At 62.1% G+C, this 57671-nt stretch carries 44 protein-coding genes (2 of these 44 running past the window's edge); 28 read left to right on the top strand and 16 right to left on the bottom strand.

The window, feature by feature from the left end; genetic code table 11:
• Both A6D6_RS05595 and A6D6_RS05590 read right to left on the bottom strand, forming a co-directional pair.
• Positions 1–783 carry the 5' portion of an HlyC/CorC family transporter gene (locus A6D6_RS05595; protein ID WP_370450512.1) on the bottom strand. The gene continues 459 nt to the left of window position 1, outside the view, so the window shows 783 of its 1242 coding nt (coding positions 1–783); its start codon is at positions 781–783; its stop codon lies off the left edge, out of view.
• A gap of 126 nt (positions 784–909) precedes the next feature.
• Positions 910–1719: a cytochrome C assembly family protein gene (locus tag A6D6_RS05590; protein WP_236563999.1), complete on the bottom strand. Its 810-nt coding sequence runs from the start codon at positions 1717–1719 to the stop codon at positions 910–912.
• A 155-nt stretch (positions 1720–1874) separates the two neighbouring features.
• On the opposite strand from A6D6_RS05590, the gene ffh reads away from it, so the two are divergent.
• The 5 genes from ffh to rplS all read left to right on the top strand — a co-directional run bounded on the left by ffh (position 1875) and on the right by rplS (position 5591).
• Positions 1875–3305, top strand: a complete 1431-nt coding sequence (ffh, locus tag A6D6_RS05585; RefSeq protein ID WP_133490530.1) for a signal recognition particle protein — start codon at positions 1875–1877, stop codon at positions 3303–3305.
• Positions 3306–3603: 298 nt separating this feature from the next.
• Positions 3604–3858, top strand: coding sequence for a 30S ribosomal protein S16 (rpsP, locus tag A6D6_RS05580; RefSeq protein ID WP_014993775.1), 255 nt, complete (start codon positions 3604–3606; stop codon positions 3856–3858).
• A 26-nt stretch (positions 3859–3884) separates the two neighbouring features.
• A complete protein-coding gene (gene rimM / locus A6D6_RS05575; protein ID WP_133490531.1) occupies positions 3885–4415 on the top strand; it encodes a ribosome maturation factor RimM in 531 nt (176 codons plus the stop codon).
• A 33-nt stretch (positions 4416–4448) separates the two neighbouring features.
• Complete coding sequence (gene trmD, locus A6D6_RS05570) at positions 4449–5219, top strand: tRNA (guanosine(37)-N1)-methyltransferase TrmD (RefSeq protein ID WP_133490532.1); 771 nt, start codon at positions 4449–4451, stop codon at positions 5217–5219.
• 15 nt (positions 5220–5234) lie between these two features.
• Positions 5235–5591: a 50S ribosomal protein L19 gene (rplS, locus tag A6D6_RS05565; protein ID WP_133490533.1), complete on the top strand. Its 357-nt coding sequence runs from the start codon at positions 5235–5237 to the stop codon at positions 5589–5591.
• A 159-nt stretch (positions 5592–5750) separates the two neighbouring features.
• Here the strand turns inward: rplS and A6D6_RS05560 are convergent, their stop codons facing one another.
• Positions 5751–6011 (bottom strand): GlsB/YeaQ/YmgE family stress response membrane protein, encoded by a 261-nt coding sequence (locus A6D6_RS05560; RefSeq protein ID WP_022995502.1) that lies wholly within the window; start codon positions 6009–6011, stop codon positions 5751–5753.
• Between the two features lie 255 nt (positions 6012–6266).
• On the opposite strand from A6D6_RS05560, the gene xerD reads away from it, so the two are divergent.
• The 6 genes from xerD (at position 6267) to A6D6_RS05530 (ending at position 13259) form a co-directional block, all read left to right on the top strand.
• Positions 6267–7178, top strand: a complete 912-nt coding sequence (gene xerD, locus A6D6_RS05555; protein WP_133490534.1) for a site-specific tyrosine recombinase XerD — start codon at positions 6267–6269, stop codon at positions 7176–7178.
• 64 nt (positions 7179–7242) lie between these two features.
• Positions 7243–7980, top strand: a complete 738-nt coding sequence (locus A6D6_RS05550) for a thioredoxin fold domain-containing protein (RefSeq protein WP_133490535.1) — start codon at positions 7243–7245, stop codon at positions 7978–7980.
• Positions 7981–8124: 144 nt separating this feature from the next.
• Positions 8125–9318: an alanine transaminase gene (alaC, locus tag A6D6_RS05545; protein WP_133490536.1), complete on the top strand. Its 1194-nt coding sequence runs from the start codon at positions 8125–8127 to the stop codon at positions 9316–9318.
• 59 nt (positions 9319–9377) lie between these two features.
• The gene (locus A6D6_RS05540; protein WP_133490537.1) at positions 9378–10679 is read left to right on the top strand and encodes a homoserine dehydrogenase; all 1302 of its coding nucleotides are present in this window, start codon (positions 9378–9380) and stop codon (positions 10677–10679) included.
• Positions 10680–10768: 89 nt separating this feature from the next.
• The gene (gene thrC, locus A6D6_RS05535; RefSeq protein ID WP_133490538.1) at positions 10769–11863 is read left to right on the top strand and encodes a threonine synthase; all 1095 of its coding nucleotides are present in this window, start codon (positions 10769–10771) and stop codon (positions 11861–11863) included.
• A 259-nt stretch (positions 11864–12122) separates the two neighbouring features.
• Entirely contained in the window at positions 12123–13259 is a 1137-nt protein-coding gene (locus tag A6D6_RS05530; RefSeq protein ID WP_159660168.1) for a hypothetical protein, read from the top strand.
• Between the two features lie 152 nt (positions 13260–13411).
• On the opposite strand, the gene A6D6_RS05525 is transcribed toward A6D6_RS05530, so the two are convergent.
• Positions 13412–14641, bottom strand: coding sequence for a serine hydrolase domain-containing protein (locus A6D6_RS05525; protein ID WP_236563998.1), 1230 nt, complete (start codon positions 14639–14641; stop codon positions 13412–13414).
• Between the two features lie 156 nt (positions 14642–14797).
• Between A6D6_RS05525 and A6D6_RS05520 the strand changes: the two genes are divergently transcribed.
• Both A6D6_RS05520 and A6D6_RS05515 read left to right on the top strand, forming a co-directional pair.
• The gene (locus A6D6_RS05520) at positions 14798–15115 is read left to right on the top strand and encodes an Mpo1-like protein (RefSeq protein WP_133490541.1); all 318 of its coding nucleotides are present in this window, start codon (positions 14798–14800) and stop codon (positions 15113–15115) included.
• The gene (locus A6D6_RS05515) at positions 15112–15552 is read left to right on the top strand and encodes a group III truncated hemoglobin (protein ID WP_133490542.1); all 441 of its coding nucleotides are present in this window, start codon (positions 15112–15114) and stop codon (positions 15550–15552) included. The genes A6D6_RS05520 and A6D6_RS05515 overlap by 4 nt, the downstream gene beginning before the upstream one ends.
• Before the next feature lie 147 nt (positions 15553–15699).
• Here the strand turns inward: A6D6_RS05515 and A6D6_RS05510 are convergent, their stop codons facing one another.
• On the bottom strand, positions 15700–16899 hold the full coding sequence (locus A6D6_RS05510) for a CaiB/BaiF CoA transferase family protein (RefSeq protein ID WP_133490543.1): 1200 nt from the start codon (positions 16897–16899) through the stop codon (positions 15700–15702).
• A 96-nt stretch (positions 16900–16995) separates the two neighbouring features.
• On the opposite strand from A6D6_RS05510, the gene trmH reads away from it, so the two are divergent.
• The 3 genes from trmH (at position 16996) to A6D6_RS05495 (ending at position 19837) form a co-directional block, all read left to right on the top strand.
• On the top strand, positions 16996–17700 hold the full coding sequence (gene trmH / locus A6D6_RS05505) for a tRNA (guanosine(18)-2'-O)-methyltransferase TrmH (RefSeq protein ID WP_133490544.1): 705 nt from the start codon (positions 16996–16998) through the stop codon (positions 17698–17700).
• Between the two features lie 250 nt (positions 17701–17950).
• Entirely contained in the window at positions 17951–18340 is a 390-nt protein-coding gene (locus A6D6_RS21825) for a class I SAM-dependent methyltransferase (protein WP_236563997.1), read from the top strand.
• Positions 18341–18439: 99 nt separating this feature from the next.
• Positions 18440–19837: a DegQ family serine endoprotease gene (locus tag A6D6_RS05495; protein WP_133490546.1), complete on the top strand. Its 1398-nt coding sequence runs from the start codon at positions 18440–18442 to the stop codon at positions 19835–19837.
• Positions 19838–19908: 71 nt separating this feature from the next.
• Here the strand turns inward: A6D6_RS05495 and A6D6_RS05490 are convergent, their stop codons facing one another.
• Positions 19909–21498, bottom strand: coding sequence for a beta-helix domain-containing protein (locus tag A6D6_RS05490; RefSeq protein WP_159660166.1), 1590 nt, complete (start codon positions 21496–21498; stop codon positions 19909–19911).
• 268 nt (positions 21499–21766) lie between these two features.
• Positions 21767–23362 (bottom strand): GMC family oxidoreductase, encoded by a 1596-nt coding sequence (locus A6D6_RS05485; RefSeq protein WP_159660165.1) that lies wholly within the window; start codon positions 23360–23362, stop codon positions 21767–21769.
• Between the two features lie 442 nt (positions 23363–23804).
• On the opposite strand from A6D6_RS05485, the gene A6D6_RS05480 reads away from it, so the two are divergent.
• From A6D6_RS05480 to pbpC, 11 genes are all read left to right on the top strand, one after another.
• The gene (locus A6D6_RS05480; RefSeq protein ID WP_159660164.1) at positions 23805–24365 is read left to right on the top strand and encodes an HNH endonuclease; all 561 of its coding nucleotides are present in this window, start codon (positions 23805–23807) and stop codon (positions 24363–24365) included.
• 154 nt (positions 24366–24519) lie between these two features.
• Complete coding sequence (locus A6D6_RS05475) at positions 24520–27264, top strand: bifunctional glycoside hydrolase/polysaccharide deacetylase family protein (protein WP_159660163.1); 2745 nt, start codon at positions 24520–24522, stop codon at positions 27262–27264.
• Positions 27227–28108 carry a hypothetical protein gene (locus tag A6D6_RS05470; protein WP_133490551.1) on the top strand — a complete coding sequence of 294 codons (882 nt, stop codon included), beginning with the start codon at positions 27227–27229 and terminating at the stop codon, positions 28106–28108. Before A6D6_RS05475 ends, A6D6_RS05470 begins: the two co-directional genes overlap by 38 nt.
• Positions 28105–30885, top strand: coding sequence for a tetratricopeptide repeat protein (locus A6D6_RS05465; RefSeq protein WP_055100200.1), 2781 nt, complete (start codon positions 28105–28107; stop codon positions 30883–30885). Before A6D6_RS05470 ends, A6D6_RS05465 begins: the two co-directional genes overlap by 4 nt.
• Positions 30886–30896: 11 nt before the next feature.
• Positions 30897–31418 (top strand): hypothetical protein, encoded by a 522-nt coding sequence (locus A6D6_RS05460; protein WP_133490553.1) that lies wholly within the window; start codon positions 30897–30899, stop codon positions 31416–31418.
• Positions 31418–32758 (top strand): PelD GGDEF domain-containing protein, encoded by a 1341-nt coding sequence (locus A6D6_RS05455; protein WP_159660162.1) that lies wholly within the window; start codon positions 31418–31420, stop codon positions 32756–32758. Before A6D6_RS05460 ends, A6D6_RS05455 begins: the two co-directional genes overlap by 1 nt.
• Positions 32751–33746, top strand: a complete 996-nt coding sequence (locus A6D6_RS05450) for a hypothetical protein (RefSeq protein WP_236563996.1) — start codon at positions 32751–32753, stop codon at positions 33744–33746. Before A6D6_RS05455 ends, A6D6_RS05450 begins: the two co-directional genes overlap by 8 nt.
• Positions 33743–35293 (top strand): GT4 family glycosyltransferase PelF, encoded by a 1551-nt coding sequence (gene pelF / locus A6D6_RS05445; RefSeq protein ID WP_097058004.1) that lies wholly within the window; start codon positions 33743–33745, stop codon positions 35291–35293. Before A6D6_RS05450 ends, pelF begins: the two co-directional genes overlap by 4 nt.
• Positions 35293–36663: an exopolysaccharide Pel transporter PelG gene (gene pelG, locus A6D6_RS05440; RefSeq protein WP_097058005.1), complete on the top strand. Its 1371-nt coding sequence runs from the start codon at positions 35293–35295 to the stop codon at positions 36661–36663. The genes pelF and pelG overlap by 1 nt, the downstream gene beginning before the upstream one ends.
• A 254-nt stretch (positions 36664–36917) precedes the next feature.
• The gene (locus A6D6_RS05435) at positions 36918–42488 is read left to right on the top strand and encodes an alpha-2-macroglobulin family protein (protein WP_159660161.1); all 5571 of its coding nucleotides are present in this window, start codon (positions 36918–36920) and stop codon (positions 42486–42488) included.
• A gap of 69 nt (positions 42489–42557) precedes the next feature.
• A complete protein-coding gene (pbpC, locus tag A6D6_RS05430) occupies positions 42558–44891 on the top strand; it encodes a penicillin-binding protein 1C (protein WP_159660160.1) in 2334 nt (777 codons plus the stop codon).
• 19 nt (positions 44892–44910) lie between these two features.
• On the opposite strand, the gene A6D6_RS05425 is transcribed toward pbpC, so the two are convergent.
• Positions 44911–45264: a MerR family transcriptional regulator gene (locus A6D6_RS05425; RefSeq protein ID WP_159660159.1), complete on the bottom strand. Its 354-nt coding sequence runs from the start codon at positions 45262–45264 to the stop codon at positions 44911–44913.
• An 81-nt stretch (positions 45265–45345) separates the two neighbouring features.
• On the opposite strand from A6D6_RS05425, the gene A6D6_RS05420 reads away from it, so the two are divergent.
• Positions 45346–46191 (top strand): aminotransferase class IV family protein, encoded by an 846-nt coding sequence (locus A6D6_RS05420; protein WP_159660158.1) that lies wholly within the window; start codon positions 45346–45348, stop codon positions 46189–46191.
• Between the two features lie 129 nt (positions 46192–46320).
• Here the strand turns inward: A6D6_RS05420 and A6D6_RS05415 are convergent, their stop codons facing one another.
• The 8 genes from A6D6_RS05415 to selD all read right to left on the bottom strand — a co-directional run.
• Positions 46321–47946: a BCCT family transporter gene (locus A6D6_RS05415; RefSeq protein WP_159660157.1), complete on the bottom strand. Its 1626-nt coding sequence runs from the start codon at positions 47944–47946 to the stop codon at positions 46321–46323.
• A 94-nt stretch (positions 47947–48040) separates the two neighbouring features.
• Complete coding sequence (locus A6D6_RS05410; protein WP_159660156.1) at positions 48041–49411, bottom strand: succinylglutamate desuccinylase/aspartoacylase family protein; 1371 nt, start codon at positions 49409–49411, stop codon at positions 48041–48043.
• Positions 49412–49420: 9 nt separating this feature from the next.
• Positions 49421–51313, bottom strand: coding sequence for an ATP-binding cassette domain-containing protein (locus A6D6_RS05405; protein WP_159660197.1), 1893 nt, complete (start codon positions 51311–51313; stop codon positions 49421–49423).
• A gap of 35 nt (positions 51314–51348) precedes the next feature.
• Positions 51349–51942 carry an AAA family ATPase gene (locus tag A6D6_RS05400; RefSeq protein ID WP_133490562.1) on the bottom strand — a complete coding sequence of 198 codons (594 nt, stop codon included), beginning with the start codon at positions 51940–51942 and terminating at the stop codon, positions 51349–51351.
• Between the two features lie 213 nt (positions 51943–52155).
• Positions 52156–55491: a mechanosensitive channel MscK gene (mscK, locus tag A6D6_RS05395; RefSeq protein ID WP_133490563.1), complete on the bottom strand. Its 3336-nt coding sequence runs from the start codon at positions 55489–55491 to the stop codon at positions 52156–52158.
• A gap of 88 nt (positions 55492–55579) precedes the next feature.
• Entirely contained in the window at positions 55580–56479 is a 900-nt protein-coding gene (locus tag A6D6_RS05390) for a PA2778 family cysteine peptidase (RefSeq protein WP_159660155.1), read from the bottom strand.
• A 2-nt stretch (positions 56480–56481) separates the two neighbouring features.
• The gene (locus A6D6_RS05385; RefSeq protein WP_133490565.1) at positions 56482–56871 is read right to left on the bottom strand and encodes a PA2779 family protein; all 390 of its coding nucleotides are present in this window, start codon (positions 56869–56871) and stop codon (positions 56482–56484) included.
• 50 nt (positions 56872–56921) lie between these two features.
• On the bottom strand, positions 56922–57671 hold the 3' portion of the coding sequence (selD, locus tag A6D6_RS21820; protein WP_236563995.1) for a selenide, water dikinase SelD. It continues 420 nt past the right edge of the window; only the last 750 of its 1170 coding nucleotides appear in the window; the start codon falls outside the window, past its right edge — the gene reads right to left on this strand; the stop codon is at positions 56922–56924.

Raw genomic sequence — 57671 nt, 5'->3', positions numbered from 1 at the left:
TTCCGCTTTGTTGATTTCTTCCTTGAGCAGCAAACGGCTCAGTTTGCGCAGGTGCAGCACACCCAACATGTTGTTGGGGTCGCCGCGGTAGACCGGCAGCCGGGTATGTTGGCTGGTGCGCAATGTGTTGAGGATGTCGTTCATGTCATCGTCCAGATCGATACCGACCATTTCGTTGCGCGGAATCATGATGTCCTCGACGGTGACACTTTCCAGATCAAGGATGTTCAGCAGCATCTTCTGGTGCTTTTCCGGAATCAGGCCACCGGCCTCATTGACCACGGTGCGCAGTTCCTCGGGGCTGAGGTGATCCTCCTCGGCGTTGTCGGCGCGTACCCCGAACAGACGCAGGAACAGGCCGCTGACGCCGTTAACCAGCCACACCAGTGGCGCCAGCAGCCATTGCAGTGGTTGCAACACAACGCTGGCGGGGAAGGCCACCCGTTCCGGTTTCAGTGCGGCGTAGGTCTTCGGCGTGATTTCGGCGAAGACCAGCATCACCAGAGTGATCACCACCGGCGCCACCGCCGCGCCGGAGTCGCCCAGCCAGCGGATCGCCAGGATCGCCGCCACCGTGGCGGCGAAGTTGTTGACGAAGTTGTTGCCAATCAGGATCACCGACAACAGCCGGTCGGTACGCCGCAGCAGTTTTTCCACCCGTCCGGCGCCGCTGTGGCCTTGCCGGGAAAGGTGACGCAGCCGGTAGCGGTTAATCGCCACCATGCCGGTTTCACTGCTGGAGAAGAAAGCGGAAAAGAGGATCAGAATGATCAGGGTGGTCAATAACCACCCATCCGGGATGCTGGCCAAGAGACGGTCGTTTGGTTGCTGTTTGGCTCGCTATTGTTCGGTGCCGGGTTCCGGGGTGTCAAGCACTAGGGTGAACAGGCCCTAACCGCGCCGCCGGGATCAGCGCCGCAGGATCACTTCCAGTACCAGCTGCGTGCCAAAGAAGGCCACCAGCAGCACGGCGAAGCCCACCAGGGTGAAGCGTACCGCGGTGAGGCCACGCCAGCCACGCAGATGACGGCCAAACAGCAACACGGCGAAAATCACCCAGGACACCAGGGTCAGAACGGTTTTATGGACCAGATGCTGGGCGAACAGGTCATCCACGTAGAGGAAACCGAACAGGATCGCCAGGGTCAGCAGGCATTCGCCCAGCCACAGGGCGTCGAACAGCATCGACTCCATCATCTGGATCGGCGGGAACAACCGCATCACGCCGCGGATGTGGCCATCCTTGAGCTGGCGGTGCTGGATCCACAGCAGCACCGCCTGGCAGGCGGAAAGCGCCAGCACCGCATAGGCGACGATAGACAGCAGTACGTGCATGCCGATGCCGTGTTCCAGCGGATGGGCCACATAGCCGGTATGCAGCCACAGCGCCGCCGGGATGGTGGCGGCGGCGAACGGAAACACCAAGGCGCTGACCCACTGAAACGGCCTGAACAGGCTGGACAGCACCACCAGGGCGGCGCCCACCAGCGCCACCGCCGAGGCCACGGGGAACAGGCCCAGCAGCAGGCCACTCGGGGTGATCATCTGAGCGTACAGGGTCAGCGCATGGGCGATCACCGCCAGGCCGCCCGGCACCAGGATGGCCATTTTTGAAGGCGAGGCTTGCCCCCGGAACTGGCGGTACACCAGTATGGACGCCAACACGTACAGGGCGGTGGCGGGTAAGCCGAAGGCCAGGGCAGGAGTCATAGGTTCCATGGTGGTTTTCCGGGAAAAGCCGCCGAAGTCTGGCACAGCTGCCCCGGCTTTTGAAGCGTTCGCCATGACGGCGGTGGGGTGCCTGCCCTATAATCGCGCCCTGTCGCCGTTTTCCGGGCTGGAGAGCGGCCACCCGATTCAGGAGGTTGATGATCATGTTCGAGAATCTCACCGAGCGCCTGGGCCAGTCGCTGAAGAACCTGGCCGGTCAGGGGCAGCTCAATGAGGACAATATTCGCGATACGTTGCGCGAGGTACGCAAGGCCCTGCTGGAAGCCGACGTGGCGCTGCCGGTGGTCAAGGAATTCGTCGAACAGGTCAAAGAGAAGGCGTTGGGGCAGGAAGTCCTGCAAAGCCTGAACCCCGGCCAGGCGTTCGTGAAGATCGTCAATGACGAGTTGGTCCACACCATGGGCGACGCCAACGACGCCCTTGATCTGGCCACCAAGCCGCCGGCCATCATCCTGATGGCCGGCTTGCAGGGGGCCGGTAAAACCACCTCCGTGGCCAAGCTGGCGCGCTTCCTTCAGGAACGCGAAAAGAAAAAGGTCATGGTGGTGTCCGCCGACGTCTACCGTCCGGCGGCGATCGAGCAGCTGAAAACCCTGGCCGGGGAGGTGGAGACCCACTTCTTCCCCTCTACCGGTGATCAGGACCCGGTGGATATCGCCAATGCCGCCCTGGCCGAGGCCCGCCGCCGCTATATGGACGTGTTGATCGTCGATACCGCCGGTCGTCTGCACGTGGACGACGACATGATGGCGGAGATCAAGCGGCTGCACGCCGCCATCGAACCGGCGGAAACGCTGTTCGTGGTGGACGCCATGACCGGTCAGGACGCCGCCAACACCGCCCAGGCGTTCAATGCGGCACTGCCGCTCACCGGGGTGATCCTGACCAAGGCCGACGGTGACTCCCGCGGAGGGGCGGCGCTGTCGGTGCGTCATCTCACCGGCAAGCCGATCAAGTTCATCGGCATGGGGGAGAAGACCGATGCCCTGGAACCGTTCCACCCGGACCGGATCGCCAGCCGGATTCTCGGCATGGGCGACGTGCTGTCCCTGGTGGAAGAGGCCGAGCGCAAGCTGGACAAGAAGAAAGCCGAGAAGATCGCCAAGAAGTTCAAGAAAGGCAAGGCGATGGACTTCGAGGATCTCAAGGACCAGTTCCAGCAAATGCGCAATATGGGTGGCATGGCCGGTCTGTTGGACAAGCTGCCGGGCATGGGCAATATGATGCAGGCGGCGCAGGATCCGGCGGCGCTCAAGAACATGAAGCACATGGAAGCGCTGATCGACTCCATGACGCCCAAGGAGCGCCGCAACCCGGATCTGATCAAGGGGTCCCGCAAGAAACGCATCGCCACCGGCGCCGGGCTGGAGATCCAGGACCTCAATCGCCTGATGAAGCAGCAGAAGATGATGGCGAAGATGATGAAGAAGATGCGCACCAAGGGTGGCATGAAGAACATGATGCGTGGCCTGGAAGGCATGATGGGCGGGCAGGGTGGCCCCGGCGGCGGAATGCCGCCGGGTGGCATGCCTCCCGGGGGCATGGGCGGCGGAGGCGGCTTGCCGCCGATGTAACACGTCGATGGTCTCCGGATCACGGCTGTCCCATACAAATCCGACACGCTGATTCGTTGCCAAGGCACTTCCCACAGCGGCTTCGTGGTTCGGTCCGTGGGAAGCTGCCTTGGCAGCGAATCAGCGTATTGCTAACCGCGCCGCGTTTTGTCTGGCTCTGTTCTTGCCTTCCCCTCCAACCCCGCGTAAAATCTGCGCCCTTCGCGCCCTCCGGCCCATTCCGGGGGGAATTTCAAGCGGATACGATGGCCGGGCGATGAGCGCTCGGCCGGGACACCGGATTGAACAGGACTGAAACATGCTGGTTATTCGTCTCGCCCGTGGTGGCTCCAAGAAACGCCCTTTCTATCAAATCATTGCCACCGACAGCCGCAATGCCCGTGACGGCCGCTTCATCGAGCGCCTGGGGTACTTCAACCCGATCGCCCGTGGCGGTGAAATCCGTCTGAAAGTGGACCTGGAAGCCGTGGACCAGTGGGTTCAGAAAGGCGCCCAGCTGTCCGACCGGGTCAAGACCCTGGTCAAGGAAGCGCGCAAGAGCGAGAGCGCTTGAGCATCCTGACTCTCTGATCTGAATCCATGGGATCCCAATCGGACAAGGTGGTGGTGGGCCGCATAATGGCGGTGCACGGCATCAAAGGCTGGGTAAAGGTCTATTCCCATACGGATCCCATGGAAAACATCTTCGAGTACCAGCCCTGGTATCTGAGCAAAGGCCGGGATTGGGAAGAAGTGAAGCTGGTCGGCGCCCGGCCCCAAGGCAAGGGTCTGGTCGTCGCCATTGACGGTATCGGTGACCGCGAGCAGGCCGCGCGGGAGCTGGTCGGTCGGGAAATCGCCGTGGCGGAATCCCTGCTGCCCCGTTCCGGAGAAGGTGAGTACTACTGGCGGGATCTGATCGGTCTGCGGGTGATACTGCCGGACGGCCGTGATCTGGGCCGGGTGGATCGGCTGATGGAGACCGGCGCCAATGATGTACTGGTGGTGATCGGCGATACCGACAGCCTGGACCGCCGCGAACGGCTGCTGCCCTGGGTGCCGGACGACGTGATTGTCGACGTTGCCCTGGAGCGTGGTGAGATTCGCGTGGACTGGGACCCGGAGTTCTAGAACCGCGGCGGATCGCGGACAGGGAGGCGCTCAATGCGAATCGCGCTGATGACGCTGTTCCCGGAAATGACCGGGCTGGTGACCGGCTTTGGCGTGACTCGGCGGGCCATCGAGAATGACCGGCTGAGTCTGGAAGCGGTCAATCCCCGGGATTTCACCGATGATCGCCACCGCACCGTGGACGACCGCCCCTTCGGCGGCGGACCGGGCATGGTGATGAAAGTGGAGCCTCTGGAGCGCGCGCTGAGCGCGGCCCGGGAGCGAGTGGGGCCGGCGCGGGTGATCTATCTTTCACCACAGGGTCGGCCACTGACCCAGCGCAAGGCCCAGGAGCTGGCTGCCGAGCCGGCCTTGATCCTGGTCGCCGGCCGCTATGAAGGGGTCGATGAGCGCTTTATTGAGTCATGGGTGGATGAGCAGGTATCCATCGGTGATTACGTACTCAGCGGTGGCGAACTGCCAGCGCTGGTACTGGTGGATGCCGTGGCACGCCTGTTACCGGGTGTGTTGGGGCACGAGGATTCGGCGGCCCAGGATTCGTTTTCCGGTGAATTGGAAAACCTGCTGGACTGCCCGCACTATACGCGGCCCGAGGAATACCAGGGTCGGGTGGTGCCTGAAGTCTTGCGTAGCGGCGATCACGAGAGGATTCGTCGCTGGCGTTTGAAGCAGGCACTGGGGCGCACCTGGCGGTGGCGTCCCGACTTGCTCGAAGCCCGCCGCGAGAGCGGCTGGAGCGAGGAAGAAGAGCGGCTTCTCAATGAATACATTGAGGAGTACGAGCAGCAATACAGCGATCAATGAACCAAGGAGCACGCCATGAGCGGCAAGAAACCCCTGATTCAGGAAATCGAACAGGCACAGCTGAAAAGCGACGTGCCGGTGTTCGGTCCCGGTGACACCGTCACCGTGCAAGTAAAAGTGAAGGAAGGCACCCGTGAGCGTCTGCAGGCGTTCCAGGGCGTGGTGATTGCGCGTCGCAATCGTGGCCTGAACTCCAATTTCACTGTCCGTAAAGTATCCCACGGCGTGGGTGTGGAGCGAGTATTCCAGCTGCACAGCCCGCTGGTCGATTCCATCGAAGTCATCCGTCGCGGTGATGTTCGTCGCGCCAAACTGTACTACCTGCGTGAGCGTTCCGGTAAATCCGCGCGTATCAAGGAAAAAATCCGGTAATACGCGATGCGCTCCGGTTGCGAGCTACTGTCGCTTCAGCCTTTGCTGTAGGGCATTCGGAAGCGACCTCTGGCCGAGCAAGGATGCTCCCACCGGGCACAAACAAAAAGGCCGCCCCCTCCAACGGACGGGGCGGCCTTTTTATTTTGCGGCGGAGGGTTAGCGTTTGGCTAGTAACCGGTACAGGAACAACAGCACTAATGCGCCGACGATGGCGGTGATGATGCTGCCAATCGATAACGAATTTGATGCCGCTCCCGCGCCGATTCCCACCAGGGAACCGAGCCAGCCGCCGACGAAAGCACCGGCGATACCAATCAGAATGGTAATAATGAAGCCGCCCGGATCCTTGCCCGGCATGATCCATTTTGCGATCACTCCGGCGATCAGACCCAGTACGATCCACGAAAGAATTTCCATAGGGCACTCCTTACCTCTGGTAACTCAAAGCCCTTCGAGTATGCCCCGTATGAGGGCGCGGCCCTGGTAATAAATAGTAAAACCCTGGCCATACTAAGTCCGTTGGTCTTGGAGGCGTGAATTCCCGCTGTATTCGCTGCCAAGGCAGCTTCCCACAGTGGCTCCCGTGACTTTCCGTGGGAGGCTGCCTTGGCAGCGAACAGGCTTGCCGGCAGCGATTCCGGCGGACAGAATTCCGGAATGAAAAAACACACCATGAATGCATTACCCGAATCCCAACAGCGGATAGTGGACGCCTGGCTCGACAATCAATGGCTGGAACGGGGTCTGAGCCGCAATACCCTGGAGAGCTATGGACGGGACCTGCGCCAGTTCGGCGAGTGGCTGGGCCGGGAAGAGCATACCGCGCTGGAACGGTGTCAGCGTTACCAGCTGTTGCAGTTCCTGGCTCACCGCCATGAACAGGGGTTGGGCGCGCGGTCCGTGGCCCGACAGCTTTCCGCGTTGAAGAGTTTTTTCCGCTGGTTGAAACGGGAAGGGCGCATCGACGAGGACCCCACTTTGAACGTGGCGCGCCCGAAAACCGGCAGGGCTCTGCCAAAGAGTCTCAGCGAGGCCGATGTGGAAGCGCTGCTGGCGGCGCCAGACCTGGACGATCCGCTGGGGCTGCGCGATCGAGCCATGCTCGAGGTACTGTACGCCTGTGGCCTGAGGGTGTCGGAGCTGGTTGGCCTGACCCTGGGGCAGGTCAATCAGCGCCAGGGTTTGGTGCGAGTGGTGGGAAAAGGGGACAAGGAGCGTCTGGTGCCTCTGGGAGAGGAAGCATTGTACTGGCTGTCGCGTTATCTGCGGGAGGCCAGACCCCTGCTGATTCACCCGGATCAGGATGTGGTGTTCCCGAGCCGGCGCGGGGAGCCGATGACGCGCCAGGCATTCTGGTACCGGATCAAGCAGATCGCGATCAGCGCGGGGGTGCAAAAGGCGTTGTCACCCCATACACTGCGCCATGCGTTCGCGACACATTTGCTCAACCATGGGGCGGACCTGCGGGTGGTGCAGTTGTTATTGGGGCACAGTGATTTGTCCACCACGCAGATCTATACCCATGTGGCGCAGCAGCGGTTACAGACGCTTTATGAGCAACATCATCCCCGGGCGGGAACTTGAGGCGTCCGTTGCCACTCAAATAACGATAGTCGCCGCAGGGGGCGGCGTACCATTGGAGAATGTCATGAAAAGGATAATGATGGCGGCCCTGGGATTGGTCGCGGCCACCCTGGCGGTGGCGGATTCGGGGGTGGATGAGAAGGCGATCAGGAAGAGCTTCGCCGGCACCTTGCCCCAGTTTACGATCAGCAAAGTCGAGCCGGCGCCAGTGCAGGGCATGGCCCGGGTGGAACTCAAGGGCGGCGGTGGAAGCCAGTGGGTCTATACCAGCGGCGATGGCCGTTTCGTATTTACCGGTGATGTGCTTGAGCTGCGGGACGGCAAGCCGGTGAATCTCGGGGAAGAGCGCCTCGAGAAGGTGCGCAAGGCCGGCCTGGCCAAGGTCGACAGCAAACGCATGATCACCTATGCCGCCGATGATCAGAAGGCGGAAATCTACGCTTTTACCGACATTACCTGTGGCTTCTGCCGCAAGATGCACGAGCACATCGAAGAGTACAACGAGGCCGGAATCACCGTGCATTATCTGGCCTTCCCGCGCGGCGGGCCGGCGTCCGAGGCGGCCGAGGACATGCGCCACATCTGGTGTGCCAAGGACCGCGCCGCCGCCCTTACCGACGCCAAGCTGAAGGACAAGATCGTCGAAAATGCACTCGGCAGCTGTGCCGGCCAGGTGAACGACGAATACGCCCTGGGCGTGGAGTTCGGGGTACGCGGCACGCCGGCGATCTACACCGCCGAAGGCACCCAACTGGGCGGTTATCTGACTCCGGCGCAAATGCTGCAGCGACTGCAGCTTTAAGCGGGCTTTCCTGCCCCCGGGATACATTGACGGCGCCTCCTGGCGCCGTTAATGTGTCCGGCTTCCAGTAACCCCGCCACGGCCCGTGACGTGCCTGTTTCGGTACGGCCCCGGACCGCGCCATCTTTTTTGAAGGATTCAGCCGTGGAAGCCGATTTTCAGCGTATTCGCCGTTTGCCGCCTTATGTCTTCAATATCGTTGGAGAGCTGAAGAAAGCGGCGCGAGCGCGGGGTGAGGACATCATCGATTTCGGCATGGGCAATCCGGACCAGCCGACCCCGCCGCACATCGTGGAAAAGCTGGTGGAAACCGTGCAGCGTGGCGATACCCACCGTTACTCCCAGTCCCGTGGCATTCCCCGTTTGCGCAAGGCCATCACCGACTGGTACCAGCGCCGCTACAATGTGGCGCTGGACCCGGAATCCGAGGCCATCGTCACCATCGGCTCCAAGGAAGGACTGTCGCATCTGGCGCTGGCCACCATGGGGCCCGGGGACACGGTGATGGTGCCCAATCCCAGCTACCCGATCCACCCCTATGGCTTTGTCATCGCCAACGCGGATATCCGTCATGTGCCGCTGGTGCCGGGGGTGGATTTCTTCGAGGAACTGGTGCGGGCGATCAAGGAGGCCTGGCCAAAGCCGAAGATGCTGGTGCTGAATTTTCCCGGCAATCCCACCGGCCAGTGCGTGGAGCTGGATTTCTTCGAGAAAGTGGTGGCGATCGCCCGGGAGTACGGTATCTGGGTGGTGCACGATATCGCCTATGCCGACATCGTTTTTGACGGCTATGAGGCACCGTCGATCCTGCAGGTGGAAGGCGCCCGCGAGGTGGCGGTGGAATTCTTCTCACTGTCCAAAAGTTACAATATGCCGGGCTGGCGGGTCGGCTTCTGCTGCGGCAACAAGGAGCTGATTCACGCTCTGGCGCGCATCAAGTCCTATCTGGATTACGGCACCTTCACGCCGATCCAGGTGGCTGCTATCGCCGCTCTGGAAGGCGACCAGAGCTGTGTCTCCGAGATCCGCGATCTGTACCTGAAACGCCGCGACGTGCTCTGCGATGGCCTCAATGACCTGGGCTGGACGGTGGAAAAGCCCCGCGCCACCATGTTCGTATGGGCCCGTATTCCGGAACCCTACCGGGCGCTGGGATCGCTGGAATTCTCCAAGAAGCTGCTGTCGGAGGCCGGCGTGGCGGTCTCTCCAGGCGTCGGTTTCGGCGAATACGGCGACGACCATGTGCGGTTCGCCCTGATTGAAAACGAGCAACGTACCCGCCAGGCGCTGCGGGGCATCAAGAAGATGTTCCGCGCCGACGGGCTGATAACGGGCTGACATCGTCGGCCCGGTGCACTACGCGCACCCTGGATTACATCTATTCTGGAGAGGACCAAGTGAAGTCGATTAAGGTTGGGATCGCTGGCCTGGGCACGGTGGGCTCAGGCACCGTCAATGTACTCAAGCGCAATGCAGGCGAGATTGCCCGGCGCGTGGGGCAGCCCATTGAGATCGCTCACATTGGTGCGCGGCGTGAAAATCCCGCCTGCGACATTACCGGTATCCGGGTGTCCCGGGATGTGTTCGAGGTCGCCAACGACCCGGACGTGGATATCCTGGTGGAATTGATCGGCGGCACCGACGTCGCCCGCGAATTGGTGCTCACCGCCATCGGCAATGGCAAGCATATCGTCACCGCCAACAAAGCGCTGATCGCCGAGCACGGTAATGAGATCTTCCAGGCTGCCCAGGAGCATGGCGTGGATGTGGCCTTCGAGGCGTCCGTGGCGGGCGGTATTCCGATTCTCAAAGCACTGGGCGAAGGTTTGGCGGCCAACCATATCAATTGGGTGGCGGGCATTATCAATGGCACCGGTAACTATATTCTCACCGAGATGGAGCAGGGGGCCCGTGGTTTCGACGAAGTGTTGGCGGAGGCCCAGGCGCTGGGCTACGCGGAAGCGGACCCCACTTTCGACGTGGAAGGGGTGGACGCCGCTCACAAACTGACGATCCTCGCCTCCGTTGCGTTCGGCATCCCGTTGCAGTTCTCCAAGGTCTATATGGAGGGCATCAGCCGCATCACCATCGAGGACGTCAATAGTGCCGCCCAGTTCGGTTATCGCATTAAACATTTGGGGATCGCCAAAGACACCGGCAGCGGTATTGAGCTGCGTGTGCATCCCACTCTGATCCCGCAGGAAGTGATGCTGGCGGGGGTCAATGGGGTGATGAACGCGGTCATGATCGACGGCGACGCGGTCGGCCCGACCCTTTACTATGGCGCCGGCGCCGGCGCCGAACCCACCGCCTCGGCGGTGGTGGCGGACATCATCGAGCTGGGCCGTGAACTGACCGTGGATCACCACGAACGGGTACCTTATCTGGGCTTCCATGCCGATCAGATGTCCGACGAACCGGTGTTGACCATCGAGGATATCTCCTGTGGTTACTACTTGCGGCTGCACGTCCAGGACAAAGCCGGCGTGCTGGCGGACGTGACCCGCATTCTCAGCGACAACAACATCAGTATCGAGGCCATGGTGCAGAAGGAAGTGGACGAAGGGTTGGTGCCCATCGTTATCCTGACTCACCGGGTGCGCGAGGGTGACATGAACGAAGCACTCAAGCGAATCGCTGCCCTGGACACCGTGGATAACGATATAATGCGTATTCGCGTCGAGACCCTGGACGCCTGAATGAACAATGCCGGCGGACTGCTGCCCGCCGGCTACAGCGTGATGCGTGCAAGCGTGTTGCGTGCTAGTGAAACAAAGAGAGAGCAACCATGCCATTCCGTGACCGCTACACAGGCCTGATCAACCGTTACCGCGACCACCTGCCGGTGAATGACGACACGCCGATCATCAGCCTGGGCGAAGGCAACACCCCGCTGATCCGGCTCAAGAATATCCCGCGCCTGCTCGGCAAGGACGTGGATATCTACGTCAAGTACGAAGGTCTGAACCCCACCGGGTCGTTCAAGGATCGCGGCATGACCATGGCGGTGACCAAGGCGGTGGAAGAGGGCAGCAACGCCATTATCTGTGCCTCCACCGGCAATACCTCGGCGGCGGCGGCGGCGTATGCCGCGCGGGCCGGCATTTCCGCGTTCGTATTGATTCCGGAAGGCAAGATCGCCATGGGCAAGCTGGCCCAGGCTATGATGTACGGCGCAATGATCATGCAGATCCGCGGCAACTTCGACCAGGGCATGGAACTGGTCAAGCAGGTGGCCGAGAAAGCGCCGGTCACCATCGTCAACTCGGTGAACCCGTTCCGTCTGCAGGGTCAGAAAACCGCCGCTTTCGAAATCGTCGAGGAGCTGGGTCGCGCACCGGATTATCACTGTCTGCCAGTGGGCAACGCGGGCAATATTTCCGCCTACTGGATGGGCTACAGCGAATACCACAAAGCCGGTATCGCCGGCAGCGTACCGCGCATGGTCGGCTACCAGGCCACGGGCGCGGCGCCGTTCCTGCGTGGCGCGGCAGTGGAAAACCCGGAAACCGTGGCCACCGCCATCCGCATCGGCAACCCGCAGTCCTGGGACAAAGCCTGGACCGCGCAGAAGGACTCCGAAGGCTGGTTCGACGAACTGACTGATGAGGAAATCCTCGCCGCGCAGAAACTGCTGGCGCAAAAAGAAGGGGTCTTCTGCGAACCGGCGTCCGCCGCCTCCATTGGTGGCGCCATGCGTGACATCAAAGCCGGCAAGATCGCTGAAGGCAGCACCATCGTCTGCACCCTGACCGGTAACGGGCTCAAGGATCCGGATACCGCCATCGCGCAGTGTCAGCAGGAATTGTCCTCTGGTGCCCGTATGGTCACTATCGACGCCGAACTGGACGCGGTGAAAAAAGCCATTCTGGATAATCTGTAACTTTCTCCTGAATCGGCGAGGGCAGGGCCTTCGCCGATTTTCACTGTGTTTTCCGGGGCCTTCACGCGGCCCGGCAAGACGCGCCTGACGTGACCTTACCCGTTTGATTGTGATACACCCTTAGGGGTGATCGACCCCGGTTCGCCTTTCAGCGTTGACGCTGATAGCGGCGGCGGGCACGTCGTAATCCGAAAAAACAGGCAGCAAGGAACGAATCCTTACTTCAATCAAAAGTTCTGACTCGACTGGGGAGAAGCCGATGGCAGACAACAAACGGGCCCTGCCGGCCCTGGCGCTGGGCGCCATATCGCCTTTGTTTCTGGTGCAAAATGCGCAGGCGGGCGCTGAACTCAGCGCTGGCGTCTGGTGGGTGTACCAGTACGTGGACAAATCCGATTTTGGCGGTCCCAATTCCGCCTTTGACGCCGACCTCGACCGGGAAACCGGCGGCAATTTCGCCGATCCGGCGTTCATTCTCTACGCCGATGACGACGGCGGTTACGGTCCCTGGCGGTTCAGTGCCGAAGCCCGTATCGGACGAGGTTCCTTCACCGACGTCAACAACAACAGCAGTGGCGATACCTTTGCCATGCACAAAGCCTGGATCGGCTACGAATTCAACGACCACACCTTACTTAAAGTGGGTAAAAGCCAGGTGCCTTTCGGTTGGAAGACGGGCAACTTCTGGCCTGGCGACGGCCTGCAGGGCGGTTATGGCGATCAAATGGATGTCGGCTTCAAGCTGAGCGGTGACGCCGGCGATTTTCACTACGACGCCGCCTATTATCACCAGGACGACTGGGGCGAGGACAGCACCGATACCCTGGACGACAACGGCCACTGGGGCACCAGTGACAGCTACCGCAAGCTGAAAACCGGTGTTCTGAATCTGGACTGGCGTTTCCTGGAAGGCCATACCATGGGGGCGTCGGTGCAATACGGACGGATGCAGGACCTGACCGCGGACACCGCCTCCGGCCGCAAGGCCGACGGCGAGCACGTGGCCTATGATCTTCACTACCTGTATCAGCGCGGGCCCTGGAGCTTCAAATACCGCTTTGTCGACGCCCGCCGTGACTTTGGCGGTCTCGATGCCTTCCTGGCCTCCGATGCCGCGCCCGCGGACGAGGAAGTGAAAACCCAGCGGCACGTGGCCGAGGTGATGTATCAGAATCGCAACTGGGCGTACTACCTGGACGGCGGCGTGGCCAGCACCGACACCCGTAACAATGATGCCGGTGATGTCCAGTTTTACGCTCCGGGTATTCGTTACAAGTACGGTCCCGGCTGGCTCTATCTGGAATACCTGTGGTCCGACGGTGACATCGACGCCAACGGTGATGTCTACGAAGGTAATTTCAACGCCGCCTACGTGGCGTTTGATTTTTATTTTTGAGGGCGGGTACGCCTGCACGCAACACGCTGGCACGCCAAATCCAACGCCTGCTTGCAGCTCTTGGAAAAACGTCATGCCGGACTTGATCCGGCATCTTCCTCTACGCGGCGATGCGCCCTCCAAAGTGTGTTAGCGTGTCGGCGTGTTGCGTTTTATGCTGTATGCCGGTTAATCGCCATCTGTAACTTCAACAATGCCGGGAAATGCCGGCCCAGCGCCGCCTTGCCGGTGGTCAGCAGGGCTCCGGCAAGATCCCGGTCCCGATCCGCCCAGCAGTAAATGCTGATGAAACCCAGATGCCCGAAGGCGTTGCTGGTACCGGGCCCGTACAGGCTCAGGGCGCGGGCACCGAGCATGAAGCCCGGCGAGAATGCCAGCGGTACCATCAAGGTACGGTCCAGCCGGCCGCCCTTGGTGGCCGCCCGTCCCGTGGCGAAGCGCACGGTCTCCGGGCGGAATAACCGCTGGCCCTGATAGCGGCCGTCATCCAGCAGCATCTGGAAAAAACGGCCGGCCTCCTCGGCGGTGGCGTACAGGTTGCCGGCGGGGATGGTGGCGTCGAGAAAACGGGGATCGTTGGACAGGTCCACCACCTCGTCCAGCGGAGCGCCCACGGCGTGGGTAAGAAAGGCGTTTACCGGTGGTAATTGCAGGCCGGTTACGGCGTTTTTCGCCGGCGCCACCGCCGGCTCCCGCAGTCCAAAGGTGAAATAACGCATCCCCATGGGGCGCCGGATCACCCGGTCCAAAAGGGCGTTGATGCTCTCCCCGGTGACGCGCCGGATCACCTCGCCAAGCACGAAGCCGGCGGTAATCGCGTGATAAGCCTGCTGGCGCCCGGGGTTTTCCGGTTTGGCGCGGCACAGCAACGCCATGATGCGGTCATAGTCGAACAGGTCCTCCGCCGCCACCGGCTCATGGATACGCGGCACCCCGGCACGATGGGTCAGCACGTGCATCAGCGTGGTCCGGTGCTTGCCCATGGCGCCGTATTCGGGGATGTAATCACACACTGGCCGGTCCAGATCCAGCTCACCTTGTTCGGCCAGATGATGCACCAGCATGGCGGTGACCGCCTTGGAGGCGGAAAACAGACAAACAGGCGTATCGGTGGTGAGGCGGCGCCGTTGGTCGGCATCGGCGTAACCGAGGGTGCGATTCAGGAATACTTGTCCCTGGCGGCGCAGACACAGGGCGATGGCGGGATTCATACCGGTACGGTAAAGCCCGCGGGCATGGCGCCAAATGGTGGCCACCTGTTGAGGCCGCAGCCCGGCCTCAATGGCGGCGCACTCGGCTCCCCGGTCGGTGATCGGTGTCAGATGGTCGGGAACGGCGATGGCGCTGGTGCTGAAGCCGTTGAGCAGGGAAAGGCTGGGCATGGTCATGGGGTCCCTATCGCGGATGGCCCGATCAGGGCTGTTGTATGTGCCCGGCTATGGTGGACAATGGAGACATCAGATGGCTTGGCGCCGCTGCCCTGGATCCCTGACCCCAGGGCCATCGGCGGCGTCGGGCGCAACCGAACAGGTGACGCTATGACGACGGTAAAACAATCTGATTTCCAGAGCTTCGCGGAGTTCTATCCCTACTATCTGCAGGAGCATACCAACCCGACCTGCCGGCGCCTGCACTTCATCGGCACGCTGTGTCTGTTCGCGCTGTTGTTCGGTGTGCTGCTTTCCGGTAATTGGTGGGGGCTGCTGCTGTTGCCGGTGGTGGGCTATGGGTTCGCCTGGGTGGGGCATTTCTTCTTCGAGAAGAATCGGCCCGCCACCTTCAAGCATCCATGGTACAGTTTGGCCGGCGATTTCGTGATGTTCAAGGATATCCTGACCGGGCGTATTCGCTGGTGAGTGAACGGCAACGGGTACGGCTTTTTCAGCCCGGTATCGCCGAACAGAAGGCTGCTTCCGGCAGGCCGGATCTGGACAGCCCGGAGCGGATCGACCGCATGGTGTCACTGTTCTATCAGCGGATCCTCGAGGATCCGCTGTTGGCGCCGGTGTTTCTCGACGTGGCGCGGATTGATCTCGATGAGCACCTGCCGCTGATCGCGGCTTTCTGGAAGAAGCTGTTGCTTGGCGATGACCGTTACAATCGGCATATGATGGCCAAACATCGGGCGGTGGACGACAAGGCGCCGCTCACCGGCGCGCATCATGAGCGCTGGCTGGCGTTGTTCGTGGCCAATCTGGATGAACACTTCGAAGGCCCGCTTACCGACCGCGCCCGGCACCTCGCCGCGCGCATCATCGACAATCTCTACGAGCAGCTGTCACAGCGCCGTTGAGTCGTTCCCCTTTTCTCGACCTCCACTACGAAGCCGCTGTGGGAAGCTTGCTTGCAAGCGAATCTTCTGCCCCGATAGATCATTCGCTTGCAAGCAAGCTTCCCACAGCGGTCTCGCAGAACCTATGTTGCATTCAGGCCCGCGCCGTTATCCCAGCACGCCCTCGTCCCGCAGCGCCTGAAACTCCGCCTCGGACAGTCCCAGTTCCTCACGCAGTACCGCTTCGGTGTGAGTGCCGGCCTCGCCGCCGGGCCAGCGGGTGCCGCCGGGTGTGTCGGCAAGGCGGGGCGTGATGGCGGGAATTTGCAACGGCTTGCCGTTGATCTCCACCTGCTGGAACAAACCGCGCGCCTGGAAATGCGGGTCCGCCAGCATATCGGCGGCGCTGTAGATCGGGCCACAGGGGACCCGCGCCTCTTCCAGCCGCGCCAACACCCGGGGGCTATCCTGGCCGGCGCACCAGTCGCCGATGATGGCGTCCAGCTCCGCTTCGTGCTCCACCCGCCCCGGGTTGTGAGCCAGACGCGGGTCATCGGCCAGATCGTCACGGTCCATGGCCTGCATCAGCCGTTTGAAGATGGAATCGCCATTGCCGCCGATGATGACGTATTTGCCATCGCCACAGCGGTAGGTATTGGTGGGAACAATGCCGGTGACGGTGGAACCGGACGGTTCACGAATCAGGCCGGCGCCATCGAATTCGGGGATCACCGCTTCCAGCAGATTGAACACCGACTCGTACAAAGCCACGTCCACTACCTGGCCCTGTTGGCTGCCGTGCCGTTCCAGCAGGGCCAGGGCGATGCCAAGAGCCGCGTGCAGGCCGGCGATGGTGTCGCCCAGAGACAGGTTCGGGCGCACCGGGCGTTCGCCGGGAAAGCCGTTGACGTAGCGCAGGCCGCCAACCCCTTCGCACACCGAAGCGTAGCCGGGTTTGTCGGCGTAGGGCCCGTCCTGGCCATAGCCGGAGATGCGTGTGTACACCAGCCCGGGGTTGCTTTGCAGGAAGCGTTCCGGGCCCAGTCCCCAGGATTCCAGCGTGCCGGGCCGGAAGTTCTCGATCAGCACATCGGCGCGGTCGATCAATTGGCCGGCCAGCTCGCGGCCGCGGTCGGTCTTCAGGTCCAGCGTGATCGAGCGTTTGTTGCGGCCCAGACTGCGCCACCAGAACGACGTGCCGGTGTCATCCAGGGACCGCCAGCGGCGGATTGGATCGCCACCCGGCGGCTCCACCTTGATCACATCGGCGCCAAAATAGGCGAGTAGCGTGCCGGCAAAAGGGCCGGCCAGCAGTTGGCCGAGCTCCACCACGCGGATGCCGGCCAGGGGCAGGGAACGTTCGCTCATCGGGTCATCCTTATTCTGTTGGGTGCATTGTGCCCGACAACAGAGGGTGGGCGAACCCCGTGCTACAATCGCGCTTCGCCAATAACAGGAGTCCCCATGACCCCGGAACGCTATCGACGGTTGCTGGATACGTTGAATCGCCGCCAACCGGATCTCACCGTGATCATGGAAGGGGTGCACAAACCCCATAACATCGCCGCCGTGGTGCGCACCTGCGATGCCGTTGGCATCCTCGATGTGCATGCGGTGCTGCCGGAAAACCGGGCCAAGGTGGCGGCGGGTACCGCCATGGGCTCGCAACGTTGGATTAATTTGCACAAACATAAGGACGGGGTGAGCGCCATCGAGCAGGCGCGTGCCCAAGGCATGCAGGTGCTGGCTGCCCATTTTTCCGATACCGCGCTGCCGTATCGGGAGGTGGATTTCACCAAACCCACGGCGTTGTTGCTGGGCACCGAGCGCTTCGGTGTCAGCGAAGCCGCCGGCGCCGCCGTGGATGGGCATGTGATCGTGCCGATGATGGGGATGGTGGCGTCGTTCAATGTCAGCGTGGCGGCGGCGATCATTCTGTCCGAGGCCTGCGAACAGCGGCGCGCGGCTGGATTCTATGATCAGCCCCGGTTGGACCCGGAGATCTACCGGAATACGTTGTTTCGTTGGGCCCATCCGAAACTGGCGGGCTATTGCGACCGCTATGGCGTGCCCTATCCGGAGCTGAACGACAGTGGGGAAGTGCGCCATGCCACGCGCTTCAACGCGGAGCTATCCGCCGCCAAGGCGCGGCAGGAAGCTGCCTCGTGAGTGCGCCTGCGCCGCTGGCGCTGCAAGCTCGTCTGAACGCCTTGCTGCCCGAAATCCAGCTCCGTGCCACGCCGTTGCCGCTGGTGCCGGAGCTGTCCTTATGGCTGCTCGACCGTCTGCTGGCGGATCAGCGTCTGGATCAGGAGGTGGCCAATGCGTTGATGGAAGCACCGCCATACTGGTCGTTATGCTGGGCTTCGGGGCAGGTGTTGGCGCGCCATCTTCTGACCCATCCGGAATGGGTGAAGGATTGCTGCGTGGTGGACGTGGGGCCCGGTTCCGGCGTGGTGGCGGTGCCCGCCGTGTCATCGCTTGCGATCTGGACCCGGACGCGCTGGCCGCCAGCGAAGCCAACGCCGCCCTCAATGGCGTCAGTCTGGAACTGAGTGATGATCTGGACGCCTGTCTGGCCCTGGCCGACCGCGTTACCGCCGCCGATATTCTCTACGACCGGGATAACCTGCCGTTGCTGGCCCGTTTTCGCCGGGCTGGCGCGCCGGTGTTGCTGGCGGACTCCCGTATCGCCGGGTTGCAGCCGCCAGGGTATCGTCCGCTCGGGAATTGGCATGCCACCACCTGGCCGGATCTGGGAGAAGCCAGTGAGTTCAATCAGGTGAGGCTGTTTTTATCGGAACCCTGAAGGCCGGGCGGCGGTCGAAGCTTCACGATTCAGCAACCTGGCCGTCATGTTGATCGCCAGTTCAAGCCCGACTAAGTTAGTGCCCAGGTACAGGAGGATGTGGCCTTGTACGCACCATTGAAATCCTATTATTCCTTTATTTGCGCGCTTTGCGTTGCTCTGTTGTTGACTGTCGCGGTACCGGCCCGGGCGGCGCTGCCCGTGGCGCAAGGGGAGTCGTTGCCGACGCTGGCGCCGATGTTGGAAAAAACCGCGCCGGCGGTGGTGAACATCGCCATCGAGACGCGGGTGCGGACCGCCCGCAACCCGCTGTTGGAAGATCCGTTCTTTCGCCGTTTTTTCAATGTTCCCGAACAACAGCAGCCTTCCACCCGGCGTGCCATCAGCGCCGGCTCCGGCGTTATCGTCGACGCCAGGCAAGGCTACGTGTTGACCAATGCCCATGTGGCCAAGAACGCGGATAAAATCGAAGTGACACTCACCGATGGTCGCGAATTGAGCGCGGAGCTGGTGGGGCTGGACGAGGAAGTGGACCTGGCGGTGCTGAAACTGGACAAGAGCGATGATCTGACCCAGATCCGTATCGGCGATTCCACCGGGCTGCGGGTGGGGGATTATGTTCTGGCGATCGGTAACCCCTTTGGCCTTGGTCAGACCGTGACCTCCGGTATCGTCTCCGCGCTGGGCCGCACCGGTCTTGGCATTGAAGGCTACGAGAACTTCATCCAAACCGACGCTTCCATCAACCCCGGCAACTCCGGTGGCGCGCTGGTCAATCTGCGCGGTGAACTGGTCGGGATCAACACCGCGATCCTGGCACCTTCAGGAGGGAACGTCGGTATCGGCTTCGCCATCCCAACGGAAATGGCGGTGAATGTGATGGAGCAGCTGATCGAACATGGCGAGGTGCGCCGTGGTGTGCTGGGTGTGACGATTCAGGATCTGACACCGGAGCTGGCGGACGCCTTCCAGGTGGAACAACGGCAGCGCGGTGTGGTGGTCACCAATGTGATGGAAGACAGCGCCGCGGACAAAGCGGGTCTCAAGGCCGGTGATGTCGTGGTGGAAGTGGACGGCCAGCCGGTGACCCGGGCGGCGGATTTGCGTAACAAGGTCGGGTTGTCACCGGTCGGTGAGAAGGTACGGCTGAACATTATTCGCGATGGCGGTAAGCGCCAGCTGGTGGCGGTGATCACTGAATCCGATCAGCGTCAGGCCGGCGGCGACGCCATATCGAAATTCCTGCAGGGCGCCAGCCTGCGCGATCTGCGCAAAGGCGAGCTGCGCCACGCCGACAGCGGCGTGCTGGTGGAAGCCGTGGAACGTAACTCCCCGGCCTGGCGTGCCGGCCTGCGGGGTGGTGACGTGATTATCAATGCCAATCGCCAGAATGTGGTCAACATGCAGGAACTGGAGTCGGCCGTCCCCGACGCCGATGCCGCCCTGTTGTTGCGTGTCAATCGTGACGGCGGCGTGTTCTTCGTGGTGGTGCGCTGATTCAGGACCGCCGCGGTTCGGGCCTGTAAACGGGCTGTCCCATCATTAAGGGGCAGCCCGCCCGGCCTTCGCTAACGTGCGGGAAAGGCGGTCCAGCGATCCAGCCAGGTGGCACTGGCCCCGGGCCGTACCGCGCCGAGGTAGACGGCCGCCTCGTCCCAGAATTCCCCCTGAGGCACCGGCACGGCGCCGCGTGTCGCCGGTGACCGCAAGGCGGGCGTCACAGTAGGGTGGTATGGGTTGATCACATCCTGATTGAAATGGGGGTCTTCGCCGAAACGGATGCCGCCCAATCCCCGGAAAAAGGCGTCCTCGTCGAAGCCGCCATCATCGTCCGCCTCTCCTTGCTCCGTCTCGAAATAACTCAGGCCGCGCGGGCCGATGCCATGCATCAGCATGCCCTGAAACTCCAGAGCACCGGTATCCAGATTGCCCACCGTGGCGGTGTCGCGCAGGTCGATGGCTTCACCGGAAAAACCGCTGATCAACAGATTGCGGAAATGGCCACCGGTGCCTTCGCGCAGAGTCATGGCACGATGATGGCGGGTGCTGCTGCGCGGCGACACCAGGGTGACGTTGTACATGACCGGTTCGGAGCGGGGGCGTGCCTGGTGATGCGCGCCGTTGTTGTCCGCCTCGAAGGCATTGTCGCCGGTGTCCTGGTGCTGTTGCACCACCAGGAACTGCACTCTGCCGCGCCAGCCCAGATCCCAATCCAGGCCATCGTCGCCGGCACCGGTAATGACGATATGGCGCAGGTCGACGTTGCCGCCAAACACTTCCACGCCGTCGTCCAGGGGCCGGTGCACCTGCACATGGCGGACGATGGTACCGCTGCCGCAACCACCCAGGGTGAGACCGTTCAGTTCATTGTTGGCGTAAACCTCGAAGCCGGCGAACTCGATCCGGGCGTATTCCAGTACGCCGCAACTGCCTTGCGGGTTCTGCCCGCCATAGGCGCCGAGCGGATCGCCGGCATCAATGCCTTCGATCTGAGCGTCGGGTTGGTTGACCGGAGCGTCCCCCAGCAAGACCAGCCCGCCCCAATCGCCGGCGGTCCTTTTCCCTTCAGGCTGGATGCTGGTGAAAACGATGGGGGCATCCTCGCGGCCGGCGGCGTGGAGACGGGCTCCGCGAGTGACGACCAGCGCCGAATCGGCGCGGCCGAGAATGCGGGTGCCCGGCTCGATGGTCAGGCGCACGCCGGGCATTACGTACACCACGTCCCCCAGTACCCAATCACGGTCAGCGGTCCAGGTCTGGTCCTGGTCGATCACCCCGGTTATGACCTGGTCGCCTTGCAGGTAGGACAGAGCCAGCCACCAGAATAGCAGCAGGAACAGCGACAAGGTGCCAATGACCAGAGGCCATGCCAGCCGCCGGTAAGTGAAACGGGAAGAACCCGTGGAGGTCGCTTGGGGACGGGCGTTATTGACCGCGTCGGCGTGGTCAAGGCGCGCCAGTTCCTCTCCCAGATGACGGATGTGGCTGTGCGGGCTGTGACATGCCCGCTCGATAATTTCCGCCCGGTAGCGGGCGTCGTTCAGCAGGGTGTTGAAATGAATGAAGCCAAGACCTGTATCCCCGGCACGGTCGTAGTTTTGCTTTAACTGCCAAAGCAATTCCACCAGACGCGCGCGAGCCGGCGTGTCGTCGCCCATGGTAGCCCCCCCCAGATGTTTATGTTTAACAACCCAAAGGCGCCAGTGTGGAAGTAAAAAATGACAGTCGTGCTAAGGGGCGCCGTGGGAGGGTATCGTGGCTCGTGGACCACCGCTGTCCCACAGTTGTGGGACGGGCGGCCTACACGCGACACGCCTTCGTTGGCAAGCCAGCTTCCCACAGCGGCTTCGTGGCCCTTCTGTGGGAAGCTGGCTTGCCAGCGAATTTGGGCGCCGGTGGCTCACGAGCCGCGATAGCCCTCCTGTATCACGCCAGGCCGAGGATATCGTCGGCGGCCTTTTCGGCGATCATCACCGTTGGGGCATTGGTGTTGCCGCCGATCAGCGTTGGCATGATGGAGGCATCCACCACCCGCAGATTTTCCAGGCCGTGCACGCGCAGTCGCGGATCCACCACCGCCATGTCGTCGACGCCCATCTTGCAGGTGCCCACCGGGTGGTAAATGTTGTCGCATTTCTCGCGCAGGAAAGCGCGGATCTGATCGTCGGACCGCACCTGGCTACCGGGAAAGATCTCATTGCCGCGCCAGGGGCCGAGGGCTTGCTGGGCCATGATCCCGCGCATCGCCTTGACCCCGCGTACCATGCCTTCCATGTCGTCCTCATGTTCCAGGAAACGTGGATCGATCAGCGCCGGTGAGCGCGGGTTGGCGTCGCGCAGCCGGATGTCGCCGCGGCTCTTGGGGCGCAGGATGCAGACATGGCCTGAATAACCGTGCCCGATACTGAACGTCCAGTTCAGGCCATGGTTATCCAGCTTGGCGGCGGTGAGATGCAATTGCAGGTCGGGGATCGGTTCCTCCGGCCGTGATTTGATGAAACCGCCGGCTTCGGCCACGTTGGAGGTCAACTGACCGCTGCGGCGATAGAAGAAATCCCAGACGCCACGCAGGCCGGAAGTGGGCAATTCCCAGGGCGACAGTGTCAAGGTGTCGCGTTTCAGGTTCTGGTGCACCACCAGCACGTCCGGATGGTCCTGCAGGTTCTCGCCGACGCCGGGCAGGTCGTGGACCACGTCGATGCCATGCTGCTCCAGTTCCTGGCGCGGACCGACGCCGGACAATTTCAGCAACTGTGGGGAATTGATGGTGCCGCCGCAGAGAATCACCTGGCCGGCGGACAGCGTTTGCACCTGCCCTTGATGCTCCACGTCCACGCCGGTGGCGGTGCGGCCGTCAAAGCGCACCCGGTGCACCAGAGCGCCGGTCATCACGGTCAGATTTTCGCGCTCCAGGGCGGGGTGCAGATAGGCGCGGGCGACGCCGCAGCGTTCGCCGTCCTTTTGCGTCACTTTATAAAAGCCGACCCCTTCCTGGGTGGCGTTGTTGAAATCATCACTGGCCGGATAGCCGGCTTCCTGAGCGGCGCTGACGAACGCCTCGCTGACCGGGTGCCGGAAACGCAGATCGGCCACGTTGAGACGCCCGTGGGTGCCATGGAAGTCGTCTTCGCCGGCTTCGTAGTGCTCGGAGCGCTTGAACAGAGGTAGAACATCCTGGTAACCCCAACCCGGGTTGCCGAGGGATTCCCAATGATCGTAATCCCAGGGATGGCCGCGGGTGTAGCACATGGCATTGACCGCGGAGGAGCCGCCCAGGGTTTTACCACGGGGAATGTAGATCTGACGGTTGTTGAGCGCCTTTTGTGGCACGGTGTAGTAACGCCAGTTCCGGCGGTTGGAACGCATCAGCAGGATGATGCCGGCGGGGATGCGAATAAAGAGGCTGTTGTCCGGTGGCCCGGCTTCCAACAGGCACACCCGGTTGTTGGGGTTCTCCGACAGCTGGTTGGCCAATACACAGCCGGCGGAACCCCCGCCGACAATCACGTAATCGTATTGCATGCCGCTCGCCCTTGGTTGTTATCGGCTCTCTGACCGGTCCGCTGCCCCCGGCAGTGAACCGTGGGGGCGTCCTGTCTCACTATCCTCGCATACTAGTCCCGCCGCGCCTCGGTGTTATTGGCCGAATCCGGACACCGCCAGGCCGGCAAAGTCAGCGACAGCGCGCTTGCGGGGGAGCGGAGCGCTGTTTATGATCAATACAACTTTTATCAACAGTATAACTTTTGCGCAGCTTGCCGCGAGGCACTGCTTTCTGCTTAGCCGATTCGGGTCGGTTAAGCAGAGACCAGGGTAACGGAAGTTCTCCGCGCACATCCCCTGTAAGGGGAGCGGGCCACGACCCGCCGACATTTTTCCATTCCCTGTCGCAGAATCGTCACGATAACAGGCTTTCATGGTCCCGCCACAGCGGGAGAAGTTTGTCGAACAGGCGAGGGTGCCTATGAGTGAGCGCATTCTGCGATTGGACAAGGCCGGCACGCCGGTGGAATGGCTGGACTGGCAGGCCGCTGCCACTTTGTACGCGCGAGGTCTGGTGACCTGGACGCTCGGGGATGTGATCTATCGCCTGCGCGGTGGACTGTGCCGCGTCACTGGCGATCGGTCCCGTTTGTCCCTGCATTCCATCATTGCCTGCGATGGCCTGGCCAGCCCGCGCCGCCGTACCCGTCCGCCGCTGACCAATCGTGCGCTGTTCCGCCGGGATCAGCATGTTTGTCTGTATTGCGGCAAGTCATTTCCCGAATCCCAACTGACCCGTGATCACATCTGCCCCACTTCCCGTGGTGGCCGCGACCACTGGCTCAACGTCGTGGCCGCCTGTCGCCGCTGCAATCAACACAAGGGCAGTCGCCTGCTGGAGGAAATCGGCATGGAGTTGCTGGCGCTGCCTTATGTGCCGAACATGGCCGAGTATCTGGCGCTGATCAACAGCCATCGTATTCGTGGTGACCAGATGGCGTTTTTGCGGAATCAGTTCGGTAAGGACAGTCGTCTGCTCTGATTAACATCTGGTTTCCACTCGCCGCACAGACTGACGTTTTTTTCATGCCGTCTCTCTTACCTTTGGCGCGCAAGTATGTTGGTATCTATAAGGAACTGGATACTAATAAGTGCAACGGAGCCTCTTTTCCCCGATGTTGGCGCGGCTTTTCTTCATGGTTTTTTTATGCGCGGTGGCCGCGGGCTTGCGGGCGCAGGTGCCATCCGCGGCGTTTTATTATGGGCCAGAGGTTCCCTGGGACGAACTGGCCGCTTTTGACATGGCGGTGGTCGAGCCGGCGCAGGCTCCTGTCCCTCCGCCAGATCGGGTTGGCCAGGTGTATGCTTATGTCAGCCTCGGTGAAGTGCTGCCCTCACGGGACTATGCCGCTGGCATTCGCTCGGAGTGGATCCTGGGTGATAATCCGGATTGGCAGACCCGGGTCTTGGATCTGGCCGAGCCGGCACTGAGGGATTATCTGATTGAAAAGGTGATCCGGCCGCTATGGCGCCAGGGATATCGGCGCTTTTTTTTCGATACTCTGGACAGCTACCAACTGGGTGTTGAAACGGACACGGAACGGGCCGCTCAGCGTGAAGGGCTGGAGACCCTGATCCGGCGGGTGGGGGAAACATTTCCCGGGGCCCGCTTCATACTTAACCGCGGATTCGAATTATTGCCGGTGGTTCACCGCTATGTGGATGCGGTGGCGGCGGAGTCCCTGTACCAGCGCTGGCGCCCTGACAGCGGGCGTTATCAGCCGGTGTCCGGCGAGGATCGTGAATGGTTGCTGGCCCGTTTCGAGGAGGTGCGGCAGCGCTATGGTCTGCCCACCATCGCCATTGATTACGCTCCTCCTGAGGACAGGGCCGGGGCCAGAAGCATCGCACAGCGGATTCAGAGCCATGGTGTCGTGCCCTGGGTCAGTAATCCAGCACTGGACATGCTTGGCGTGAGCAACCTGGAAGTTGTTCCACGCCGCGTGTTGATGATCCATGACGTCGCCCAGGACGGCCTCTGGGAGCGTTCGGAAATGGTCCGCTATGGCCTGATGCCGGTGCAGTTTCTCGGTTTGGTCCCGGATATCCGATATATGGGCGAGCCGATGCCAGCGGGTACACTGAACGGTCGTTACGCCGGTATTATCACTTGGTTCAATGATGATACCGGAGTACCACCGGCCTTCCGGCACTGGCTGGCGCGGCAGGCCCGTGCCGGGGTGCCGGTGGCCATGGTCGGGCAATTGCCGGTGGACCCGGGGGATCCCGACGCGGAGGTGTTCGGGCTGCGCCAGCATCCGGAGCCTCAGGAAAGTCCGAGGGTGATAACAAAAGCGCCGGGGATCGGCTTCGAAACGCCGCTGCCTGCGCTGCTGGAAGTGTCATCTCCGATCAGTGCTGACAATGCCGAGCCCTGGCTGACCCTGAGGGCGGGTGGGGAGGATTATATGCCGGTGGCCATCACCGGTTGGGGGGGATACGCGCTTGATCCTTATGTAGTACGCTCGATTCTCCCTACGATCAGCGATGCGGATGTGACGGACCGGTGGGTGATTCAGCCGCTGGACTTTCTGCGTCAGGCATTGAAGTTACCACCGATGCCAATCCCCGATGTCACCACGGAAAACGGCCGCAGACTGTTTTTTGTGCATATGGATGGCGACGGGTTCCCCAGTCTGGCGGAGGTGAGGGGGTATCGCGATCAGGCCGCTGGCGAGGTTTTGCTGCAGGAAATACTGAAGCGTTACCCCGTACCCACCACCATCTCCGTGGTTGAGGGGGAAGTGGCGCGGACCGGACTCTACCCGGAGAGGGCCGAGGAACTGGAGGACATCGCCCGGCGTATTTTCAGGTTGCGGCATGTGGAAGCCGCTACTCACACCTATTCACACCCGTTCTATTGGTATGAAGCAGCGGCTCATCCATCGGAGACTCAGGGCTCCGAAGGGGCACTGCGGTTGGCTGTGCCGGATTACACCCTGGATCTGGAACGAGAATTGGCTGGCTCCGCCCGTTATATCGAGGAAAATCTGTTGCCGCCGGGCAAAAGGGTGGAAATGGTGCTCTGGAGTGGCGATACCAACCCGCCGGAAAAAGCGTTGGAACTGACTCGCAAGGCCGGTCTTCTGAATATGAACGGCAGCGACACGGTGATCACCGAAAGCGCGTCTACCTGGACGCTGATCAAAGGGATCGGCGTGCCCAAGGGTGACGAATATCAGGTGTTTGCTCCGAACCAGAACGAGAATCTGTACACCGGAGAGTGGCTCGGCCCGTTTTACGGGTTTCAACGCGTCATTGAAACGTTTGAGTTGACCGGAGAACCGATCCGCTTCAAACCCATCGATATCTACTACCACACCTATATCGCCAGCAAGAAGGCGTCCCTGGCGTCGCTGAAAAAGGTTTACGACTGGGCGTTGAGTCAGCCGGTCAATCCCGTGTTCGCGTCCGACTACGTGAAAAAGGTGCTTGATTTCAATCGCATGGTGGTGGCGCGCCAGGGAAACCGGTGGCGGGTTCTGGGGGCAGGGGAATTGCGCACCCTGCGTCTCCCGGAAGGCGTGGCATTACCCGATCTTCGAACCAGCCAGGGGCTGGCCGGCTATCAGAGCGGCGGCACCGGGCCCTACCTTCACCTGTCCGGAGGCCGTGCCAGCTGGCAGCCCGGAACGGAGGGAACGGCGCCGGGGATATGGGATGCCAACGGACGTTTGACGGCGTTTGAACGCGATGCGGGGGGCATCACTTTCTCGCTGAAAAGCGCGCTGCCGTTGTTGTTCACTCTGCAGCAGCCCCCCGGTTGTGAATTGCGCCAGAACGAACGCCGTATCAGGCCCGTGTCCCGCGAAGGTGATCGTTATCGTTACAGGAGTGACCGCAGTGAGCTCAACGAGCTACGGCTACAGTGTCGCCCGTGATCGCTGGCGAATAGTGGGGCCGCCGGAACTGCTGGCGCTGGTTCTGTTGATCGGCGTGGTGTGCTGGCTGGTTTTCCCAAGGGATCTCGCTGGCTCGCTGCGCAGCGCTCGCATGGATGCGGTGACGTTGTCCTACACCAACGCCTGGTTGCGGGCCAAGCCCGATGATTTTGGCGTGCGTCTGGTACTGGCGCGCAATCTGATGGACCTGGGGTTGCTCCAGCAAGCCGAGGAACAACTGGACCATCTTTCCCGCCATGCCAGCGATCCATCGACTCTCGCGACACAGGCCTGGTTACGCTCACGGCTTCCGTTTGTGGCGCTGATGGAAATTCCAGCCCGGCAGCGTCGCGATGACCCGCTTTGGGGGCAGTCTCGCGCTGCCCTCGAGCGCGTTGACCGCACGACTTTGTCGTTGCGACAACTGGAGCGATACGCGGAAATGGCGCTGATACTCGACCTGCCTGACGCGGCGGTCCAGGCCTACCGCCAACTGGCGGCCCGGCAGGCGTATCCGGGGGCCTGGTATGCCCGGGGAGCGGCGGCTTTGCTTGCCCGCGGACAGTATCGGGAGGCGGCGGATGAGTACCTGTTGGCAATGGCGTCACAAGAGAACCATTATGGTCGCCGCCGTTATTTCCTGGCCGCGCTATCGAGCCTGGAGAGTGGAGGCCTGATCAGGGAAGCCGCCGCCCTGGGGCAACGTGAGGCGGCGCCGTTTCTGAACGACCAGAAAGTGCTGTATCGACTGATGAACATGGCTCGGGCCGCTGGCGAATATCAGTTGGCGGAACGTTACGCGATCCTGTTGCTGAAACTGGATCAAGGGTTGGGAACACCATGAATGGACGCTGGTTGATTCCAACCACTCTGTTGCTGATGCAGTCCGTGGCAGCCAGTGCACAGCCGCCGGCGCCGTATGAGCACCGCTACTACGAAGGCGGTTACCAGGTGTTCGTGGGCAGTGGCAACCTGCCCCGCGCCAGACAGGTAGTCGAGAACGCGTTGTATTGGCGCCCAGACGATCCGCTCTGGATTGAACGGATGGCGCTGGTGACCGGGTGGCAGGGGGACACCGAAGCGTCTCTGGCGGCGTGGTTGCGTTTGGCGGAGGAAGGACATGATGCGGAGGCCTGGCGCCATGTTCTGACCCTGGCGCCGCAAACTTTCGATTTCGAACTGCTGCTCAAGGCCCGGCGCCGTATGCTGCGCGCTGATCCGGGTAATCCCGATCTGGTTGGAAAGGTGGTGCGGGAGTACGAATTGCTGGGTCGGCCGGAAGAGGGCTTCGCGTTTTTGAGGCAATGGTACAGTTCCCATCCGGGGCGTGCGGTGCTGAAGGAATTACAGCGGATAGCGGAACACATCGGACACGATGACGCGGCGGCCTCCTATTACCGGCGTTATATGGATCGGTATGGCGTGGAGTCTGAGATGGCGACGCGGTTAGCGGACTTGCTGTGGTTGCAGGGGAAACGGGAAACGGCCTACCGGGGATTGCGCGCGGATGCCGGAGCCTTGCCCTACGAGGCCGGGGTTACCCGGCGGCTGGCGGTAATGGCGATGGAACTGGGCGATTGGGAAACCGCTTTGCACTCCTACCGGCGTCTGGATGATAACGGCGATGCTTCGGTGGCGGACTATTACCAGTACATTGCTCTGGCGCGTTTCCATGCACCGCGCCGGGTGGCCGCCATTCTGGAACGGCTCTGGAACCGGACCGGGCGTCCGGACATGGCCGTGGGTATGTTGGCGGCCCTGGCGGCCCGGGGCGAGCGCCAGGCGATTGATGACTTCTTCAACAATCTGGATTCCACGAACTTCGAACGGCTGGCGGCAAACCCGGCGTTTTTGCGGTTCCTGGCCGATTATCGGCAGGGCCGGGGGGATCTGGAGGGCGCCCGGGCGGCGCTGTCGCGCGCCCTGATTCTGGACCCGGACGATACGCAGACCCGGGTGGCCTGGCTATGGATAAATGTCAGCGACGGTACTGATGAAGCGCTGGCCGGGTTACTTGAGCGCTGGGAACCAAGTGCCCGCCAGGATGAACGGTTCTGGATGCCACTGGCCGCTGCCCATATGGCGCTGGATCAGCCGGAGCAGGCGCTGCGTTATGAATTGGCCATGCTCGGGCGGGCGCCGCGACAGTGGACCCGCCGCTGGTCCTACGCCCAGGCACTGATCGCGTCGGGGCGTGAGGATCAGGCTTGGCCGGTGATGCGTGAGTTGTGGCGTTCTCCCCCTGTTTCGGAAGACATGACCTCCGCCGAGACCCTGTTGTTCGAGGAAATGCGGTCCGCGTTGGCGGCCCGCTTCGCCAGCGCGGATGAACAGCTGCGGTTTCAGCAGCGGGCCTGGGCGGATACCCCGCCTGAGATGAAGGCGGCCCGGGCGGAGTGGTTGGCGCAATGGGCATTATCGGTGGACGCCCCGGAGCTGGCCCGCCTCTGGTATCTGCGTGAAGGTCGGCTACTGGGGCGGCCGTTGCCGCCGGGCTCGGCCTTGGCATTGGCTTACCTGGATAGCGACCATGGTGCAATCAGGACACTGCGTGACGACGCGGCTGACCCCCTGACCGCCGGGGAGCGGCTGGAAGCGGATAACACTCTGGGCCGGGAGCGATGGGCCGCGGCCCAGTTGGCGCGGCAGCAGTACCATGCCCCCGAAGTGGCGGACCGCCATCCGCAACAGGAATCGCTGTTATTGCCCGCGTCTCATAAAGTGGCATCGAGTGTTGAGCGGCGTCACCTCGGCCCGTTGGATGTGGATCTGTTCCAGGTGGGGCAGAGATGGCCCGTCGCTGAGCGCTGGCATCTGGATTGGGAGGGCTCGCGGCGCCGGTTCAGTAGTAACGACCAGCAACAATTGCAGGTCGGGGAGGACGAGCAGCGGCTCACCGTGGCTGCCGCCTATCAAGGCAGGAAACGGGCACTGAGCCTGCGGTTCGGACATCGCTCCTTGTTTGGCTATAACCGCCAGGATTTGGAGTTCAGTGTCAGCGGAGAACCCTTTCGTGACATCGACTGGCGTATCGAGGCCCAGTGGCGGGCTCCCACCGATGAGACATCTGAATTATTGCTGATGGGACAGCGTTCCGGGGTTGCCTTGGAAACGAACTGGCGTCCCATGGCGCATTGGTGGAACGGTGTTTCCCTGGCTCATTACGATTATCAGGATCTGCGTGACCGGGATCTTGGCGAGGGTACTCTGGTCTCCGCGTATACCAGTTGGAGGCCATGGTTGTCGCGCTGGTCACCGGGGGTGCGTCTTCGTCATTCCCAGGCGGGTTTTTCCGGACAGCGCCCGGTTGATCCCGGAATCGATGTCATACACGCCACTGGTAATCCACTGGCGGTGCCGCAAAGCTATCATGAGACCGAACTGGCGTTTTTGCTGGGTATGCCGGATGTTCATATACGGCCGCACCGTATACAGGCCTGGGGCGAATTCGGTGTCACCGATAACAGCTTGTCAGGCACCGGTTTTGTCGCGCGAGTCGGAGCGGAAGGGCCGTGGCTGGGCCGGGATGCCTGGAGACTTTATTTCGAACGGGGCCTGAATACCGGAGGCGGTCAAGAAGACAGCTACCGGTTGGGGCTGGAATATCAGTTCTACTATTAGGAGAAACCGCCATGAAATTGCCACTGCTCGCCTTGTGTGTGGGGTTGGTCATGCTGACAGGGTGCGGCACCACCCATGTGCGTGGAAGCCAGGATGTCCAGCTCTCCCGCGATGCCCACTGGTTGGTTCTGCCGATGGTGAACCGAACCACCACTCCTCAGGCCGGGCTTCGGGCTCAAGCGATCACCGAGGCGGTGCTGGCGCAACATGGCGTCTCTCAGGTGGAAAGCTATCGCCAGCAAGATGGGGATGGTTTGTTGTTCGAGGCGGCTTCCGAGGCAAGCCAGCGCGCCATGACGCAATGGGCCTCGCAGCGCGATGGTGACTATGTGGTGTCCGGTGTGGTGCATGAGTGGCGCTATAAGACCGGGGTTGATGGTGAGCCCGCGGTGGGCGTGATGCTGGAGATTCGTGATGGTAAAGGGGCGCTGTTGTATAGCGGTACCGGCTCCCGGGCGGGTTGGGCGCGGCAGTCGCTGGGTGAAACCGGACAACGCGTGATTGATAAACTGCTTGCACCGGTACTGGACTGATGCTCGGTAAACTCCGGGACAACCGCTTCGTCCGTTTCCTGGCGCCGCCGGGGCCGGGCGTGCTGGCCTGGCTGGAAGCGCCGATGGTGGTACTGGCGGCCACCGCCATTGGTTTTCTGGTGCGCGCGGGGGATCCGTTGTTTCTCACCGGGGGGATCCGTTGGAGCCTGGTGGCGGCGATGCTGGTGGCACTGCGTTATGGATCGTTGCTTGGGTCGCTGGCGATGTTGACCCTGCTGGCAGTGTGGTTTGGCTGCAAGTCGGTAGGGCTGTATCCGGGACTTGAATTTCCGGAACTGACTTTTCTTGGCGGCTACATCATTGTCTTGATTACGGGTGAATTCGCGGACATGTGGCGAACACGGTTGCGCCGCGCCGAGAGTGAAGCCGGATACGCATTGGAACGCTTGCGCAACCTCACGCAACGGCATGTGCTGTTGCGTCTTTCCCATGACCGTCTTGAAGAGAATCTGCTGACTAAACCGTACACCGTGCGCGACGCATTACTGCGGTTGCGTACCGTGGTCATGGACGGCAGCCGGGAGCAAAGTCTGCCCGGCGGCGAGGAATTGCTGAACATGCTCGCGGAATACTGTCAACTGCAGCGCGGCGCCGTATATCAGTTGGCGGGGGAGCACCTGGAGACCACGCCTGTTGCTGTTCTTGGGGATAATCAACCGCTTGATCTGAGTGACGGGCTACTTCGTTATGCTCTGGACAATCGCACTCTTGCCCACGTGCAAATGGGGGAAAGCACGGATCGTTACGACGGCAATTACTGGGTCTGTGCTCCGGTTATCAACAGCAGTGGTGAGCTGGTTGGCGTGGTGGTGGTCGAGCGCATGCCTTTTCTCTCGATCACGCATGAGAATCTGCAATTGATGGGGTTGTTACTGAACTTTTATGCCGACATCGTGCAACACGGGCCCGAGGTAGAGGCCTTGTGCCGCGAATGGCCCAGTCTGGCGCCCGTGTTCGGTCGTGAGTTGGTGGCGCTGAACCGTCTGGCGGCTGCTGGTAAGGTGGACACGGCGATGGTCATGTTCGTGCCGAACGAGACCGACAAGGCCCGGCAAATCGTGGAAGCGCTGAATCGAACCCGGCGCACCATGGACGGGTACTGGTGGGTGGACTGGGAGCGGTACCATCTGGTGTTGCTGATGCCGATGACCGGTGTGCACGGTTTCGAGAGCTTCCAGCGTCGTGTCGATGACTGGTTGCGGACCGACTACGATGTGGGGTCCCTGGCACAAGCGAGTGTGGCATTTTCGTACCGCTTTTTGGATGGGCGCCCGGTTGGGGAACAAATACGGGATGTGCTGGAGGCCCCCCATGCATGAGCCTCGTTTTCTGATTGTCTATGCTCTGCTGTTGGAAGCGGGTGCTTTCGTTTTGTTGTTATCCCGCTCCAGTGACGATCTGTTGCTGATCAAGTATCTGGGATTGCACGCGGTGGCATCCTTACTGCTGGCCAGTGGCGCCTGGGCTCTGTTGCCCAGTGGATTCCGTAAACCCAGGATCTGGTCCTGGGTACTGACATTCTGTCTGGCCTTTTTTGTTCCGGCCTTCGGGCTGGTCGCTATTCTCGGCGGTGTTCTGGTTGGCTATTTTCTGCCCGCGGCGTTTCGCAAGGAGCCATTTGTAACCGTTTCCGCGCCGGCTTTCAATCCGGTGCCGATGCCCGCGGGCGGCGGTTTCCGGCAGGAAGACCTCAAGACGCTGTTGCTGTCTTCCGATTCACCGACGGAGCTGCGCCTGCAGGGCATGATGACGGTACGGCGCATGCCCACCCGTTCCACCGGAGAAGTGCTGAGGGACACCCTGGATGATCAGGTTGATGACATCCGGCTGCTGGCCTACGGCATCCTCGACCAGAAAGAGAAAGCCATCACCCGGCAGATCGACCGTGCCATGCGGCTTTTGGACTCCGCCACGCTTTCCCGTAAATATCGTCTGTATCGCCGTCTGGCCGAGTTGTATTGGGAATTGGTGTATCAGGACCTGGTACAGGGAGACATCCGCCAATTGGCATTGGATCGCGCTTACCACTATGTGGATGTCGCATTGAGCGAAAAGTCGGACGATGGCGGTATGTGGCTGTTGCAGGGACGGATTTGTCTGGCGCAAGGGCGGCTGACGGAAGCGGAACAGAGTTTCATGTCCTGTCGCATGCTTGGATTGCCTGCCTCACGTGTCAACCCCTGGCTGGCCGAACTGGCCTTGTGGCGGGGACAGTATACCCGTGTGCGCAAGCTCATGGGGGCCATCGCGGATAACACACGGTCTTCGTCCCTGAATCAGTCAGCCCGATACTGGAGACGCGCATGAAGCTGCCCCACGCTGACAGCGCCGATATCTGTCTGTTACTGGAGGGGACCTTTCCATTCGTCAGCGGCGGCGTTTCCAGTTGGGTCAACCAGATTATCCGCGGGTTTCCGGAGTACCGGTTTGCTTGTTGTTTTGTCGGCAGCCGGAGGGAAGATTACGGCGAAATGAAGTACGAACTGCCGGAAAATGTGGTGCATCTGGAAGTGCACTATCTCCATGACGCGCATCGTGAAGTCAAGAAGGCGCCGCTGCGTGGGAATCCGGAGATGTTCGAGAAGGTCGACCGTTTCCATCGGGCGGTACGCAGCCGGAGAGTAAGCCGAGACCGGAACCGTCTATTCTCCGAGCTGATTGCAGAGTTGGGGGATCATGGCGCGCTGTCGGAGCAAGCCTTCTTGCGGAGTGAAGCGAGTTGGAACCTGATCTCCGACAGTTACCGGCGTTATAGCAGGGACCCTTCTTTTGTCGATTACTTCTGGACAGTGCGAATCATGCATGCGCCGATCTGGACGTTGCAGCGCATCGCTGAAAACCTGATTCCAGCCGGTATGTATCACAGTATTTCCACTGGTTATGCGGGTTTCCTCGGCGCGATGCTCAAGCGCCGGACCGGTAAGCCATTGCTTTTGACCGAACATGGTATTTATACAAAAGAGCGTAAGATCGATCTGTTCCAAAGTGAGTGGATCAGCGATAACCGTGGGTTGGCGGAGCGCAATAATGCGGAAATGGCCTATTTCCGCGAAAAATGGATTCACTTCTTCGAGGAACTGGGCAGGGAATGCTATCAGGCGGCGGATCAGATCGTCGCGCTCTATGAAGCCAACCGGCTGCGGCAGATTCAGGATGGCGCACCCGCGGAGCGCACCCGCAATATCCCCAATGGCATCAACCTGCCGGCCCTGCAGGCGATACGGGCGCGGCGCGGTGAAGCCATTCCAGCGGTGGCCTGCCTGATCGGCCGGGTGGTGCCGATCAAGGATGTGAAGACGTTCTTGCGTGCCATGCGTACCCTGGTGAACCGGCTACCCGCTGCGGAAGGCTGGATCGCCGGCCCTGAGGATGAAGACCCGGAGTACGCGGAAGAATGCCGGGCATTGATCCAGAGCTTGCAGTTGGAAAATCACGTTCATTTCCTCGGTTTCCAGAAAATTGCCGATTTGCTTCCGAAGGTCGGGGTGGTGGTACTCAGCTCCATCAGTGAGGCGCTGCCGCTGGTGTTACTGGAAGGGTTCGCCGCTGGTGTGCCGGCGGTATCCACGGACGTCGGTTCCTGTCGGCAGTTGGTTGAAGGTTTTGGCGAGGAGGATCGGGCGCTGGGTAAAGCCGGGGAAGTTGTCAGTATCGCCAATCCGGAGGCATTGGGAAACGCCGTGGCTGACCTGCTGGGAGATCCGCGGCGCTGGCGGGCGGCTCAGCGGGCCGGTATCCGTAGAGTGGAGAGATTCTATACCCAGAACGTCATGTTTGATGCTTATCGACAGCTTTATGGTTCCTTGTTGAGCCCCACCGGAGGCATCCGGTCCGTGAACGGAGAGGATTGCTGATGGCGGGGATCGGTTTCGAACTGCGCAAGCTGATGCGCCGGGATACTCTGCTGGGGATGTTGCGCGCCTATGCCTACGCCGGAGTGATCGGCTCGGGGCCCTGGGTGCTGTCGATTCTTGGCATCTTGATCGTTGGTCTGATCAGCGTGTCGGTGGTGTCGCCGGCGACGGCAATCAGTGAGTTTCAGGTCACTGTTACCTACATTATCGCCTTCAGCCTGATTCTTACCGGTATCCTGCAACTGGCCTTTACCCGTTTCTGTGCTGATCGTATTTTCGAGCAGCGGGAATCCATGGTGCTTTCCAACTTCGGCGGGGTAACGCTGGTCGTCACAGCGGCAGCCGGAGTGTTGTCGATGCTGGTATCGGTGTTCCTGTTTCCTCAGCAAAGCGTGTTGTTCCGGATCGTCGCGGTGGCCAGCTTCGTAGTGGTCAGCAATATCTGGATCGCCACCATTTTTTTATCCGGTTTGAAGCAGTACCGATCGATCGTTTTGCTTTATGCATTGGGTTATGCATTGACCGTTGGAGCGGCATACCTGCTGCGTTTCATGGACCTGGAGGGGCTCATGTTGGGCTTCCTGGTTGGCCAGGTTTCGCTGCTTGGCGGTATGTTGGTGTTGATCGTGCGTGGCTATCCCACCAGCCGTTCGGTGGCGTTTGACCTGTTTGACCGGCGCTGGCTGTATCCGAGTCTGATGCTGGTGGGACTGTTCTTCAACGCGGGAGTGTGGGCTGACAAGATTATTTTCTGGGTGGCGCCATCCACCGGCGGTAATGTGATCGGACCGTTGCGGGCCTCGCTCATTTACGATATCCCGGTTTTCCTCGCCTATTTGTCTCTGATCCCTGGCATGGCGGTGTTCCTGGTGCGTATGGAGACTGACTTCGTGGAGTACTACACCAATTTCTACGATGCGGTGCGTGAAGGGGGATCACTGTCCTATATCGAAGACATGCGTAACCAAATGGTGGCGACGATTCGTCTCGGTGTGTTCCAGATCATCAAGATACAGGCGATCGCGGCCCTGTTGATCATGGTGGCGGCGCCGGACATCTTTGTCGCGCTGGGTATCTCCGAGCTTTACTTACCGTTACTGCGGGTGCAGTTGGTGGCGGCGGGGCTTCAGGTGGTGTTCCTGGCCATCATCAATGTGTTCTGCTATCTGGACCAGCGCCGGGTGCTGGTGTGGCTGACGGGCACGTTCCTGGTGCTGAATGTGGTATTCACTCTGATCAGTCTGAAGCTGGGGCCGGCCTTTTTTGGGTATGGTTTCCTGCTGGCACTGGGGGTATGTGTGGTGGCGGGATTGTGGCTGGTGAACCGCAGCATGGGCCGGCTGGAATACCAGACATTTATGCTGCACTAAAAAAAAACGGCGCCCATGGGGCGCCGTGAATCGTTTGGCTCGGGAGAGCTATCACGGAGTACAACTCCGATGTCAACAGATGGGACCTCGTTGACGGCTTTGAGTATGGCGCGGCTGAAATGCAAAAACATTTGCTTTATCGCCCGGGATTTCGGCTTGAGTGGTCAATTCTTGTGCACAGACGACAGCGTGGGGCCGGGTTTGGAAATATGCTAATTTAGCGTCATTACACCATCCAATAAGGTAGGCAAGGAATGCAAAGCTCCGTTTTACGCCTGATTGGCGTGTCTCTGCTCCTGTTCGGTTTATGGGCTTGTGACACTTCCGACGACCCGGCGCCCGGCGCCAAGGATAACAGTGAGCAGGCCGAGCCCGTGGCCGCCGCCGACAGCGAGCCCGATCCCCGTTGGCGTACTCACCTGGACAGTTGGCCACGGGGCGAAACCGGTGCCCGTTCCCCCCTGGTATTCCGTTTCACCCATCCGGTGGTGGAGCAAAGCGAGCTCAATAAGCCGCGGACCGATGCGGTGAAATTGCGTCCGGAGCGGTCCTTCACGGCGGTATTCACCGCTCGGGACCGGCTTGAAGTGCGGCCCCTGGAACCCATGCGCAGTGATCAGAGTTTCACTGTCACGTTGTTCCCTCAAGGGCTTTCCGGCATTGATGACAGCCTGCCTCCGCTGGAGACCACGCTGACCGTACTGCGCCAGCAACTGACCATCCGGGTCGAGGCGCTGGCGCCGGCGGAGGGCGCCGACACCATGGTTCTGAGGGGGCGCATCGACACCCTGGACCTGGTGGATAACCAGGCGCTGGAGTCCGTGCTCTCCGCCCGCCAGGGCGAAACGTCACTGCCGGTGGTGTGGGAACACCCGTCCGGCAGTCTGACTCATCGCTTTGAGGTAACCGGGGTCCGCCGTGACGTCGGAGAGGAGGTCCGGCTGGCCTGGGACGGCGAACCGGTGGGTGAATCGGGATCGGGCGAGCGTAGCTACACGGTGCCTCAGCCCGGACAGTTCGCGATTACCTCGGTCCGTTCCGAGAGCTTCCCCGACCGCCATGTGGTGGTGCAGTTTTCCGAGGCCCTGCAGGCCGGGCAGGATCTCCTGGGGATGGTGGCCCTGGGCGGCAAGGGCGCCCGGGTGCAGATCGACGGTTCCCGGTTGCTGGTGTACCCCAGCGACGAGGTGGACCAGGAGGCGGTATTGCAGATCGCGCCGGGCGTGGTCAGCGCCGCCCGCCACACCCTGGAGACGGGGTATAAGCAATCCCTGGTATTGAGCATGTCCAAGCCCGCCGTGCGGTTCGTCGGCGAGGGCGCCATCCTGCCACGGGGCGAGGTGCTCAGCGTGCCGTTCGAGGCCGCAGCGGCCGGCGCCATCCAGGTGCAGGCGTTCGAGGTGTTCGAGAACAACATTACGTCCTATCTGCAATCCCGTGATCTGGAGAACCCGCACCCGGATACCCGCTCCGGTCGTTATCTCTGGCAGAAGACCCTGGAGTTGCCGCCGTCCGAGGAACGGGACTGGCAACGTTACCGGCTCGACTTGACCGAGCTGATGGCCAAACACCCCAATGGCCTGGTCCTGCTCACCCTCAAAGTGGACCCGCGGAGCATCCGCTACCAATGCGGCGATGGCGGTCCGCGGCGTGAGAACGAACTGCCGGACAACTACGAAGGGCCGGGACAGGACGACGAAGTAGGGCGGTATTACCACGATGCCGGTTATCTGCGCTGGGATGAACGTGACAACCCCTGCAGTGACAGCTACTACGCCTACAACGATCAGGCCGAGACCTCCCGGGCTTTCATCGCCTCCAATTTGGGGCTGCTGGCCAAGCAGGGGGAAGACGACCATATGCTGGTGGTCACCACCGCCCTGGACAGCAACACCCCCTTGGCGGGAACCCGGGTTACCGCCTACAACTATCAACACCAGTCCCTGGGCAGTGCCAGCAGTGGTGACAACGGCATCGCCGAATTGAAGCTGTCCGGCACGCCTTTCTATCTGGTGGCGAAAAACGGCAAGGAAAAAGGCTATCTCAAGGTGGCCCGCAATCGGGCCTTGCCTTCCAACCAGTTCGACACCGGCGGTGAGCGGGTGCTCGATGGTCTCAAAGGCTTCTTTTATGGCGAACGGGATGTCTGGCGGCCCGGCGATGACGTTCATCTGACGTTCGTGTTGGACGATCCGCGGCAGCGCATGCCGGCGGACCACCCGGTCACGGTGGACTGGTTTGATCCGCGCGGCAACAAAGTTGCCAGCTACACCAACAACGAGCCCGTGAACGGGTTCTACACCTTTACCCTGAAAACCGAGGAAAGTGCTCCCACCGGTAACTGGCGGGCGGTGGCGCGCCTGGGTGAGCGGGACTTCGATACCCGGTTGCGGGTGGAGGCGATCAAACCCAACCGGTTGCGTATCGAGTTGACCGCGCCCGGGCAGGTTTTCGCCGGTCAGAGCACACCGCTGGCGCTGCACGGACAATGGCTCAACGGCGCCCGCGCCAGCGCCCTCAAGGCCGATGTGAAGGTGCGCCTGCTCAACGGCGCCGACCCGTTCCCGGGGTACGCTGGCTACACCTTCAAGGATCCGTCACGCACGCTGCAGGCGGAGCCGTTCACCGCCTTTGAGGGCCGCCTGGACGATGCCGGCGACGCCACTGTCAATCTGGCGGTGCCGGCGGTGACGCCGCCGGGCATGGCGTCAGCGCTGGTGACCACGCGTATTTTCGAGAATGGCGGCGACTACAGTACCCAGGTACAGCGGGTGCCGGTGGCACCGTACCGGCATTGGGTCGGGTTGCGGGTTCCGGACGGCGACGGCTGGGGCGGAGCCCTGGGACGTGATCAAAACCACAGCCTGGACCTGCTTACCCTGGATCAGGAAGGGAAGCCGGAATCCCGTTCCGTCACCCTCAGCGTTTATCGTATCGATTGGCGCTGGTGGTGGGACCGGGGCGCCAACGATCTCGCCAATTTCATCAGTAATCCACACACTCGCAAGGTGAAGTCCTCCCAGCTCACCACCAATGACAAGGGGCGGGTCCAGTGGCGGTTGAACGGCCCGGACTACGATTGGGGGCGCTACCTGGTGCGGGTATGTGACGATAAGGGCGGTCATTGCGCGGCCCGGACCGTCTATCTGGGCTGGAGCGGTCAGCGCGGCGGCGGTGGCGATGCCGCCTCCCGGCTGGCGTTGTCCACTGACAAGGAGCATTACCAGGTGGGCGAGATGGCCCGGGTGAAAGTGCCGGTGTCCGGCGCCGGCCGCTTGCTGGTCAGTCTGGAAAGCGGGTCGCGGGTTCTGCGTCATTACTGGGTGAAACCCGGGGATCAGGAGAATTTCACCCTGGAGATTCCGGTGACCGCGGATATGACGCCCAATGTTTATGTACACGCCACTCTGCTGCAAGCGCACAAGGACCGGGACAATGACCGTCCAATCCGTCTCTATGGCATCGTGCCGTTATTGGTGGAGGACCCGGCCACCCGCCTCGAGCCGGAGATCCAGGCTCCCGAGGAAGTGCGTCCGGAAAGCGAACTGACGGTGACCGTGTCCGAGAAGCAGGGCAGGGCGATGACCTATACCCTGGCGGTGGTGGACGAAGGTCTGCTCGGCCTGACCAATTTCCAGACGCCGAATCCCCATGAGGCCTTTTACCGACGGGAAGCACTGGGCGTGCTCACCTGGGACCTGTTCGATCAGGTGGTGGGTGCCTACGGTGGGGAGCTGGAGCGGATGCTGGCGGTGGGTGGCTCGGAGGGCCTGATGGACGGCTCCGAGGCCCAGCGCCGCCGGTTCCCGCCGGTGGTGTACTTCGCCGGGCCGTTCGAACTGAAAGCCAAGTCGGAGCAGGAACACAGGGTTCAACTGCCGGCCTATATGGGCGAGGTACGGGTAATGGTGGTGGCGGGCCAACGCGACGGCCAGCTGCGCGCCTATGGCAACGCCGACAGCCCGGTCACCGTGACCCAGCCGTTGACGCTGTTGTCCACGCTGCCAAGGGTGCTGGGGCCGGGAGAATCCCTGCAGGTGCCGGTGAATGTGTTCGCCACCGATGACACCATTACCGATGTGGATCTGAACCTGCGGGCCGAGCCGCCACTGAAAGTGATACGCGACACCGCCAGGCTGACCTTCAAGGAACCCGGGGACAAGATCGCCACGCTGTCATTGGAAGCCGGTGACCAGGTGGGGGTCGCCCGGGTCACGGTGTCGGCCAAGGCGGGTAAGGAGCAGGCCGGGGAGCAGGTGAACCTGCCGATCCGGACCGCCAACCCGCCCACCAGCCGGGAACAGCGCAAGGTGTTGGAACCCGGAGACAACTGGGCTTTGGACTGGCGCCCCCATGGTCTGCCCGGCACCAATCAAAGCGCCCTGACGGTCAGCAGTCTGCCCGCCATGGGATTGGAGCGGCGGCTGGAATACCTGATTCGCTATCCTCACGGCTGCGTCGAGCAAACCACTTCCACGGTGTTGCCGCAACTGTACCTGCATCAATTGGTTGGCCTCAGTGACGCCGAGAAACAGGAAGTGCAGAACAACATCGCCGGCGCCATTGACCGGCTGCGCCGCTTCCAACTGAACGACGGCGCCTTCAGTTACTGGCCTGGCAGCGGCCAGGCCAGCGATTGGGGCACCTCCTACGCCGGTCACTTCCTGGTGGAAGCGCGCCGTCTCGGCTACGCGGTACCGGCGCGGATGATCGACGGCTGGCTGAGCTATCAGCGCCGGCTGGCCAGCGACCCCGGTCAGTACGCCTGGCAATGGGCCAGCCAGGCCTACCGGCTCTACACCCTGGCCCTGGCCGGAGAGCCGGAAGTCGGTGCCATGAACCGTCTGCGCGGTGCGCTGGCGGTCAGTGACAGCCGCAACCAGCATGGCCGTTACACGGCACGCTGGTTGTTGGCGGCGGCGTATCAGCAAATGGGACTGACCGACGTGGCTGGTGAATTGATCGCCGTCGATGGTGACGTCGGTGACTACGATGAGCCCGGCCCCACCTTTGGCTCCGCCCTGCGTGACCGTGCCATCAGCATGATGGTTCTGGAAGCCCGCGGAGATCAGGCCCGGGCCTGGGATGAAGCCCGCGTCGTGGCGGATGACCTGGCCTCCGACCGCTGGTACTCCACCCAGAGCCTGGCCTGGTCGCTGATGGCGATGGCGCGTTTTGCCGGTAACGACAGCGCCGAGGACGGTTATGATTTGGCCTGGCGGCGGGGTGAAGGCGATTGGCAGGAAACCCACGCCACCAACCCGGTGTTCCAGCAGCCATTGGCGATTGATCAGGATGGCGAGTCCATCGTGGTCCGCAACGACAGCGACCGTCGCTTGTTCGCCACCATGACCACTGTGGGCACCCCGGCTCCGGGGCAGGAAAAAGCGGTGTCCGAGGGACTCGACCTGTCGGTGGCCTTCCTGTCGATGGATGGCTCGCCGCTGGATCCGGCACAACTGACCCAGGGCACTGATTTCCGCGCCCGGGTGAAGGTGACCAACCGCACCAACCGCCACCTGGAAAATCTGGCGCTGACGCAGATCGTGCCGTCCGGTTGGCAGATTGCCTCGCGGTTGTCATCCGCCGGCGTGGACGACGCCGAGGACGAGGAGGACGCGCCCTTGGATTATCAGGACGTGCGCGACGACCGGGTGTTGAGCTATTTCTCCCTGAAACCCGGCGCCACGCGAACCGTGAATGTGGAACTGAACGCCTCGTTCGCCGGCCGCTTCTACCTGCCGGGCTGGCAGGTGGAAGCCATGTATCAGGGCTTTATTCAGTCCCGTGAACGTGGCCAATGGGTGGAAGTGGTGGCCGAATAGCCCCCGCGAGCCGGGCCACGGACGGCCCGGCTCTTTTGCCTGACACTGCCGGAACATGCCTGGAACGCGATGATCAAACCGTCTCTTTCCCGCCGCCGCTGGCGTGTCCTGGCGGCGTTGCTGCTGGTAGGGCTGGTGGCGCTGGCGTTGTTGCAGTTCTCGCCCTTACCGGCGTCGCTACAACGGACCGACTATGCGGTGCTGATGCTGGATCGCGGCGGTCGGCCCCTGGCCGCCCGTATCGCCGCGGATCAGCAATGGCGTTTCGCCCCGGTGGAAGCGCTGCCGGACAAGTACCGTGAAGCCTTGCTGACCTTCGAGGACCGCCGTTTCCGTTGGCACCCTGGTGTCGATCCGTTGGCGCTGGCCCGGGCCACCGTGGCCAACATTCGCGCCGGCAGGGTGGTCAGTGGCGGTTCCACCCTGACCATGCAACTGGCCCGGCTGTTGCGGGACGATCCGCCCCGCACCTTGTGGGAAAAAGCCCGCGAGGCGTTGCTGGCGTTGCAACTGGAATGGCGCCTGGGCAAGTCCCGCATTCTGGTGGAATACGCCAGCCGGGCGCCGTTCGGCGGCAACACGGTGGGACTGAGAGCGGCGGCGTGGCGCTATTTCCAGCGCGCGCCGGACGATCTGAGCTGGGCGGAAGCGGCGCTGCTGGCGGTGCTGCCCAACAGCCCGGCGCTGATCCACCCGGGGCGGCAGCGCCAGCAATTGCTGGCCAAGCGGGATCGTCTGCTTGGCGCGCTGCGGCAGAGGGGGCTGATCGATGCGGACGAGTTGCGGTTGGCGCGGTTGGAACCCTTGCCGCATACCGCGCGGCTGCCGTCGCTGGCACCGCATCTGCTGGATACCCTGGCGGCCAACACCAGCTCGCCGTTGATTCACACCACTCTGGACGCCGGGCTGCAACGGAGGGTAAATGCTCTCAGCGGGCAGCATGGGCGGCGTCTGGCCAAGGAGGGGGTGCATAATCTGGCGGTGGTGGTGATCGACCATCGCCAGCTGGCGGTGCGCGCCTATGTGGGCAATGTCACGCATGGCAACCGCCGCGAATACGGCGCGGCGGTGGATATCGCCGGGCGTCCCCGTTCCACTGGCAGTGTGCTCAAGCCGCTGTTGTACGGTCTGATGCTGCAGGAAGGGCTGCTGCTGCCGGATACCCTGGTGCCGGATTTGCCCACCAACTATGGCGGTTACAGTCCGGAGAACTTCGACCGCGAATACCGGGGCGTGGTGCCGGCCCACGAGGCCCTGGCCCAGTCGCTGAATATCCCCGCCGTGCGCATGCTGCGCCAGTACGGCGTGGCCCGCTTTCACGACCGGTTGCGCGCCATGGGCATGAGCACCCTGTTCAGGGATGCCGAGAACTATGGTCTGACTCTGGTGCTGGGCGGCGCCGAAGGCAAGTTGATGGAACTGACGGCGCTGTACGCCCGGCTGATGGCCAGTGCCCGCGACGGCCAGGCGGCGCCGGTTACGTTGCTAAGTGATGTCCAGCCGCTGCCGGAGCCGTTTCCGATCGGCGCGGGGGCGGCCTGGTTGACGTTGGAAGCACTGCGCGACGTGGCCCGGCCTGGCACCGCCCGGCAATGGCGGCTGTACCGTTCCAGCCAGGCGATCGCCTGGAAGACCGGTACCAGCTATGGCTTGCGCGACGCCTGGGCGATCGGCAGCAACGGCCACTATACGGTGGGCGTCTGGGCCGGCAACGGCAACGGTGAGCCGGCCCCGGCACTGGGTGGCGCCACCACCGCGGCGCCGCTGATGCTGGATCTGTTCAGCCTGCTGGGGCCAGCAGAGTGGCCTCAGGCGCCGCTGGGCGATCTGAAGGAACTGCAAGTGTGCCGTGACGATGGTTATCTGGCCGGTGGGCAGTGCTCGGCGCGTACCGTGCTGGCGCCGCTGGACAGTCATTTCCGGACGGTGACGCCGCATCATCTGCGCGTGCATGTGGATGATCAGGGACGGCGGGTGCACAGCGGCTGTGAGAATGTCGCCGCCATGAGCGCCCGTGACTGGTTCGTGCTGCCGCCGGCGCAGGCCTATTTCTACCGCTTCCGGCACCCGGAATACCGGCCTCTGCCGGCCTGGCGGGAAGACTGCGCCGCCGGCGCCCGGGCGCTGAGCTCACGGGCGCCGATGGCGGTGATTTATCCCCATGCGGGTTCGGCGCTCTATCTGCCGGTGGAACTGGGTGGGCAACGCGGCGGGGCGGTATTCCGGGTGGTGCATGAACGCGATGACACGGAGCTGTTCTGGCACCTGGACGACCGCTATCTGGGGCGCACCGCCCACTTCCATGAATGGGCGATCCAGGCGGCGCCAGGCTGGCACACTCTCACCCTGGTGGACGATCAGGGCTTTCGCCTGCGACGCCGCTTCCAGGTGCTGTCCCATTAGGGCGAGCCTGAGGCGCGACTCAGGGATGTTCGATCTCGCGCAGGAAGCTTCGCAGAACCCGCCGGCTTTGTGCCAGTTTTTCCGCTTTCTGGTCGGCCAGGCGGATCTGTTCATGCAGGACAGTACGCAGCTCATCGCAGGGTTCGAACACCGGGCCCTCACCGCGCACACACGGCAGGAACTCGCGAATCGTCGCCAGGGTCATGCCCCCTGAACCGAGCAGCTTGATCCGCTCCACGGTCCGTATCTCCGCGGCATCATAGTCCCGGTAGCCGCTGGCCGTGCGTCGCGGTTTGAGCAGCCCCTCGGCTTCGTAGTAGCGCAACATGCGGATGCTCACGCCAGTACGTTTCGACAGCTCGCCTATTTTCATCCCATGCCCTTGACTCTGACAGCGTTGTCACAGTTTAAGGTGCCGGCTCCCTCATGTGAAAGCACTCAGGAGCAGCGTGGCATGTCCATTGAAAATCGTCCCTGCCAGGCCAGTATCAACGGCCGTCCGGTCTCCGTCGCGGAGGTAACGCCGCTGGCGTTCGCGGGGTTCGCGCACTTCACCGCGATGCAGGTGCGAAGCCGCAAGGTCAAAGGGCTCGATCTGCATCTGACCCGTCTGCGTGAAGCCTCCATCACATTTTTTGGCGTGGCGGTGTCTGATCAGCGGATGCGTTCCTATATCAAAGCGGCCATTGACGCCGGGCCGGCGGATCAATCACTGACGGTCACGGTTTTTGTTCGTGATGGCGAATTCAGTGGGCGCAGCATGAATACCGAGCCGGAAGTGCTGGTGCGCACCGGGGCTCCGGCCGAGGGCCCCAGAGGGCCGCTGAGATTAAGCGTGGTGGAGCATGAGCGTCCCCTGGCGGCGATCAAACATGTTGGCGAAGCCGGCAAGACCTGGTATCTGCATCAGGCCATCCGCGAGGGCTTCGATGATGCCGCTTTCGTGGACCGGCAGGGACGATTGAGTGAAGCCACTATCTGGAATCTGGTGTTCTGGGATGGCGACGCGGTTGTCTGGCCCAGGGCGGCGATCCTGCACGGCACCATGATGGGCATGGTTCAGCGGCAACTGGATCGACTTGGCATTGCCCAGCGCCATGAAGAGATCACTCTGGAGCGTCTCGGCGATCTGGCCGGGGCGGCGGTAATGAACTCATGGACGCCGGGTATCGCGGTCACCGCCATCGGCGGGAACACGATTCCGGAGGCGGAGTCCTTCATACGCTTGCTGCACCGGTGTTATGAAGCCGAACCGGCCGTTTCCCTGGCAGTGCTGTATCAACAGGTCTCGGGAACATGAATGCAGAGGTTGCTACAAGGCCGCTGTGGGAAGCTTGCTTGCAAGCGAATTCTTCGGAAACAGGAGCTTGATTCGCGGGCAAGCCTGCTCCCACAGCGGCTTCGTAGTCGTCTCCGTGGGGGTGATCCGTCAGCCCGGCGGTGTACGGTTCACCGTGGTCAGGCGCCGGCGAATCTTTTCCTCCGGTGCCAGATCGGTGAATTCTTCCGCTTCGAACGGGTCGCCGCCCACCGGCGTGCCTTCATTGCGGTGATACAGGTCCAGCAGCATGTTGCGGCGGTCCTCGCGCAGTTCCCGTACCAGCACGATCACCATCAGGAACAGCACCAGGGCGAACGGCAGGGCGGCCAAAAGCGCCGCCGATTGCAGGCCTTTCAGTCCGCCGGCGGATATCAGCGTGATGCAGATGGCGGAAATCAACACGCCCCAGGTCAGGCGTTTTTTCAGCGGTGGATTGAGAGAGCCCTGATCGGTCATCTGCGCCACGATGTAGGTGGCCGAGTCCGCCGAGGTGACCAGAAAAATGAACAGCAGCACCATGGTCAGGCCGCTGAGCAAATGGCCATGGGGCAGAAGTTCATACATTTTGAACAAACCGCTGGGAACGTCGTTGTGAACCACGGCGGCGAGGCCGGCGTTCTGAGTCAGGTCCAGGTCCAGCGCCGTGCCGCCGAATACGGCGATCCAGGCGCAGGCCAGCAGCGGTGGTATCAGCAGCACGCCGAACACGAATTCCTTGATGGTGCGCCCGCGCGACACCCGCGCCACGAAGGTGCCGACGAACGGCGACCAGGCGATAACCCAGGCCCAATAAAACACGGTGAAGCGGTCCATCCAGTCGCCGCGCTCGAACGGCGGAATGGTCAGGGCCATTTCGATGAAGTTGCCGAAGTACGCGCCCAGGCCGTTCACGAACACGTCGAAGATCCGCACGGTGGGGCCGGTGATCAGCATGTAGGCCATCAGCGTCAGGCACAGCACCATATTCAGATTGCTGAGCATGCGGATACCGCGGTCCAGGCCGGTGTAGGAAGAGGCCATGTAACACAGAAACATGGCGCCGAGGATGCCGGCCTTGCTCCACACGTCATTGGGCCAGCCGAACACCGATTCCAGGCCACCATTCATTTGCAGCACACCGAGCCCGAGAGAGGTGGCGACGCCGGTGACGGTGGCGATCACCGCCATCACGTCGAGGGTGTCGGAGGCGACCTGACGGCGCGGCAGGTCGCGCAGAGCCGGCTCCACCATGGTCGACACCAGCCCGGGGCGGTCCTTGCGGAACTGGAAAAACGCGATGATCAGGCCCACCAGGGTGAAAGCGGCCCACTGATTGACGCCCCAGTGGAAAAAACTGTATTGGATCGCCAGGGCGGCGGCTTGCCGGGTGCCAGGCTCGGCGAGACCGTGGGGCGGTTCCTGTAAATGCAGCATGGGCTCGGCCATGCCGTAGAACACCAGCCCGACACCGAAGCCGGCGGAGAGCAACATGCTGAGCCAGGAAAACAGACTGTAGTCCGGAGTGCTGTCCTGGGGGCCGAGGCGGATCTTGCCGTACTTACTGAACGCCAGCACCAGCAGGAACACCACGAACACGAAGACGCTGAGCAGGTAGAACCAGCCGAAGTAGCGGCTCAGGCTGGATAACAAGGTGGCGGCGGTGCTGGCGAAGGCTTTGGGGAAGGCGGCGCCGAGGGCGACCAGGGAAACGATGATGGCGGCGGAGGTCAGGTAGACCCGCTGAGTCGATAGCATAGCCTCGTCCTTGGGGCGGAACGAACAACGAAAACCAGTCCCCTAGGGTGGCAGATCCGGCGGGGGAATGCATCCCGCCGGATCTCCGGGCCGGTCAATCCCGCTGGCGGTCGTCCGGCTCTTCCGGCTCTTCGTCCTCCACTCCGGTGTCGGCGGTGGTCGGTTTTCCCGCCGCCGCCGCCGGTGCGGTCGAAGCGGGCGTTTCTGAATGCTCCGCTTTCGCCGGTGAGTCACTGCTCGCGGGTTTCTTGCTCTGTGCCTGTTCCGCCTTGGCTTCCACCTCCTCCGGGGTCTGTTCCTCACCAAGCCGGTAAGCGGCGAAGCCGGCGTGCACCACCTGGTTAATGGCCATGCCCAGGATGCGGCCGTCGTAAGGGGCGATGATGGCGCTGCCGGTGTTGGTGATGGGGTCGGTCACGGTGCCGAGGATTTGTCCTTTCTTCACCTTGTCATTGAGTTTGACCTCGGACAGCAGGATGCCGCCCTGGCCGGCGCGGATCCACTGCGATTCATAGAACACCGGCTGAGGCGCGCCCCAGAACCGGCGCGCTTTGCGCATGTCCAGATTTTCCAGCAGGGTTTCCAGCGCCTGGACACCATAGCTGACCGCCTCTTCCTCCAGACGATTGGGGCCGCCGGCTTCCATCGTCACCGCCATGATGCCGTCGTCCACCGCCGCCCGTCGCAGAGTGCCGCGGGCGCCACGGCCGTGCAGCACGGTCATGCCACCGAAGTGTTTGGCGAAGGCGAGAACGTCCGGATTCTTCAGATCAGCACGTAACTGCGGCTGGTTGATGCGCTTGAGTGAGCCGGTATGCAGGTCCACCAGATATTCGCAATGCCGGATGATCTGGTCATAGAGGGAATGGGCCACCCGGTCGGCGGCGCTGCCGGTGCCGCGTCCCGGGAAATGGCGGTTGAGATCGCGACGGTCGGAGAGATAGCGGGAACCGTTGCGGAAGCCTTCCAGATTGACAATGGGCACACCGATCAAGGTGCCGGAGAGGGTCTCCGGTTCCAGGTCGTACATCAAGCGCCGCACCATCTCGATGCCGTTCAACTCGTCGCCGTGGACGGCGGCGGTCAGACACAGGCGCGGACCGGGCTTCTTGCCGTGGGCCACCAGCACCGGCACCGGCGTGGCGATGGAAGCGAAGGACTGATCCGGCGTCCAGTGCAGCGTGGCGAAGCTGCCGGGCACCACCGTTCGGCCCAGCAGGGAGAGCGGTGGCACCGTCGGCGGTTGATCCGAGGCGGTGGAAGCGGGCGCCGGTGGGTTATCCTCGTCGGCGTCCGCCGTGTCCACCAGCGGAGTGTCGTCGACAACCGGTTTCGCGGGAGGATTGGCCGGAGCGGCGTGCGCCTCCGGTTCGGTGTCGTCGACCGGGCTTTCGTCGGCATGCAGTGCCGACCAGGGAGTCAGGGCGGCCAACAGGGCGATGGTCAGGGACCAGCGTGCGGTCATGGTGATGTCTCAGCTGTTGAGCTGGTCGAGCGCCTCCCAACGGGCGTAGGCCTCGGCCAGCGTTTGTTCCAGTTCGGCGAGCCGTCTCTGTTCGGCGGCGATGGTGTCCGCGGTTTCCTTGTAAAAGGCCGGGTCCGACATCGTGCCCTGCAACGTCTCCAGTGCCGCTTCCAGCTCCTCGATGCGGGCCGGCAAATCGCGCAGCTCAAGCTGTTCCTTGTAGCTCAGCTTTTTGCGCGCCGGTTTCGCCGTTTCGCTTCGTTCCGAGCGGGGGGCGGGCCTGGCGGCTTTGACGGTTTCCGGCGCCGTCGGTTCCGGACGCTGCCGTAACCAGTCCTCATAACCGCCCACATACCAGTGTGGATCGCCGCCTTCGAAGACCAGTGTCGAGGTCACCACATTATCGATGAAAGCACGGTCATGGCTGACCAGAAGCAGGGTGCCCTGGTAATTCACCAATTGTTCTTCCAGCAACTCCAGGGTTTCCACGTCCAGATCGTTGGTGGGCTCATCCAGCACCAGCAGATTGAATGGACGGGTGAACAACTTAGCCAGTAGCAGGCGATTGCGTTCGCCGCCGGACAGGGATTTGACCGGCTGGCGGGCACGGCCCGGTTCGAACAGGAAATCCTGCAGGTAGCCCATGACATGTTTTTTGCGACCATCGACTTCGACCACGTCGGAGCCTTCCGCCAGGTTGTCGATCACGCTTTTTTCGCTGTCCAGGCTGTCACGCAGTTGATCGAAATAGGCCACTTGTAATTGCGTGCCTTGTTTCACCGTGCCGCTGTCGGGAACCAGCCGGCCCAGCAGAATCCGGATCAAGGTGGATTTGCCGCAGCCGTTGGGGCCGAGAATGCCGACCCGGTCGCCGCGCAGCAGGGTCAGCGAGAAGTCCCGCAGCAGTGTCTGCCCGCCCACCGCATAGCTGAGATGCTCGGCTTCGATCACGGTTTTACCGGAGCGGTCGCCTTGCTGGATGGCGAGCGCGGCGGTGCCCTGGCGCTGACGCCGTTGCGCCGCCTCCCTGCGCAGCGCCTGCAGTGCCCGCACCCGGCCCTCGTTGCGGGTGCGGCGGGCCTTTATGCCCTGACGAATCCAGCGTTCTTCCTGGGACAGCTTCTTGTCGAACTCGGCCTGGTTTCTTTCTTCCACTTCCAGCGCCGCCTGTTTTCCTTCCAGGTAACGATCGTAGTCCCCAGGCCAACTGGTCAGTTGGCCACGGTCCAGCTCGATGATGCGGGTGGCCAGGGCGCGGATAAAGGCACGGTCGTGGGAAATGAACACCAGGGTCGCCGGGTAGTCGCGCAGGAAGCTTTCCAGCCAGCGGATCGAATCGATGTCCAGATGGTTGGTCGGTTCGTCCAGCAGCAGCAGGTCTGGCTCCTGCACCAGGGCACGGGCCAGCAGAACGCGGCGCTTCATGCCGCCGGAAAGGCCGGCGAAACGCTGCCCGCCATCCAGTTGCAGTTTGGAGAGCACGGTCTCTACCCGCTGGAACAGCTGCCAGGCGCCAGCGCTTTCAATACGGTCGCCGAGCTGCTGGAAACGGGCCATCACCGCATCGTCTCCGTCATTGAGCCGATGGCTGAGGCGGTCATGTTCGGCCAGCAGCCGGCCAAGCTCACCGAGGCCCTGGGCCACCATCTCCTGAACGCTGTGGTCCTGGTCCTCGGGGACTTCCTGCTCCAGGCGCGCCACCACCAGTCCCTGGGCGCGCTCGATCTGGCCGTCGTCCGCCTGCACCTGCCCGTCCAGCACTTTCAGCAAGGTCGACTTGCCGGAGCCGTTACGGCCCACCAGGCACAGCCGTTCGCCGGCCTCGATGGTCAGGTCCAGGTGATCAAGTAGCGGCTGGTCGCCGTAATCAAGCTGCAGGTCGCGCAGAGTCAGCAATGGCATGGTGTCCGGGTACCGTGGTGTCGGGGAACGGGAGTCTAGCATTTTCCCGGGGTGTCATGGATGGGGGCGCAAGCGAGACCGAGATGGGACAATACCCAGTCGCGGCGTTCTGCTATCGTCCCCCGGGGTACCAGGAGAGGGCGGTAGCCCTGATCGAGGTAGGTGTTCCATAACACCTGGAACGTACGCTCGGCTTCCGCCAGTGTCTGCTTGCGCTCCTGGTCGTTCCGGTAGATGTCGGGCCAGGGCGGCAGCATCAGCACCTCAGGGGCATAGCGGTGGCGCCGCGCGGCCCAGTGCATGGCGGCGCTCTCCCGCAGCCGTTCCAGGCGGGCGTAACCGAGTACATCCACCACGCCCCGGTCGAAAAACACCGGCCCGTCCCGGTTGGCGTAACGCCGGTATTGACGGCGGTCCCGGTCCAGCATGGCGGCGGCGAAGGCCTGTCGGTTTCGCCAGGGCAGGGCCTCGCCGCCGCGCGCCTGCTGTTGTTGAATCACCGCCCGACCGGATTCGGCGACGGTATGGTATCCGAACCCGGACAGGGCCCGGAGCAAACTGGTCTTGCCGGCGCCGGGGCCGCCGGACAATACAATAGCCCCGCGATGGAGGCCGCGGTGAATAAACATGATGGGGTTTCCTGTTAGAGAAGAGGAGTGGTTCGTCGTGGTTTAGAGTGAGCCGCGGCACTTTGAGCTCCAGCAATGTCGACCGCTGGTACAGAAAGGGCTACGAAGCCGCCGTGGGAAGCTTGCTTGCAAGCGAATGGGCTTCCGGCGAAAGGTCGCCTTCCCACAGCGGCTTCGTAGCGGACGCCGAATTTATGTCTCCAAGGCCGGATTTCAGGCGTCCGTCGTCGGGTCGCCGTTTCCGGATTCGCGGCGCTCGCCGGGGATGGTCATGTTTTCGCCGCCATTGATACTGCGAATGTGAATGTCCATCTGGCTGAAAGCGATTTCCACGCCCTGTTCCCGGCACAATTGATCGATACGGCGATTAAGTTCGTCGGTGGTGCTCAGGCGGTCACCGATTTCCTTCACATAAACCCGCAACTCATGGTCCAGGGTGCTGGCGCCGAAGCCCATGAACAGGATCATCGGCTCCGGGTCCTTCATCACTTTCGGATGGTCTCGGGCCACGGTCTGGAGAATCTCACGACAGGTGTTCAGGTCCGAACCGTAGGCGAAGCCGACTGTGATAATCAACCGCGTTACCGTGTCACTCAACGACCAGTTAATCAACTGTTCGGTAACGAAGGTCTGGTTGGGGATGATGATTTCCTTGCGGTCGAAATCAATCACCGTGGTGGCGCGCACCCGCACCCGGCTGACGGTGCCCGACAAGGTACCGATAGTGATCACGTCACCGATGCGAATCGGCCGTTCGAACAGAATGATGATACCGGAAACAAAGTTGGCGAAGATCTGTTGCAGACCAAAACCCAGCCCCACGCCGAGGGCGGCCACCAGCCATTGCAGTTTGTTCCAGGTCAGCCCCAGCGAACCGAGCACTACCATGACGCCCAGGGCGATGATCACATAGGATAGCAGCGTGGTGGTGGCGTAGCTGCTGCCTTGCTTCAGGTTCATCCTCGATAGCAGCAGCACTTCCAACAGGCCGGGCAGGTTGAGGGCGAGCATCATGGTGACCACGCCGGCGGCCAGAGCGAACATGACATCGCCGAGACTGATCGGGATCGAGGTGACGTTGTTGCCGCTGCCTTCGGTGGTTTCCCACAGCAGAATGTTTTCGGTATAGGAAAAGGCATTGAGAATGTCCGCCCAGACCCAATAGAACAGCAGGCCAAATACCACCACCAGGGCCATGCGGATCAGACGCAGAGACTGCTGGTTGACCCGCTCCAGATCCAGTTGCGGTTCTTCCACCTCGATCCCTTCCACACTGGTTTCCTTGGCGTCGCTGTCACGTTGCGCCAAGGCTCTTTTGTAGGCCAGTCGTTGCGCCGCCACGGCCAGGCCACGTACCGCGGTCGCGTCGATCAGGGTCCATAGAAGCAGCAGGTAGAAGCTGTCGATGATGCGACCGGACAAACGCACCGTGGTGTAGTAGTAGCCCAGACCGATCACCACGATCAGGGCGAAGGGCAGGCCGCCGCACACCAGCGCCGCCATGGCTTTGTAAGCGGTGGAGAAGCGGGTGATGGGGAAGTGCAAGGCTACCCGGGTCAGCATGACCCCCATTACCGCCAGCCCGAACACCATGATGACCAGGCCGATACGATCATTGTTGAGCTGGGCCGGCCACTGCTCGCCGAAAGCAATGATCAGCGTCATCGGCACCATCGCCAAGCCGACCGCCAATAACCGCCGACGCAGCTTGGTGTTGCCGTCGGCGGACCAGCGGAAATGCCGCTGCGCGATACCGTCCCGGGCCAACAACCGATAGCACATCTCGAACACCAGCCATAGCAGCGCCACTTTTGACAGCGCGGCGCCCAACACGGTGGACAGCGTGCCGGGCTGAATCCAGAGACCCCAGGCCAGCAGACTCAATACCAACGGACCGGGCAGGCACATCAGCGTGGTCAGCAGAATCGCCAGAGGGGTATGCAACTGGCTGTCCCGGCGCAGGAAACCAATATCGCTGTTGAGTTTGCGGATCCGGGTACGCAGGCGTTTGCGCCAGAACAGCAGGGCGACGGCCAGGATCGCCGGGAGCAGTAGCCAGGGCCACTTGTCTTTCAGTAGCGCGGAGGCGTCCTGGCCCATCTGCATCCAGGGCATGTCCGTCATCTGATCCCGGACCTGGGCCGGGAACTCGCGCAACCAGGACAGATTGATCGGCTGGGTGCTGGGCATCCAGAAGGTCTGTTCAGAGATGGTGTCGTGGAGATTGCGGGAGACGTCCACCAGTTGATCCTGCACCAGATTCAGCCGGACCAGCAGATTCAGCTTGCGCCCCAGTTCGGTGTCCAGCTGATTGAGCAGTTCCACATGAATGTCATGCAGACTCCCCAGAGCATCCTGCAGCGCGACCCGATCCTCCGGAGAGATGTCCTGGTCTTCCAGGCGGAGGGTGGCGGCTTCTGTTTGCTGGCGCTGCTGGCCGATTTCAAACTGGCGCAGACGGGTGTCACCGATGGCCTTGGGCAACCCTTCCCGGGGTTTGAAGTCCGGTAGATTTTTTTGCTGCTCATAGAGAATCCGCGATAACAGCAGGCTGCCGTCAAGCATGCGGATCTGATCGTTGACCGTGGCGGACAACGCCCGCACCCGGTCCAACTGGGTCTTGGTGGCCACGTTTTCACGCAGCAGATCATTGACGTCTTCACTGGTCTGAATCAACTGTTTGCGCAGCGTCTTGTTCCGCTCTTCCGCTGCCGCCAACTCGGGGTGATCGGCCACTTCGGCGGGCAGGTCCACGGAGGCGGCCTGCAACTCATCCTGCAGTTGCTGTTGGCGCCGCCGGTTGAGCAGTGGTTGCAGAACATCCAGTTGTCGCTGGATCAGCTCCGCGTCGGCTTCCAGAACCCGTTGCTGCAGGCGGGAGCGCTGCTCGTTGGCGCTGGCCACGGCCAGTTCCTGGTTGCGCAGTTCAATACGGGAGTCCAGCGCCGCCAGTTTTACCTGCAGATTCTGCACTTCCTCCTCGCTCAGCGCCTCCGCCACCGACGGGCGGTTCAGCTGTCGGCGAATATCATCGGCCTCCGCCAGACTGTCGCTGATGGTATTCTGCGCCCGTTCCGGCAGGGTCTGGGAACTGGTCACATCACTGGCCGCGTCCGCCAGTTTTTCCTGATTGCGCTCCAGTGCCTGCAGTTTCTGTCCCAATTCCTCCGCCAAGGCGGAAATGGACAGGCTCTGATAGTGCTCGGCCCAGTCGACGGTGCTTTCGCGGCGAATTTTTTCCAATTCGCCCTGAAGCGAGGCTCTCTCGCGCGGCAGCGCGCTTTGTTGCTGCTCAAGCTTTTTGATCCGCTCGTGGTTGGCGTCGATTTCCTTGCGCAACTTCAGCGTTTCTTCCAGAAGGGCGCGCTCCGGCGTTGCTTCGCCCTCCTTCCGGGGCTGGCCATCGGCGCTGTCGTCACCGCCGGTAAGTTGTTTCTCCAGATCTCCGATACCGGGCAGGGAAAAGCCGCTGCTTTGCGCCGCGGCCACACCACACAGCATCCACGAGAGCAGCAGGGAAAGCAGTAACCGTGATCGACCGGGTCTCATAGGGAAGCGGGTAATCCATTGTCAGAGAATGAACGGGAGCTTAGACAATAGCGATAAAACGGAAATGACGCCATTTCCCACGCACTGTTCAGGGACAGCCGGCACCGTCGGTGATTTCGGCCACGCTACCTTCGATGTTGGTGTCATCCGGCGCCAGCATGTGGGCCCGGCACACCGCTTCCCGGGCGGCCTCGGTGTTGCCCTGGTCGAGACGGGCGTAGGCCAGGTTATTCCAGGCTGGAGCGAGGGAAGGGGAGAGTGTCACGGTTTTTTCGAAGGCCGCGAGGGCGTCCGCTTTGCGCTCTGCCTGCCACAGCGCGTTGGCGTAGGCGAAATGGAGCTTGCCGTCGTCGGGGAACCGGGACACCGCGGTTTGCCAATGAGGCAGAGCCTCTTTCTTTTGCGGAGCGAGTGCGTGCAGAAGAGGGCCGGGGCGGGCGCTGGCGGGCAGTTCTCCGGCGGGCAGCAACACCATGCCCCAATAGTCGGCGCGCGCCCAGGTGCGAATGAAACGGTTCCAGTGGCTGGGGGTGGCTTCGCGGGTGCCGCTGTGCAGAATCAGCCGGTCGCCGCCATCGCGGTAGCCGGTGACCACGGCGAAGTGCCATTGCGGCCAGCGCTTCAACGCGAGGTTTTGCAGAATCAAGACCGGGTGGCCGGCTTGCAGCTCACTGAACAAAGCATCCGGTCCGTTGACCGGATACGCCAGCAAACCACGGGCGCGGCCGGCCGCCATCAGTTCGATGCCCAGACTGCCTTGACGCTCCGGCAGCCAGACTTCGTCCACCAGCGCCTCGGCATTACCAGGCAGCCTGTTCCATTGCAGCATCATGCCCAGAGCGGCGGGGCCGCACTGATATTTTTCCTGGGCGATGAAGGGAACGGCCAGTTGCTGGCTGGCGGGTTGCCGGGCTGACTGTGGCGGGGGCAGTGTCTGACACCCCGCCAACAGCAGAACCAGCCCGGCGATGATGGCGCGAAAGTACACGATCAGTTGATCGGATGGATAGCCGGGAACACGTTGGTGGCGCCCAGCAGATCAAGCAGTACCAGAATCAGAATGATCGCCAGGATCACGCCGATGACGCCCTGGCCGGCGGGCAGCTCATCGGCCTGTTCGGCCAGTTGGGTCAGTTCCTGGTCGCTGAGCCGGTCCAGGCGATCCTTCACTTGTTCCGGGCTGACACCATTATCCGCCAACACCTTGGCGGCGGCTTTGTGTTCGAGTAACGCAAGGACCTTTTGCTCCATGGCCGCCCGTTGTTCGCTGGCTACCAGGGTATCGGTGCCAATCATGGCGGCGTGGGCCATGGGGACGAACAGGGCCTGGGTGATGAGCAAAACGGCGGCGGTGAAAACGCCGGTGAGACGCTTGTTCATGGGCTGTCGCTCCCTGTTTCAGTGATGCCGGCAGATTAACACGGGGCCCCTCATCGCAGCGTGATGGTGGAGGAGGCTTTGTGATTTTTTACAAGGGTTTCACCAATCGCGATGGCATCGACGCCGGCCCCGCGCAGGGCTTCCAGAGTCGTATCGAGACATTCCCTGGTCACTGCCAACAGCAGGCCGCCGCTGGTTTGCGGATCGGTGGCGGCGACCAGTTCCGGCCGCTCGCGCAGGGCTGGGGCGATATTGCAGTAGCCCAGTACCTGATCGTTGCTGTCCCGCAATGTGCTGTGAATGCCTTGGCGTATGTGCTCCAGGGTACCGGGCAGTATGGGCAAAGTATCCAAACTAATACGGGCACTCACCTGACTGTCCTGGCACAGCTCCAGCAGATGCCCGAGCAGTCCGAAACCAGTGATGTCGGTACAGGCCGGGAGGGGCAGGGACGATAGCGCGGCGCGGGCAGGGCCGTTGCTTTGCAGCATGGTTGCCAGGGTGGCGTCCAGGTCGGGACCTCGATGGACATTGCGCATCCAGGCCGCCAGTTGAATGCCGACGCCCAACGGTTTGGTGATAATCAGAACCTGCCCGGGCCGGGCGCCGTTCTTGCTCCAGGCCGCGCCGGACAGAGCGCCGTTGATGGTGAAACCGGCGGCCATTTCCGGCCCTTCAATGGTATGCCCCCCCACCAGTGTGCAGTGCGCCCGATTCAGCTCGTCCACCGCGCCGGCCAGCAGGCGGCGCAGATCCCGGCCCTGCAGACGCGGGTGATGGCGGGGAATGCACAGAGTGGC

Source organism: Alcanivorax xiamenensis, from assembly GCF_009846745.1.
In the GTDB taxonomy this organism is placed as follows: domain Bacteria; phylum Pseudomonadota; class Gammaproteobacteria; order Pseudomonadales; family Alcanivoracaceae; genus Alloalcanivorax; species Alloalcanivorax xiamenensis.
Note: the sequence above shows the minus strand (reverse complement) of the source record. Positions and strands in the feature narration are given on the sequence as shown.

Excerpts from the sequence above, each read along its gene's own strand:
- A6D6_RS05590 (WP_236563999.1), bottom strand. The coding sequence starts at position 1,719 with ATGGAACCTATGACTCCTGCCCTGGCCTTCGGCTTACCCGCCACCGCC.
- ffh (WP_133490530.1), top strand. The coding sequence starts at position 1,875 with ATGTTCGAGAATCTCACCGAGCGCCTGGGCCAGTCGCTGAAGAACCTG.
- rpsP (WP_014993775.1), top strand. The coding sequence starts at position 3,604 with ATGCTGGTTATTCGTCTCGCCCGTGGTGGCTCCAAGAAACGCCCTTTC.
- rimM (WP_133490531.1), top strand. The coding sequence starts at position 3,885 with ATGGGATCCCAATCGGACAAGGTGGTGGTGGGCCGCATAATGGCGGTG.
- trmD (WP_133490532.1), top strand. The coding sequence starts at position 4,449 with ATGCGAATCGCGCTGATGACGCTGTTCCCGGAAATGACCGGGCTGGTG.
- rplS (WP_133490533.1), top strand. The coding sequence starts at position 5,235 with ATGAGCGGCAAGAAACCCCTGATTCAGGAAATCGAACAGGCACAGCTG.
- A6D6_RS05560 (WP_022995502.1), bottom strand. The coding sequence starts at position 6,011 with ATGGAAATTCTTTCGTGGATCGTACTGGGTCTGATCGCCGGAGTGATC.
- xerD (WP_133490534.1), top strand. The coding sequence starts at position 6,267 with ATGAATGCATTACCCGAATCCCAACAGCGGATAGTGGACGCCTGGCTC.
- A6D6_RS05550 (WP_133490535.1), top strand. The coding sequence starts at position 7,243 with ATGAAAAGGATAATGATGGCGGCCCTGGGATTGGTCGCGGCCACCCTG.
- thrC (WP_133490538.1), top strand. The coding sequence starts at position 10,769 with ATGCCATTCCGTGACCGCTACACAGGCCTGATCAACCGTTACCGCGAC.
- A6D6_RS05530 (WP_159660168.1), top strand. The coding sequence starts at position 12,123 with ATGGCAGACAACAAACGGGCCCTGCCGGCCCTGGCGCTGGGCGCCATA.
- A6D6_RS05525 (WP_236563998.1), bottom strand. The coding sequence starts at position 14,641 with ATGCCCAGCCTTTCCCTGCTCAACGGCTTCAGCACCAGCGCCATCGCC.
- A6D6_RS05520 (WP_133490541.1), top strand. The coding sequence starts at position 14,798 with ATGACGACGGTAAAACAATCTGATTTCCAGAGCTTCGCGGAGTTCTAT.
- A6D6_RS05510 (WP_133490543.1), bottom strand. The coding sequence starts at position 16,899 with ATGAGCGAACGTTCCCTGCCCCTGGCCGGCATCCGCGTGGTGGAGCTC.
- trmH (WP_133490544.1), top strand. The coding sequence starts at position 16,996 with ATGACCCCGGAACGCTATCGACGGTTGCTGGATACGTTGAATCGCCGC.
- A6D6_RS05490 (WP_159660166.1), bottom strand. The coding sequence starts at position 21,498 with ATGGGCGACGACACGCCGGCTCGCGCGCGTCTGGTGGAATTGCTTTGG.
- A6D6_RS05485 (WP_159660165.1), bottom strand. The coding sequence starts at position 23,362 with ATGCAATACGATTACGTGATTGTCGGCGGGGGTTCCGCCGGCTGTGTA.
- A6D6_RS05480 (WP_159660164.1), top strand. The coding sequence starts at position 23,805 with ATGAGTGAGCGCATTCTGCGATTGGACAAGGCCGGCACGCCGGTGGAA.
- A6D6_RS05475 (WP_159660163.1), top strand. The coding sequence starts at position 24,520 with ATGGTTTTTTTATGCGCGGTGGCCGCGGGCTTGCGGGCGCAGGTGCCA.
- A6D6_RS05465 (WP_055100200.1), top strand. The coding sequence starts at position 28,105 with ATGAATGGACGCTGGTTGATTCCAACCACTCTGTTGCTGATGCAGTCC.
- A6D6_RS05460 (WP_133490553.1), top strand. The coding sequence starts at position 30,897 with ATGAAATTGCCACTGCTCGCCTTGTGTGTGGGGTTGGTCATGCTGACA.
- A6D6_RS05455 (WP_159660162.1), top strand. The coding sequence starts at position 31,418 with ATGCTCGGTAAACTCCGGGACAACCGCTTCGTCCGTTTCCTGGCGCCG.
- A6D6_RS05450 (WP_236563996.1), top strand. The coding sequence starts at position 32,751 with ATGCATGAGCCTCGTTTTCTGATTGTCTATGCTCTGCTGTTGGAAGCG.
- pelF (WP_097058004.1), top strand. The coding sequence starts at position 33,743 with ATGAAGCTGCCCCACGCTGACAGCGCCGATATCTGTCTGTTACTGGAG.
- pelG (WP_097058005.1), top strand. The coding sequence starts at position 35,293 with ATGGCGGGGATCGGTTTCGAACTGCGCAAGCTGATGCGCCGGGATACT.
- A6D6_RS05435 (WP_159660161.1), top strand. The coding sequence starts at position 36,918 with ATGCAAAGCTCCGTTTTACGCCTGATTGGCGTGTCTCTGCTCCTGTTC.
- pbpC (WP_159660160.1), top strand. The coding sequence starts at position 42,558 with ATGATCAAACCGTCTCTTTCCCGCCGCCGCTGGCGTGTCCTGGCGGCG.
- A6D6_RS05425 (WP_159660159.1), bottom strand. The coding sequence starts at position 45,264 with ATGAAAATAGGCGAGCTGTCGAAACGTACTGGCGTGAGCATCCGCATG.
- A6D6_RS05420 (WP_159660158.1), top strand. The coding sequence starts at position 45,346 with ATGTCCATTGAAAATCGTCCCTGCCAGGCCAGTATCAACGGCCGTCCG.
- A6D6_RS05415 (WP_159660157.1), bottom strand. The coding sequence starts at position 47,946 with ATGCTATCGACTCAGCGGGTCTACCTGACCTCCGCCGCCATCATCGTT.
- A6D6_RS05410 (WP_159660156.1), bottom strand. The coding sequence starts at position 49,411 with ATGACCGCACGCTGGTCCCTGACCATCGCCCTGTTGGCCGCCCTGACT.
- A6D6_RS05405 (WP_159660197.1), bottom strand. The coding sequence starts at position 51,313 with ATGCCATTGCTGACTCTGCGCGACCTGCAGCTTGATTACGGCGACCAG.
- A6D6_RS05400 (WP_133490562.1), bottom strand. The coding sequence starts at position 51,942 with ATGTTTATTCACCGCGGCCTCCATCGCGGGGCTATTGTATTGTCCGGC.
- mscK (WP_133490563.1), bottom strand. The coding sequence starts at position 55,491 with ATGAGACCCGGTCGATCACGGTTACTGCTTTCCCTGCTGCTCTCGTGG.
- A6D6_RS05385 (WP_133490565.1), bottom strand. The coding sequence starts at position 56,871 with ATGAACAAGCGTCTCACCGGCGTTTTCACCGCCGCCGTTTTGCTCATC.